Here is a 57671-nt window from a genome sequence, read left to right as displayed (position 1 = left end):
TACCTAAAATTTGGTCAAATATGGCTGGCGAATTGGAAAAAAGTCCTATCATGAAATGGTTGACCGCCAATCAGGGGCTGTCTAATTTTGATGAATCCTTAAAAAAGCTGCTGGCTTTTGCCTGCGCCGACTGGATTCGTCGTGGTTCCGGCAGGGTGGTTCCGCCGGAAGAGGCTCTTGCCATGGTGGTTGCCGCCAATTTGCCCGGAATTCCCATGGGACCATGGCTAGAGGAGCCATGTGCCAATGGTATTAAAATTGCCGAATTTTGCGAAAAAATAAAGGTTTTGGAACTGCCGAAGGAACTTTGTTCTGATTTTCCTGAACTTTTGGACTTGCGCGGGGTGGTATGCCCCAGAAACGCGGCCCGCAGTCGGCTGGTGCTTGCCGGAGCTCCCAAGGGGACCCGTATGACCATCTATCTAGATGAGGGGTCGCCCATCGAAAACGTACCCCAGTCCTTGGTCGCCGATGGCCATATTGTGGAAAATCGCGAAAAAAAAGGAAATTTTTGGTCTATAAGTGTGGTTTGCGGCGGAGCAATTGTGTAGATTATAACATGTGGAAAACCGTATATTGATATTAGGCGATGAATTTCTGGGAGAACAGGGCGAGGCGGCAAACCGTTGCTCCGAAATGATCCTGTGTCGAGAAGCTAATCGGCCTATCCAGTTTTCCATCAATGCGCCTGCCCCCCAGAGCATGGCTCAGCTTTTGACCCGGGCTTCTTCCGACATTATCGGCAAAAAGGCTGGCCGCCTTATCATCGGTCTTGGACTTCGCGAACTGAAGCGGGGCGGTGTAGACTATAATGGCGTTTTTGATCGGTATAGCGCATTGGCTAGCGAACTCCTGAACAAGACAACCGCTCCACTGCATTTTTTGACTATTCCCGAAGACATGTTTCCTCCGGAACCGGCGCAGTTGACGGCCCTGAACGAACGAATTTTTGAATTGGCCGGACGAAACGAGAAGCGGGTCTTTGTAGAAGATTTCGCTGCCCATGCCGCGAAATACAAGGAAAAGCAGCTGGAAAGGGGCAAGTTTGGACGTAGCCTCTACACAGAAGAGGGAAGGGCTACCCCCTTGTGCAATATGCTGCTGGGCTTATTCATGTATGATTTTATAATTAGAGAAATAAAATAAGAAAAGGTGGAATAATGGAAATCAAGACTGAAAAGAAGCGTACTCCCCGTGAACCTGCCGTTCCCCAGATGGGTATCTGCGACAAGTGCAAGACTGAAGCCCTCCTTAAGAAGTTCCGTTTCAAGGAAACTTCTATTTCTGACGGCGCGGCAAGCTTTGGTACCGTGGTCAAGCGTCTCTGCGAAAATTGCGCTCCCAAGTCAAAGGCTCAGAAAGAGGCTGACGTTCCTTCCATGTCTAGCAAGGAAATCAGGAATCTGATGCGCTCCGTGAAGAAGAGCCTCCGCTAGAGGGCGGCTTCAAATAGGTAATTTTTACCCTTAACGAAATTCTTGGATTTAATTAAATTTGGGCCGCTTTTTAAAGGGAGAAGCCCAAATGTCTAACGTTAATGCCAAAGAATCCGTCAAGAAATTCTTGACCGAATCTGTAGCAACTGTTACCCCCGAACTTGTAAAGTCCATTAAGAGGGGATATACCAAGCAAAATCTTATTAGCGACTTGATGTCCGGCGTTATCGTCGGCATCCTGGCATTGCCTCTGGCAATCGCTTTCGCTATCGCTTCTGGCGTGGGTCCTGAACAGGGCCTCTACACTGCCATCATTGCTGGTTTCACCATCAGCCTTTTGGGTGGTTCCCGTTTCCAGATTGGCGGTCCCACTGGTGCCTTCATCGTGATCGTGTACGGCATCGTTAGCCAGTATGGTTACGATGGCCTCGCTTCCGCAACGCTCCTAGCCGGTATCATTCTTATTGTCTTCGGCCTTGCCAAGTTTGGTGCCATCATCAAGTTCATCCCGTATCCGGTGACTGTGGGCTTTACTGCCGGTATCGCCGTGATTATCGCCCTGGGTCAGGTTCCCAACTTCTTCGGTCTGAAGTTCCTGGCTAAGGACCCTGCCGACGCCGTGGGCAAGATCAAGCTCTATGTTTCCTCTTTCGACACTGTAAACGTATACTCCGTGATTATCGGTGTTATCGCCTTGGCCGTCTGCATTCTTTGGCCGAAAATAACCACCAAGGTTCCGGGTTCCCTCATCGCCATTATCGTTGCTACCGTCATTGTCAAGGTGCTTGGCTGGGACGACCCCATTAACGGCCACGGCGTCATGACCATCGGTATGAAGAACCATATCCCGTCTGGTTTCCCCACTCCGCATCTCCCGAACATCAGCCTTTCCATGATGCGCGAAGTGTTCCAGCCTGCTTTGACTATCGCTATTCTCGGTGCTATCGAATCCCTGCTTTCTGCTGTGGTGGCCGACGGTATGACTTCTACCAAGCATCGCTCCAACACTGAACTTTTCGGTCAGGGCGTGGCTAACCTTCTTTCTCCCATGTTCGGTGGTATTCCGGCTACTGGCGCTATTGCCCGTACTGCAACCAACATCCGTAATGGTGCCGTTTCCCCGATTTCCGGTCTCGTTCATGCTGTTGTGCTCCTGCTCATCATGCTGGTTCTGGGTAAGTATGCCGAAATGATTCCTATGGCTGCCCTTGCCGCAGTGCTTTTCCAGGTGGCATTCAATATGTGCGGCTATCGCGCTGTGATCAAGATGTTCAAGCTTCCCAAGAGCGACGTAATCGTTATGCTGGTGGCATTCTTCCTCACAGTGATCATCGACCTGACGGTCGCTATCGAAGTGGGCGTTCTCCTTGCTGCCATCCTCTTCATCAAGCGCATGAGTGAAGTTGCCGAAGTGGATGCCGTTACCGATGCAATCCGTGCCGATGACGAAGAAGTCTCACACACCGAATTTGCCCGTCAGGTTCCCAAGGGCGTTGTGGTTTATGAACTTGCCGGTTCCCTGTTCTTCGGTGCTGTAGACAAGTTCAAGGAAACCCTGAACCGCATTGCAGTGAAGCCCAAGATCCTCATCTTACGCATGCGTAGCGTTTCCAGCATCGATGCAGCCGGTATCAACATGATCGAAGACCTGCTGAACCACTGCAAGGCCGACGGTACCCAGCTGCTCCTTTCCGGTGTGCATGCCCAGCCGGTGGTGGCCCTGACCCGCGCAGGTGTGCTGAAGCAGCTTGGCGAAGAAAACGCCTTGGGTAACATCGATGCCGCCTTGAACCGTGCCCGCGAACTTCTGGGCCTGCCTGTGGTTGACGCTTCCGTAGATCCGAACCCCACTGTGAGCTGGGAAAAGGGCCTCGAAAAGCCCTGGATGCCTGAAGAATCCAACGCAGCCGTGGCCGAAGGTACTCCCGAAGTCATCGCAGAAAAGGTTGCTGAAGAACCTGTCTGGAAGCTGAAATAATTAGATCCTATCTATGAATTTTAAGAGTCGTAGGGCTTTGCCCTGCGACTTTTTTGTTCTCAAAAAATATGTTGAGAATTGCTGTTGTGAATTATCTCACACTGAAAATTTTTATGGGCTTGTGTTCCTAGGAGGAGAGCCTTTCCTTTTCTATATTTGGCCTCGCTTAGGGAAGTTTTGGTTGGGCACTATAGGAGCTATAATGTATAAGTACTTGACTGCAGAACCGAAAAAAGTGAAAAAGAAAAAGTCCTTCAAGAAGACTCCTTTCGGTATTTTTATGGAAAATTACATCATGGTTTTGTTTGCCGTGATTGTTCTTGTCCATCTGTTCTAGTCAAATTCTATAGTTTTTGTGGTTAATGCGGCCTTGAGTCGCATTTTTTTTTATCTTTGGCACCATGTTTAAGATTGGCGTTATGGCTTCCGGTGGAGGAAGCAATTTTAAAGCGATTATAGATCGAATTGGCGAGGGCGATCTGGAGGCCCAGTGTAAGTTCCTCATTACCAATAATGGTGGCTGTGGTGCTGTTAACCACGCCAAGACTTACGGTGTCCCCGTGTTCCATATTTCTGGCAAGACCCATCCGGACCAGGCGGAATATGAAGCCGCCCTCCTGGAAGTGATTGACAAGTATGATATCGACTTGTTGATTCTGGCTGGTTATATGAAGGCAATTCCTACCAGCATTTTGAGACGTCTGCCCGACCGTGTGCTGAACATCCATCCGTCTCTGTTGCCGAAGTTTGGTGGTCGAGGCTTCTACGGGCATTTCGTACACGAGGCTGTTCTTGCCGCAGGCGAAACGGAATCTGGTCCTACCATCCATCTGGTATCCGAAGAAATTGACGCCGGTCGCATTCTTGCCCAGCGAAAGGTGCCTGTTATGCCTGACGATACTCCGGAAGTCCTTGCTGCCCGTGTGCTTGTTCAGGAACACGACCTGTACTGGCGTACCATCAAGGAATACGGCGAAGCGCTGGTAAAATAGTTGTCAGCAATCAGTTGTGAGTTTTGAGCTTCAATAATCGCGGCGAAGCCGCCTGACTTTAGCTCGCAGCTCATGGCTCGTAACTCACCGCACGTAGCTTATGAAATTTAAACTGCCGGCATTTCTGGATGGAATCGAATCGCCTATCGATGGTGAAGTTGCCCTTCGTGAGAACTTCGCAGGATCCATCATTGCCGGTGTTGATGAGGTGGGTCGAGGGCCGTTGGCTGGCCCTGTGGTTGCCTGTGTTGCCGTTCTCAAATCGCCTGACGCCTTGATTTCGCTGAACGACTCCAAGAAACTGACCCGCCCCAAGCGCGAAGCTATGTTCGAAGCGGTGAAGGAGGCTTGCGCCTGCTATGCCATTGCCAGTGCCAGCGTTGCCGAAATTGATGAAATCAATATTCTAGAGGCTGACTTTTTGGCCATGCGCCGCGCCTTGCAGGCTCTGGGAATGCCTGGTGTTCAGGAATCTGCCCCCCAGATCCCCATTGAAGTCAAGGGTTCCTTCGCTGAAGTTTCGTCCCTCTCGTCTATATTAGTAGCAGTAGACGGTAACTTGAAGATCCGAGGTATTCCTCAGGATAACCAGCTGCCTATTGTAAAGGGTGACGGCCGTGTTGCCAGTATATCTGCCGCTTCTATCCTGGCGAAGGTGTTCCGTGACCGCTATATGGATGACCTGGAGAAGAAATATCCGGGCTATGGCTTCGACAAGCATGCTGGGTATGGTACCAAGGCTCATCTTGATGCGATCCGAAAGCTTGGCTATACCCCTGAACACCGCATGAGTTTCCATCCCAAGTCTTTGCAGTTGGAACTTCCATTATAATTTTTATTTATAAAAGTTTGACTTTTATTTGTTTTGACGGACCCATTTATTTTGTAAGAAATTGTAAATGTTGGGTCTTGGCACCTTCTTTTTTGTATTTTCTCTTTAATTTGTGGTGAAAACTGACATTTTGCCATGGTTTTATGTCTTAATGAAGATGTAAAACTTGAAAATTTTCTATCTTATTGATAGTCAAAGATTTATGTAATCCTTTTTTATGAAGGGAGGCTATTTTGAATAACTCAGTTCCTCTGTTTCAAATGATTGCCCAGTCGGACATCGCTACCATTGTTGTGCTCTGCATTCTTGCAGTCATGTCCTTGGGTTCCTGGGGCATTATTCTGGTCAAGTATGTGGTGAACAAGAAGAATCAGCGGGCCAATGTGGTGTTCTTCCGCAAGTTCATTAACGTTCAGCAGTTTGTGGAACTGCAGACCCTGTGCGAAACCGCCGACGAAAGTGCCCTGAAGAGCCTTACTTCCGAAGTACTTAAGGAAGCTTCCAAGTTCAGTAACTTCGTGAGTTATGACTCCATCCAGCACCGCGCGTCCTTGCTGGAAGATACCATCCAGCGTTCTATCGAAGGTCTGCGCCTGGCTGAAGACCGCTATCTGAGCTTCCTGGCAACCTGCTCCAACCTGGCTCCCTTCTTCGGACTGCTGGGTACGGTCTGGGGCATTATGGTGGCCTTCTTCCAGATCGGTCAGCACGGTTCTGCCGACTTGACTGTGGTGGCTCCCGGTATCGCTATGGCTTTGATTACTACGGTTGGCGGCCTTGTGGTGGCTATTCCCGCATCTGCCGGCTACAACTACTTTACCTCCCATAACGGTCAGAACGAAATTTCCTATTACAACTTTGGTTCCCAGGTGCTGAGCTTGTTCAAGCGCGGTGACTTGCTGGCTCTTGAAGAAGTGGCCGGCTAGGAGGCGTCGTGAAGCGCAGTCGCGGTAAAGAACTTAAGCAGGAAATGAACCTGACGAACATGATTGATATCGTGTTCGCCATCTTGATCGTGTTCATCATTTCTGCTCCCCTCATGAGCCAGGGCGTTAAGGTGGACTTGCCCAAGGCCGAAGCTCCCACTATGGAGCAGGAAAAACTTTTGAAGGTTTCCATCACCAAGAAGGAAGAAATCTACATCGCAGACATGATGGTGGATTTCCATAGTTTCAACAACGTGTTCAAGTCTTTGTGGAACGGGGAAATGGCTGTGGTCATTAACTCCGACGAAGAAGTGAAGTACGGCCTTGTGATGAAGGTGGTGACCCAGGTGCAGAAGCTGGGCGTTACAAAGCTTGGCTTCTTGACCATGAACCCGAAAGAAAAACCGGGTAAAAGGTAAGGATTATTTTAGTGAGCGAACGTAAGGAACAAATCCGCTACTTCTCTAGCGAAGGCGATGGAATGATGGTGCGAATCATCATTTGCGCCGTTGTGTTCCATATGGTGATCGCAGGAATTTGTATTGGTATTCACTTTGTGAATTTCAAGCAGGAACCGGAACCCATTCCCGTGTTCGAGATGGTGCAGGTGCAACAGCCTCCGAAGGCTCGCCCCAGACCGCCTCGTCCTAAGCCCCCAGAAATTCCGCCTGATCCGCCTAAGGAACAGCCTAAGCCCGACGTGAAACCTAAGCCTGAGCCGAAGCCCAAGGTAAATAAGGAACTTCCGCCGGACATCAAACCCGAAGAAGAAAAGAAGCCGGAACCCGAGCCGGAAGAAAAACCGGAACCGCAGCCGGAACCGGAACCCGAGCCGGAGCCGGTAGATGACTTTGACGTGGATGACCTGGATTTGCCGGCCGCTGTAGAAGCGCCCAGCTTGAATCCTGTGGGTTCTGTTGACATGGACCCGTTGATGCAGGTCTACCTGGAACAGCTGAAACGCATTATCATGGCGAACTTCAATCCTCCCAATAGTTTGTCTGTGAAGAAGAGCGTGAAGACCACGGTGCAGTTTACCATTGACCGTTTTGGTGGCATTACTGGAATTACGCTGAAGCGTTCTTCGGGTAACAAGACCTGGGATCATTTGTCTGTTCGTGCGGTCTCGATTTCCAAGGCTCCGGAGCTTCCGCTTAATTTTAGAGCTCCCAGCTTGACGTTGCATTTTAACTTTACGCCGAATTAATATAGAGGTGTGATCGGATATGATTGAAAAAATCAAGGCTATCTCTAAGTTTCTGTCCTGGGCTCTGGTACTGTTCTTTGCGTACCTGCTGTTTTCCCCGGTCGCAAGCTTTGCTGCCATTGATACCATTGCGGTAGACGTTGGTATTTCGGTGTTCAAGACTATGCCCATTGGCATTGTGCCTTTTACCGAAACCAAGGGTGCCATTGAGTGGATCGAGGAAAAACCTCATCAGATCATTACCCGAGATGCAGAACTCTCTGGACGTTTCGAAGTGATTGCTTCTGACAAGTTCAACTTGGCCTTGTTCAGTAAGAATCGTGCCAAGCACTACATTACCGGTAAGGTGACTCCGGCTGAAGGTGGCAAGCTCCGTCTGGAATGCTTCCTTTATGTGGCTCAGACCAAGGACATGATGCTGGGCGAAGCCTATACTATCAGTCAGCAGGACCTTCGCCGTGCCATGCACAAGTTCTTTGACCAGGTCATTTACCGTTTGTGGGGCGAACGTGGTGTTGCCTCCACCAAGCTGGCCTATGTATCCAAGATCGATGGAGTCAAGCAGGTTGTGGTTTCTGACTACGATGGTTTCCATCGTTCCCAGATTACTCGCGATACGACCATCAGCATGATGCCTGTATGGACCCGCGGCAATAAGGGCTTGATCTTTGTGAACTTCCAGACTCACCGCCCCAAGCTTTATTCCAAGACGTTTGGCGGACCTATTAAGTCTTTGTTCCCTCATCTAGATCAGACGTATAGTCCTGCTGTAAATCCCAAAACTGGCGAATTACTTTTCTCCAGTACCGTAGACGGTAAGACGGATCTGTATATCGGTAATCCTGAAACGGGGAAGGCCAGGAAGTTTGCCTATCTGAAGAGTAACCAGACAAGCCCTGCCTGGAGCCCCTTTGCCAGCGAAGTCCTGTTTACCAGTGACCGTGGCGGTGGACCTCAGATTTTTGTGATGGGCAAGGATGGCAGCGATATGCGCCGCGTGACTTTCATGGGCCGTTACAATGAACGTGCCAGCTGGTCTCCTGAAGGGGATCGCATTGCCTATACTTCCATGGATAATGGCAAGATGAATATTTATACCTGCGCCCTGGATGGCTCTGACATTGTACAGCTGACCAACAACGCAGGCAACAACGAGCATCCCACCTGGTCTCCCGATGGTAAGCTCATCGCTTTCGCAAGTAACCGCAGCGGAAGCTATCAGATTTATATCATGAGGAAGGACGGATCCAACGTGACCCGTATTACCAACTCCGGCGAAAACACCGCGCCTACCTGGTCCTTCTTCTATGAAGACGATAATAAACAATAAACAAAAGAAGGTGCAAAATGAAGAACTTCGTTAAACTCGCCCTGGTGGTTACTACCGCCTCCCTCGCCCTTGTCGCTTGCTCCAAGAAGCAGCCCCCTGTAACGGATCCCGCTGCAGAACAGGCTCCTGCTGCAGAAGCAGCTCCCGCTGTTGAATCTGCTCCCGTGAACCAGGATTCCCTGGCTGCAGAACAGGCTCGCCTTGAAGCTGAACGCCTTGCTGCAGAACGCGCCCGCCTTGAAGCAGAACGTGCCCGTCTGGAACAGCTGATCAACCAGATCATGAGCGAAGACGTCTACTTTGACTTTGACCGTTCCGAACTGACTGAAAAGGCTAAGGAATTGCTGGCTCAGGTTGGCGAACTCCTGATCAAGGAAGAACGCTTCACCATCACTATCGAAGGCCATACCGATGCTCGCGGTACCGAAGATTACAACTTTACCCTGGGTGCAAAGCGCGCCATGAAGGTGAAGGAATTCCTGGCTGCTTACGGCATCGACAACAAGCGCATGGAATCTGTTAGCTACGGTAAGGAAGCTCCCAAGGCTGAAGGTTCCTCTGAAGAAGCCTATTCTCAGAACCGTCGCGCTAACTTCCGCGTGAATATTAAGGACTAGAGCCGGGTGTCGCGAGCAAGCTTGCTTGCTCATGATTGAGGCCAATGAATAATGTGGACTTGAACGTTTATTTTTCGCTGGTTTTATAGCGAGGTGTATATGAAACGATTGGCTTTGGGTATTGCTGTTGTCGCGCTGGCACTCACTGGCTGTAGTCAGGTGACCATGCTCCGCACTCAGGAAATGAAGGCTGTTGGCACGGACGTGCAGACTACCGTGCAGAAGAATGCTGCCTATACCGTAGAAACTCTGGGCGCTCAGAATGATTCCCTGCGTGCAGAACTGGACTCGGCTTTGGCTCGTCTGGAAGCGGCCTCCCTGGCTCAAAAGCGTATGCAGGCTGAAATTACCATGCTTTCTCGTCGAGTGTCCGACGAATCTGAACGCAATGACTCTAGACAGGAAGAAATTCTGTATCGTCTGGACATGCTGTTGGGTAAGTCTGACAAGATCCTTGCCAAGAAGGTTGTGGTCAGCGGCGCTCCGGCTCCTGTTTCTATGGACAGCCTGGAACGCGAAGCTGAAAAGCTTGTGGAAGCGGAAGCCATGTTCAATACTGCCCGCAGCGACTATCACCGTAGCGAATATAAGCTGGCCTACTCCGGCTTTAAGCAGGTCTATGAACAGATGAAGACCGGCGAACTTGCCGAAAATTCTCTGTACTGGATGGCTCTCTGCCTGATTGAAGTAAATCAGATGGATAAGGCCAAGAAGGTTTTCGCCCGTATGTCCGAAGCATTCCCCGATGGTCAGAAGACTTGCCCGGCGATGTTCAAGCTGGCTAGCATCTACAGCGATGAATGCGATATCGATATGCAGAAGCAGTATCTGCAGAAGATTCTTTCTAACAAGTCCTGCGAAACTACCGGCGAGTTCGAACAGGCCGCCGAAATGCTCCAGGAAATCCTGGAAAAGGAAGACAAGGTTAAGGAAGGCGCTCCTGTAGAAGCTTGCGTGCCTAAGGAAGTACCCCTGGAAGCTCAGCCCGTTGCGGAAAAAGCACCTGCCGCAGCCCCCGCTGACCCCTCCGCCGCTCCTGCCGTAGAATCCGCAAATCCCGCCGCAGCCCCCGCACCTGCTGCCCCCGCTGCAAATCCGTAGAATTTTACCTACATAAAAATGAAAAAGTCCGACGCAGCCCGCTGCGCCGGATTTTTTTTGCCTTAAGGTTTTGAATGGGGTGCGGAAGTGGAATTCGCGTGTGTGGGAGTTTTTTTTTCGGGGTTTACTAACCTAATGTCGAATGTAAGAAAGTTTGGTTAGTAAGAAATTAGTTTATATATAGTGTTTTCTTGAAAATTGGAATATATATACTAACCAAACATCGTTTTTTTGTCAATTTGGTTAGTAAGACAAAAACAAAAAACCTCTTCCGTTGGGAAAAGGTATTCGTTTTTTACTAACCAAACGGCGCCTTTGGACCAATTTGGTCAGTAATTTGGTCAATTTGGTGAATGAATCAAGGGTGGAATAGCTCCTCCCTTGCATCATTATCAGAAATTATCGTCTTCTTCGTCGTCGGAGTGACGGATCACTACGCCGCCGATCTTAGCGACTTTATTTTCGAAGTCTTCGTAACCGCGGTCCAGATGGTACACGCGGCTGACGGTACTTTCGCCTTCGGAAATGAATGCGGCCAGAACCAGTGCGGCTGTTGCACGCAGGTCGCTACCCATGATATCGGTACCTTCCAGCTTGGTGCCGCCCTTGATGATGGCGGTGTTGCCGTTCACCTGGATGTCTGCGCCAAGACGCTGCAGTTCTGCCACGTGCTTGAAGCGGTCGTTGTAGACTGTATCCTGGATGGTGCTGTTGCCCGGGATGGAAACGAGAGTTGCCATCAGCGGAGCCTGCATGTCGGTGGGGTAGCCGGGGTAGGGGAGGGTGGTGACGTTGATAGGCTTCAGTTCTACGCCGCGGGCGTCAACCTGAGCCCAGTCGTTGCCCACTTCCACCTTGCAGCCCATATCGCGGAAGGCGTCCAGGGTGCTGGCGATATGTTCGGGGAAGACCTTGGTGACCTTGATGCATCCGCGGGTGATGGCGGCTGCGCAAAGGAAGGTGCCTGCTTCGATACGGTCGGGAATGGTAAAGCACTTGCCCGGACGGAGAGCTTCCACGCCCTGCACGGTAAGGGTGCGGGTTCCGCGGCCCTGGATCTTGGCACCCATGGAGTTGAGGAAGTCCACCAGGTTGTCAATTTCGGGTTCAAGGGCGGCATTCTGAAGAACGCTGGTGCCCTTGGCGAGAGTGGCTGCCATCAACACGTTGACGGTGGCGCCTACAGAAGAAATGGGGAAGTTGAAGTTACCGCCGGGGAGACGTCCTTCACAGGTTGCTTCTACATAACCGCGGGTCAATGTGATTTTTGCACCTAGGGCTTCAAGACCCTTCAAATGCAAGTCCACGGGGCGGGGGCCCCAGGCGCATCCACCGGGGAGAGAAACGCGGCAACGTCCGAAGCGGGCCACCAGAGGTCCCAACACATAGAAGCTGGCGCGCATGGTCTTTACCAGTTCGTAGGGGGCTTCCAGATGGTCGGCACCGCGGGTGTCGATTTTAAGCTGGTGGGATTCACCGCTGATACGGCAACCGATAACGCGGAGCACGTCAGACATGGTCTTCATGTCTTTCAGGTGGGGGACGTTTGTAATTTCGGAAACGCCGTCGGCCAGGAGAGCGGCTGCCATCACGGCAAGCACGGCATTCTTTGCGCCGGAAATTTCGACTTCACCTTCGAGAGGTTTTACCGCCTGGTGAACTTCAAAACGATACATATAAACTATTTCTCCTGATCGTCGTCGGGACGAACTTTGATTTTAACACTTGTGTCGTGAACCACGTAGGTTCTTGCAATCCAGTCATGAAGGGATCTGCGCTTGGGGTCAATCATGACCACCAGATAGCCGATGCCGTAGAACATCAAGGTGAACTGGGTGAAAAGGCTTGCCACATAACGCAATGTGCTGAGAACCCAGCTAACCTTTGCGATTCCGCTGACGGTACTGATGCTGTAGGCGGGTTCCACATGGATCTTGAACAACTTCTTGCCGGGGGTGGCGGACTTTATTGCGGTAAAGACGATGAAGTAAATGCCCTGCACGATACCCCAGATGGATAGGAACAGATGGGTGCCGGGGGCTTCCAGGATCTTGCTCATGGCGTCTTCGGCGGTGGGGTCTGCGATGTAGGCGTTCATTGCTTCGGAAATGGCGTTCAGGTCGGCCAGCTGCATTGCGCTCAGGACCATGAGGATGACGATTCCGAATGCAGAAAGGATGAGGTTGTCGACGAAATAGGCGGCGGCGCGGACAAAAAATCCGGCGTAGCGCTTGGAGGCCTTATGTTCTGCCAGGATGGCTTCTAGGGCTGCCTTGATTTGCTCTTCGTCGGAAAGGACGGAACCTTCTGCGGATTCCCCCTTTTCAAAAAGGTTAGCATTGTTCTTTGCTTCTTCCGTATCTTCCCAGCGGACCCAGTCCTTCATACCTGAGTGCCATACCAGAGTCTGGGGCTTTACCGTTTCGGATTTGACAAGATCCATTAATTCATCGATAGAATAAGGACCCTTGCGCCTGTCTCCGTCGGTTATGCTTTCATCAATATAATACCAAATCATACTGGGTACAATGTAGCAAAAAAAGCGGATATTGTCGGGCGTAGTAGGGAAGCCGAAATTTTGAAAAAAAACTAAATTGGGGGCTTATGATGAATTTTAAGGTTGGCCAACGCTACGTAAGTCAATCGGAACCTGCTCTGGGACTCGGCATAGTCACAGAAGTTCAGGACCGTATTGTGAAGATTTCTTTCCCTGCTGTGAATGATGTTCGTCTTTACCGTTCCATGGGTGCCCCGGTGGACCGTTTCCTGCTTGCCGTGGGTGAAACTGCGAAGAGCGAAAAGGGTGTTTCCTTTACGGTGGAAAATGTGGTGGAAGTGGATGGGCTGGTGGTCTATGAAGGTCGCGCCGGTCGTTCCATGAAGGAATCCGAACTGAATGGCAAGATTTCCATTGCTAGGCCCGCCGACTTGTTCCGTGCCCTGCAGGAAAACCGCATTTCCGATAGCGACCAGTTTCTCCGCCGCGAACAGTCCATGAAGCTGTATTGCAAGTGGCAGTCTTCGCCGGTACGCGGTATGATTGGCCCCCGTGTAAGCCAGATTCCCCACCAGTACTATCTGTGCCAGCGCGCCTGTTCCAGCTCCGCTCTGCCCCGTCTGATGCTTTCTGACGAAGTGGGCCTGGGTAAGACTATCGAAGCCGGCATGATCTGGCATGCCCTGAAGGCCCGCGGACGCGTGACCCGTACCTTGGTGATTGTTCCCGAAACTCTGAAGCATCAGTGGCTGGTGGAAATGAAGCGCCGCTTCAACCATCTGTTTACCCTGGTGGACGAAGGCTACCTGAAGGGCTTGTTTGTGGCTGACGAAGACGATAAGCCCAATCCGTTCTCCCAGGCCAACGACATCATCTGTTCCATCGACTTCTTGATCAAGCAGCCGGCCCTGATCGAAGACTTGCTGAAGGTCAAGTGGGACATGACCATTATCGATGAAGCTCACCACCTGGTTTGCGAAGATGGATTTACCAGCCACGAATACTTGCTGGCCAATGCGGTGATCCAGCGCTCCAAGGGTGTGTTGCTCTTGACCGGTACTCCGCTGCAGTTCCATCCGGAATCCCAGTTTAACCGACTGAAGATGTTGGACCCGGTCCGCTTTGCGGATTACAATAATTTTATCAAGGATCAGGATGCGTACCGCAAACTGGTGAATGAACTGAACAAGTTGCCTACCGATCCTGGTCAGCAGATGAGCTGGGACGACCTGAACGAAATTGTTCCCAAGAAGTCCATGATCCGCCCCTGGCTTGAACAGGAAAGCGCCAAGTCCATGTCTGCCGATGAATGGATCCGCCGTATCGTGGATGCCGTGGGTACTGGCTCCGTGGTGTTCCGCAATACCCGTAAGGGCGTGGGCGGATTCCCCAAGCGCGTGTTGGACGAAATCCCGTTGGAACCTAACGAACGTTATCGCGAAATGGTGAACGTGGCCGCCGAGAACGACCTGGATATGTCTACGGACATTCAGGAAAACGGTTTGCTTTGCACCAGCTACTCCGATGCCTGGTGCATGGACGAACGCTATGTGTGGTTGAAGCAGTTCCTGAAGGAACATAAGGACGACAAGGTCCTGCTGATTTGCGAATCCATTCAGGTGGTTCTTGCTCTTGAGACCTTGCTGACGGAATACATGGGCGAAGGCGCCTTCTCCATGTTCCATGAAAATATGACCATCATGGCCCGCGATAAGGCCGCCGCAAACTTTAGCCGTGAAAACGGCGCTAACCTTCTGATCGCTTCTGAAATAGGTTCCGAAGGCCGTAACTTCCAGTTTGCCCATCACTTGATCTTGTTTGACTTGCCGCTGGACGCTTCCTTGGTGGAACAGCGTATCGGTCGACTGGACCGCATTGGCCAGACTGAAAACATTATCATCCATGTGCCTTACGTAAAGGGTTCCGGTCAGGAAGTCATGTTCCGCTGGTACCACAACGGCTTGAATGCTTTCGGCACTCCCATGATGAGCGGTGGCGAACTGTTCCTGAAGTACACCGACGAGTTGATTGCCGCCTTGGCAGAACCCCAGGAATTCCTGCAGCACTTCATGGACAATGTCATTCCCCAGGTGAAGAAGGATTGCGACACCATGCGCAAGAACATCGAGAAGGGGCGTGACCGCTTGCTGGAATTCAACTCCCGCAATCCGGCGAAGGCAAAGGAAATTACCGACGAAATCCAGCGCGTGGATGCTGAACCTGAACTTGAAACTTTGGTGTTCTCTTCGTTGATGAACCGCGGACTTGAAATTGAAAAGAGCAAGATTCCGGGTTGCTATGTGGTGACCATGGGAACTCAGGTGGAAGCCGGTTCTGTGCCGGGGATGCCCGAATCTGTGGGCGGTGTGCCTGGTAGCAGTGGCGGTGGCGGACGTGTGGTCCAGAATGTGGGCGACTTCTCTGAAGGTGGTGGCGGTGACGAAGATGCTCGTTACTCCGATGCCTCCAGCCTGACCGTTACCTTTGACCGTAATGTAGCCATGATCCATGACGAAGTGGATTTCGTTAGCTTGGAACATCCGCTGTCTCAGGGTGTGATTGACTTTGAAACTACTTTGGACAATGGCGCTGTGTCTTGCAATATGTGGCAGAACTCCGGTATGCGCGGCCTGCTCATGCAGTACAACTTTGCTGTAGACTTCTCCATTTCTGAAGAATGGGGCGTGTCTGACATTGCAGGTCCCAAGTACATTAGCGTTCTGGTGAACCCCAATGGCGAAGACTTGTCTAGCAAGCTTGAAGATCTTGCCAAGGCTACCTTTAAGGATGTGGCCGTGCCTCAGGGAAATCCGGCTGTGAACATGACTCTGAAGTACTTTGGTAAGGAAGGCTTGGCTATTGCCCGTCGTGAGGTGACTGCCAAGGCTAAGGAACTTGCCGAACAGGCTGCAGAAGCTGTGGAAGCTCGTGCCGAACAGGAATACCAGCGCATGAACCACTTGCTGATTATGCGTGGCAAGGCTGGCAACAACGAACAGTTGAAGCAGCTCCGCAAGAATGCCCAGGAATGGAAGAAGATTATTTCTAACCCGCAGCTCCGCCTGGATGCCATCCGCCTTCTGGTCTGCAGGTAATAGGTATGAGGAATGAGGTCGGGCCTTGCGGCCCTCTGAGGCATGAGGTCAACCGGGAAAGAATTTTGAGAGATGTAAAGAGATTTGTAATTTAACCTGAAAGCGAGCGACGCGAGCGACCTGATACCTCAAAGCGAACGTAGTGAGCGACCTGAAAACTGAAAGCACCAAAGGTGCGACCTGAATATGAGTGAATTAAGAAAGAACATTTTGAATGAAGCCCACCGCATTGTGGTAAAGATTGGTTCCCGCATTCTGGTGGATTCCGAAAAGGGTGGCGTCCGTACCCGCTATATCCAGAAGCTGGCTGATTCCGTTGCCCGCCTTATGGAAGCCGGCAAGGAAGTGGTGATCGTGACTTCCGGTGCTGTGGGTACCGGCATGAGCCAGCTGGGCTATAAGGAAAAGCCTACGGTCATTGCTGAAAAGCAGGCTTGCGCTGCAGTGGGTCAGATTGACTTGATGTACGCCTACCGCGAAATGTTCCGCTGGTGCCAGCTTTCTGTGGGCCAGATTCTTTTGTCTGCAGATGACTTCCGCGATCGCGGCCGTTACAAGAATCTGCAGAACACCATCAAGGCCATGCTCGCCCGTAAGATCGTTCCTATCATCAACGAGAACGACTCTCTGGCTGTGGCTGAAATCAAGGTGGGCGATAACGATAAGCTGTCTTCTGACGTGGCCCTGTTCCTGGATGCAGACTTGCTGCTGATCTTTACGGACGAAGACGGTCTCTTTGACGATAATCCCAAGAAGAATCCCAATGCCCGCCTGTTGCGTTTCGTTCCCGAAATTACTCCCGCTGTTCTCGCTCTGGCTGGTAAGCCCGGCGAAGCCGGTTCTGCTGTAAGTACCGGCGGTATGCGCAGTAAGCTTGAAGCTATCCGTAATGTAACCAAGAGCGGCTGCAATGCGTTCCTGGCTTGCGGTATGCGCGTGCTTCCCCACGAAGTGATTCTCGAACAGGCTGAAGGTACTTTATTTGTAGGCTCCAAGAAAAAGTTGAACAGCCGTCAGCGTTGGCTCAGCTTTATTACCACTCCCCGCGGAAGTGTCGTGGTGGACGAAGGTGGCGTAAAGGCCTTGCGCGAAAAGCATTCCAGCCTGCTGCCCGTTGGTGTTGTCGCTGTGAAGAAACATTTTGACAAGGGCGACCTTATTGAAGTCCTGAGCGAATCTGGCGAAGCTGTGGCCCGCGGTGTCGCAAAGTTCGATAGTGAAACTTTGAAGCTTGTACTCCACAAGAAGACTTCCGAAATCCATGCCTTGCTGGGTAAGGACGTTGCCGACGAACTGGTTCACAAGAACGACCTGGTGGTGTTTTAATAAGAGAGTTGAATTATGGCAGAAGATCAGAACTTAGACGAATTGGCCGAAGAATCGGCGGAACTCCCGAAAGTTGAAAGTCAGGAAGATCTGGCTCGCATTATCCAGGCATTGGTTTTTGCCTCTACTGATGTGGTGACTTTGAAGAAGCTTCGTGAAATCCTGGGCGACTTCCTGGATGCTCGCCTAGTGTCTGACGCACTTATTGCTGCCAACGATTCCCTGAACAAGATCAATTCACCTTTTGAAATTGTGGAACAGGCCGGTGGTTATCGCTTCCGTACTCGCGCCAAGTATTATCCTTGGGTCCGCAAGTTGTTCCCCGAAGCAAATGCCCGCCGCTTAAGCCAGGCTGCACTTGAAACTCTCGCTGTGATTGCTTACCAGCAGCCCATTACCAAGGCGGCCATTGAACAGGTTCGTGGTGTGTCTTCTGTAGATGGCCCGATCCGTAACTTGCTGGATAAGGGTTTCATCGCCCTGGGTTCCCGCGCCGAAACTGTGGGTAACCCTTACACCTACGTGACCACCCAGGAATTTATGAAGTACTTCGGAATCAACCGCATTCCCGAAGACTTGCCCCGCCTCCGCGAATTTAGCGAACTTCTGGAAGCCGGCGCCCTGGTGCCTCAATACGCCAAGCCTGAATCCATTGCCAACGATGAACCTCAGGAACCTGAGGATAATCCGGATCAGGTTGAACTTTCTATGGGAGATCTGTAATGGCCTGCACTCCTTTAATGCAACAGTATTACGATATCAAGGCCCAGAATCCGGGCTGTATTCTGTTCTTTAGAATGGGTGACTTCTTTGAACTTTTTGAAGAAGACGCTGTTATCGCCTCCAAGATTTTAGGCATTACCTTGACCAGCCGCAATAACGGTGCATCTGGAGCCACACCCCTTTGCGGATTCCCTCACCACGCCGCTGAACGTTACGTTCCCAAGATGGTGGCAGCAGGCTATCGAGTGGCTATCTGTGAACAGGTCGAAGATCCTAAACTGGCCAAGGGTATCGTCAAGCGCGACATTGTTGAAATCATCAGTGCCGGTACCGCTATGAACGAAGCTAACCTGGATGCTAAGGAAGCAAATTACCTTTGCGCCTACATCCCTGCGAAGGCTGCCGTTGCGGAAACCGTCGACGGAAAGTGTGCCGACTTGGCCGCCTTTGCCATCGCCGATGTGACTACCGGTTATTTGGCTACAAGTAAAAGTTCCATTCAGGCTTTTGAATGTGAATTCTGCCGCCGCATGCCCAAGGAAATCGTTGTTCCCGAAGGAACCGTGATTCCCGATGGCGTCATGGACTTGGTGAAGTCCGAAAATATTCTGGTGACTGAACTGCCCGCTTTCCAGTTCGGTGAAGAGGCTGCCCACGATACGCTGTTTAGCCATTTCAAGGTGGAAGCTCTGGATGGCCTTGGTCTTGATGGCCGCCCCGAAGAAACTTCTGTGACTGGGGCCATGCTCCAGTATTTGATGTTTCAGAAAAAGTCTGAGCTGTCTCATTTTACGGCTCTGGAAATTTTGAATCTGGATGACTACATGACATTGGATCCGTCCACCTTGCGTAACCTGGAACTGGTGCGCCCGCTGAACGCCGATGACATGAGCAGCACCCTTTGCTATGTGCTGGACTTTACCGTTACTGCCATGGGTGGTAGAACTTTGAAGGACTGGGTGAGCCATCCGCTGATTTCTGTAGACCGCATCAAGGCTCGCGAAGAAGCCGTCGATGAACTGGTGAACAATCCGGTAGCCCTTGACGAGTTGAAGGAATCTCTCACTTCTATTCTGGATATGGAACGCCTGATGGGCCGCGTAGGCTCTGGCCGTGCCAATGCCCGTGACCTTGCGGGTATGGGCCGCTCCCTTTCTCAGGCCGCCAAGGTGGCCGATGTTCTGGAAGGTTTGCGTTCTCCCATTTTCGAACCCATGCGTGAGGCTTTGATCCGCGCCCAGGGCAGGGGAGAGGAACTTCTCAACCAGTTTAACGAAGACTTGCCCTTGACCGTTCGCGAAGGCGGCATGATCCGTGAAGGAGCCAACGCAGAACTGGACTCCATGAATGCTGACATTAAGGATAGACGTCAGTGGATTGCGTCCCTTGAAACTCGCGAAAAGGAACGTCTGGGAATTCCCAGTCTTAAGGTGGGCTACAACAAGGTTTTCGGTTACTACATCGAAGTGACCCGCGCCGCCATGGCCAAGGCCACCAATCCTATTCCCGACGAATATATCCGTAAGCAGACTACGGTGAATGCCGAACGTTACATCACTCCGGAAATGAAGGAATGCGAATCCATCATCAGCAATGCCGAAGTGAACATTCACGCTCTGGAATACAAGATTTTCTGCGAACTCCGCGACCGCGTCAACTCCTGGCGTGCAGAACTTCAGGAAATCGCCAACGCCATTGCCCGCGTGGATACGCTTTACAGTTTTGCCCGCGCCGCCCGCAAGTACAACTATGTTTGCCCTGAAGTCTTTGAAGGTTCCGGCATCGAAATCAAGGGTGGTTTCCATCCGGTGATCGTTGCGGTAAATCCTGACCTGGATTTCATCAGCAACGATGTAACGCTTTCTCCCGAGGCGACCCGATTGATGCTGATTACTGGCCCCAACATGGCCGGTAAATCAACTTACCTGCGTCAGACTGGCTTGATTGTCCTGATGGCACAGATCGGTTGCTTTGTGCCTGCGGAAAGTGCCCGCATTGGCGTTGTGGACCGCATCTTTACCCGTGTGGGTGCCAGCGACCGCCTGAGCCGTGGCCTTTCTACCTTCATGGTGGAAATGATCGAGACTGCGAACATCCTGCGTAACGCCACCGCCCATAGCCTGGTGCTGCTTGACGAAATCGGCCGCGGTACCAGTACCTTCGACGGTCTCTCCATCGCCTGGGCTATCGTGGAGACTCTGCACGACGAACCTGCCCGCGCGGCCCTCACGCTGTTCGCCACCCATTACCACGAATTGACTGGTTTGGTGGATGACCTTGAACACGCCGGCAACTACCAGGTGGCCGTTCAGGAAAAGGGCGATAAACTCTTGTTCCTCCATAAGATTCTCGAAGGGGCTTGCGACTCTAGCTACGGTATCCATGTGGCAGAAATGGCAGGCCTTCCCAATAACGTGCTGCGCCGCGCCCGCAAGATCTTGCTCCGCCTAGAAAAGCACAAGATCGACCCCAGCGACGAAGCCGCCAACAAGAAGCTGAAGGAAAAGCCCCAGGTGGATCTGTTTGCAACCCCTGTAGACGAATCCGCCCAGCTTCTGAAGGAAGAAATCCGCCGCCTCCGCCCCGAAGAAATGACTCCCATGCAGGCGCTCCAATACCTGATGGACATGAAGGACCACTACGGGAAATAGCGTAGAGCGTAAAGGTTAAAGGGAAAAGTTTTTTGCATATCTTGCAAACACCTTTTCTTTTACAAAGAATGTGTGGCAACTGAAAAAATTGCTATTAGTTGTTGTATGATCGATTTCGCTGCATTACAGGACTACGTTTACGAGGATCGGGTTTACGATTCCAATATCCACGGATTGGCCCATTGGCGCCAGGTGGAGTTTAACGGACTTTTGTTAGCTAAAAAGACCAAGGCCGATGTCACTGTGGTTCGTCTGTTTGCGCTCTTTCATGATTCCAAGCGGGAAAGTGACGGCTACGATAGCAAGCATGGCGGCCGCGGGGCTGAATTTGCTCTAAAATGTCGCGAAGAAAAACTGTTCGAAATTACGGACGAACAGTTTGAAAAACTGTATCACGCCTGCAAGCACCATACTACGGAACGTAGTAGCGGTGACCCGACGATCGATACTTGCTACGATGCCGACCGTCTGGATTTGGGCCGCGTAGATTTTCTTTTGGATCCACAAAAAATGGCGACCTCGGCGGGCGCCCTTATTGCAACCAAATCCCGCAAGGAAAACGTTCCGACGCAAAAAATGCGAGATTGGTTGCTTCGATTTGAATTCTAGTTACTTTTCGATCCAGCCGTAGCGACCTTCGAACTTGGTTTCGCTCTTGATCACCTGGAAGGTACAGCTGACTTCTACGCCGGCGTTCTTGGGCAGGGCGGCCACACCTACTGCGGTGCGGGCGTGCTTGCCGTTATCACCCAGAATCTGTACGGCCAGTTCGCTGGCTCCGTTCAAAATTGCGGGCTGTTCCTTGAATTCCGGGTTAGACTGCACAAAGCCCTGGAGCTGAACCAGCTTCAAGGTTTCGCCGTCCTGCAGTAAGCTCATGGCGGCGGCAAGGTTGTTCAGCAGGCAGATGGCTGCGCCTTCCTTGGCCTTTTCCGGAGAAAGGGCGTCGGGCACAATGCCGGTGTATGCAGAAAAATCACCGTTCACGGAGGGCAGCTGGCCCGACACGAAAATCACATCGCCTGCACGAGTGGCGGGTACGTATGCGGCCAGAGGGGCTGCAACGGCGGGAAGGGTCAAACCCAGTTCTTCGACTTTCTTAACGATGTTCTGCATAAGGATCTCCTTGACTTTTACCTCTAAATAATACAAACTTTCCTTTTCTGAGTTTTTCTTTTTCTTTATAAAGTTTGCTTTTTTTATTTGCGGTTCCCCATAAAAAACTCATAGAAAAAGGCGAATCTTTCGATCCGCCTTTTCTATAGCTCTTGTTGTAGGAACACCCAGAAGATTTACTTCTTGGTGCCTTCCATCAGTTCAATGGCCAACTTCTTCATGTTGGTGAAGTCCCACTTGCCGGAACCCAGCTTGGGGATGCTGTCCACCTTGAATACGGAACCGGGGATCATAAGGGGCGGGATGCCGGACTTACGGATGTTGCGGGATAGTTCTTCGACGTCGAACTGGCCGTTTACCAGCAGCACGATTCGTTCGCCCTTCACGGAGTCAGGAACTGCGGTGACTGCGAATTCCATGCCCTCCAGGAGCTTGGTTTCGGCGAGGCGCAATTCCACGGCGGTCAGGGAAATCATTTCACCGCCCAGCTTGGCAAAGCGGCTGTAGCGACCGAGAATCTGTACGAATCCGTCGGGAGTGTGGGTGCCCTTGTCGCCGGTCTTGTACCAGCGGCGGCCATCCTTTTCGAAGACCACGCTTGCGGTCTTTTCGGGATCCTTCAGGTAACCCTTCATGACCTGGGGACCGCTGACCACGATCATGCCCTCTGCGGTGGGTTCCAGGAATTCGTTGGTTTCGGGATCGATAATGGCGGTGATGGAACCAGGGATGCCGAGGCCGATACTGGAGGTATCGTTGCACTTGCCCATGGTCAGGAAGTCATCCAGCAACACGTTGGGTGCGTTCAGGGTGGCCAAGGGGGAGAGCTCGGTACAACCGTAAGCTTCGTAGATGTCCTTGCCGAATTTCAGCTTGAAGGCTTCGCGCATTTCGGGGCGGAGCTTTTCGGCACCGGCCACGATGTAACGCAGGGAGTCCAGACACATGGGGTGGACCCAGCGGTTGATAACGATTGCGCGCAGGAAGGTGGGGGTACCCATCAGGATGGTAGTCTTGTACTGGGCACAGACGCGAGCCAAAGTCTTGATGTCGGTGGGATCGGGGCAGAGCACCATGGGAACACCGTTCAGCATGGGTGCCATGAAGGTCATGGTAAAGCCGAAGGAGTGGAACAGCGGCAAGAGGCAGGTCATGACATCGCCACGATGCATCTTGATGATGTAGTCCATCTGCTGGGCGTTGGAGACGATGTTCTTGTGGGTCAGCTGAACGCCCTTGGGGGTACCTTCGGAACCCGAACTGAAGAGGATCAAGGCATCGTCGTTAGGCTTTGCGGAAGTAAACCACAGGAACTTGAGCCACTTGGCGGGGAGGAACTTGATCTTTGCGGCATCGAGTATTCTTCCGATGGAACCCAACTTTTCTTCTTCTTCGTCAAGATAGATCATCTTGCAACGGTTGGCGATTTCTTCGAAAGCGGGGTTCTTGCTGGAAAGCTTGGTCAAGAAGGCGCGGGTGGTGACCACCGTAGAAATTTCGGCCTTTTCGATACAACCCAACACAGTGTCTACGGGGGCGGTATAGTTCAGGTTGACGGAGGTCTTGCCAGTGCCGAGAATAGACATGATGCCTAGGGCGGCGTCACGGCTGGTGGGGAGCATAAAGCCGATGTGGCGTTCTCCCTTGGAAACGGAACGGATTTTGCCGCCGAAACGGTGGCAGAGGCGGAGCATGCCGTGGCCGGAAACGTGTTTGCCTGCAGGGTCGATGAGAATGGGACGGTTGCGGCGTTTGCGCATGGCCCTGAACCACAGCGGAACGATGGGCTTGGAGTGATCCATGGCTACGTTCCACACGTCGGCGCTCAGTGCCTGCAAGTCGGCGCGGATCTGTTCTTCGGTTGCCGTTTCGGTCAGAGCCTTGGAGAAGCCTACGCTAACGATGCGGTTGTAATATTGGGGGCGGTTGACGCATTCCGAGGCGTGGCTGTAGCGGCTGCCCCAGAGACCCTGAATATAGAAGGGAATGATCTGTGCGCCGGTATCTTTGACGGCGGCGGAATAATCAAGAGTAAACTTTGAAATAAACGGCGACTTGGAAACTTCACCTTCGGGGAAGATTACCACCACTTCTCCATTGAGCAAGGCCTGACGGATTTCTTCCATGGCGGGCTTGGGATCGCGGCGGTTAATGGGAATCAGGAACTTGCCGTGGAACAGCCAGCGCTGGTACCAGTCCGCAAAGGTATTTCTGTTGCTTGCGATGCGGAGGGGACGCGGGCTTGCCATCTGGAGTACTGCCCAGTCGATGTAGCTGAAGTGGGGGCCGACTAGAAGGGCGGGGCCACTTTCGGGAATGTTCACGCTTCCTTTTACCATGATACGGTAACGGAAAACATAGCTGAAAGCAAAGCGGAGGCCAGCTCGCAGAAGTGTCATGGGATTACTCCGCAATGTTAGGATGAAGGTGATGATGAACATTACAGACAGAATCAGGAAGCAGTGGTAAACCTGACAGTCGGTAAAGATGAGGAGCAGTGTCTGACCGCCTGTGAGTACTGTAAGAACAATCATCTGGATCATGTTGGATACAGAATGAATTCGTCCTGCCGTGTTGGTCTTGGCCAGATTCTGGGTTGTTGTTCTAAGAATGACAAAGGCGGCACCAGTGCTGATTCCAAGAATGCTGTAGAGGATGCCCTGCAGCCAGTCAATATGAACGAAGGGAATCAGGAACATGACCAGAGCCGATGCGATTGCGGCAAAGGGAATGATGCCTGTTTCTACGAACCCCTTGGAAGAACGACTTGCCATGACGGCGCCGACGATAATACCTGCTGCAGTCAGCGTTACTGTAAATACAAATCCTGCCAGGGTCAGGCTGAAAGCGTTGTTTGCGCTGCCGCTGGACATGTGCTGTGCCAGAAGCATCAGAATCTGGATGACACCCCAGAAGGCAGAAAGACCGAGAATGGCCAGGCGGGCGCTGGGAATCTTCCAGGTGGCGGTAAAGACGCGACTTGCGGAACGATACTTGATGGACTCGTCGCGGCGTCCCACGCGGACAAAGAAACTGAAAATGGTTGTGGCGACGGAGGCGCCCAGGTAGATAAAGAGAATCTGATTGAAACCGATAAAACCGAGGTAGGCGGCCAGTGCAACTCCCAGTACGTAGTAAATCATGAACCAGGCGTTTGCCTTTACAAGATCGCTTCCGTCAAAGACTTTCTGCATGGCGCTGAGTCGGGCTGGCACATGGAGCGCATAGCCGATGCCGTAGACTCCAACTAAGCCAAATGCAACCCAGTTGCAATCCGTAACGTAGCAGACCGAAATGGCGATAAGGGCTGCTGCTGCAATGATGCTGGACCAACCCATGGCTCTGCTCTCGGATTGCTTGCTCACAAAGTAGCTTGCAATGGGCATCATGAAGATGCTGGGCACGAACATCCCCACCTGCAAAAGCAGACTTCTCCAGAGGAACGCAGTATCCTGGTAATTGGCACTGAGCCAGGCCTGGAAGTGAACGAAGATTCCCATCTGGGTAAATGCGCCGAAGAATACGGCGAAGAAGAAAGGAATAGCTCCGTGGTATTTATACAGTTTCATAAAAACTCGAGGTGGGTGTTTATTTCTTTTTGAAGACCTTGGCGAAACAGAACGCGCAGAGGGCTATGATGGCTGTCCAGGAGCCAATCATGAAAATGAGACCGCCGGTAGTGAGTTCCATAGTTAGACCTCCATGTTTGACGAACGTTCAGTGTCGGAATTACCCACAGACATGTTCTGTTTGTGGTGGTTCTTGGGGGGCTGGTCTGCGGGATCACCCTTGCGCCAAGCAAAGTAGATGAGCACGTTCAAGAGAATGGTCAGGACCAGCAAGAAAATACGGATGCCCCAGGTAAAGGAAATCTGACTCATTTCGCAACCCAGGAAAGTGACCATGGCGTCTGCAGGTACGTTCTGCAGGCTGACTACGGCCCAACCGTCGTGGATCAGCCAGGCGACCAGCACTACGGCCAAGTAGATCGGGCATACAAATCGGATAATGAATCTGAAGAACTTGGGAAGCTTGATGGCGGCACCTTCGTTCATCAGGGCGAAGGCCTCGCTCTCCGGATTGCCGTTTTCGTCCTTGACGGTTGCGGACTTGCGTCTGCCCAAGACAATGGAGAAGACGATTGCCTGGATGGTGCCGATAAATACCAGCAGGAAGCTGCCTCCCCAGAAATCGAATTCATCTACGGCACCGGCTGCAAGACCGAAGATGCCTACGAGACCGCCCAGGAAGGTTACGATACTGACAGATGTGATTGCGCCCTTGCGGGTCTGCTTCAAGTCGTCTTCGCAGAAACTGATCAGGGGCTGGATAATGGAGATGGCGCTAGTGACGCCGGCAATGAACAGCATGGCGAACCACAGAGTCTGGAAGAATCCGCCAAAGGGCAGCTGACCGAATACGAAAGGCATGGTCTGGAAGCCCAGGCCGAAGGTTCCGAGCTTTGCGCATTCTTCGATGTTGTTGCCTGCAATAAGAACGGCCATGGGAATCACGATGGTGCCGCCCAGGATGATTTCTGCAAAACCGTTGGTGGCGCCTGCGGTAAGAGACGAGAGAACCAGGTCTTCCTTGGGTCTGAGGTAGCTGGCGTAGCAGAAAACGATACCCATGCCCAGACTCATGGTAAAGAACACCTGACCAGAAGCGGCGAGCCATACCGTGGGGTTGGTAATTTCAGACAGGTTCGGATTCCACACAAAGGCGAGACCCTTACCGATGCCGTCAATTGTCAGAACGCGTCCCACCAGAATCAAACCCATAATCAGCAAAATTGGCATGGTAATCTTGTTGACTCGTTCGATACCCTTGCGCACACCGAAGGAAAGCAGTGCCATGTTGCAGGCGAAAGTAATCAGGAAGAAAACGATGGCGGCAGGGAAGGGACCCAGCTGGGTGTTCAGCATAATATAGTTGCCGAAGAATTCCTTCATGGGGCCATATCCACCCTTAACCACATCCATCAAGATTCCGGTTGCAGAATAATAGGTGAATGCCAGAATCCAGGACTGGATGAACATATAATAGAAGGTAATGAACAGCGGAGGCAGAATGCAGAGGGAGCCCAAGTGCTTTGCCCAGGGTTTCTGACCTAGAATATAGTGGAAACCGCCCGGAGCCGTACCATGACGCCTACCGCCGGCAGCGCGGCCCAGAGTCCATTCCATCCAGGACAGAGGAATTCCCAAAAGCAGGAATGCTATCAGGTAAGGGATGATAAAGGAGCCGCCGCCATTTGTTGCAGCCTGAACGGGGAATCGTAAAAAGTTTCCTAAACCAACGGCAGAACCGGCAACGGCGAGAATAACGCCAATCTTTGAGCCCCAGTTGTCTCTAGAATTGTTCATCGTATATGTCCCTAAATAAATTTGGGGTTCAATCTAGAAAAATGTGCCTCTTGTCACATTTAGGTAATAGCTATGTATGCGTTTTTGTAGTGAAATATTGCCCCTTTTACAAGTGTATACAAGATTTGCGTAAAATATTCCCGATTTCTATGATTTTTTGAATATTTTTTGAGCATACAAGACCGGTTTGACAAAAAAGACTGGCTTTTTAAAAAAGGGATTGGACAAATGATTGACGTTAAGGGTAAATGGACCTTGATTACTGGCGGTTGCCGCGGTGTAGGTCGTCTAACTGCCATTGAAATGGCCAAGTTGGGCGCAAATATCATTCTTCAGGGTCGTTGCAAGGCTAATGCCGACAAGGTTATCGAAGAACTGAAACCCTATGGTGTTGAAGTCCGCGCTGTTGGCTGCAATCTTGAATCTGAGTCAGAAATTGACGCTGCCCTTGCTGAAATCGACTCCTGGGGCGTTCAGGTAGACCTGGTTTTCAATAATGCCGGTCTTATGAGCCATTATTTCCAGGATTATCTGTCCAATACCATGGAAGATTTCCACCACGCCATGGCTGTGAACTTCTACGCTCCCATCAAGATTGCCTATCATTTCTTGCCGGGTATGATCAAGCGTGGTTTTGGCCGTATGCAGCTCACTACCAGCGGTATCGCCAATGAACCGGAATTGATGGGTTATGCCTGCGCAAAGGCCGCCCTGACCAAGTTCGTCAAGGATTTCGCTGTCAAGCTGAACGGAACCGACGTCATGATGAACGTCATGGATCCGGGTTGGCTCCGTACCGACCTGGGTGGCCCCGCAGCTCCCAACGCTCCCGAAACGGTTATCCCCGGCTCCATGGTGGGTGTCCTCCTGGACGACAAGAAGAGCGGTCGCTGGTTTAGCGCACAGGAATTTACCGGCATGTCTCTTGAAGACGCCGTGAAAAAAGGTGCAGACGTTCAATAAAAGTTCCTCCTAACCCCCAAAAAAGCTGGTGGTGGCTTCGGCTGCCACCAGTTTTTTATTGTCTTCCTGAGTTCCGCAAGGTGTTGATAAATGCGTTTTTGTTGTCATCCTGTGCGTTAGCGAAGGATCCAGTAAAACTTTTATTATATATTTAGCGCCATGAACAAGGAACCTTCCCGTACACAGCTTCGCGACGAAGTCTACACCCAGATGATGGTGGCCCAGGCTCGTCTTTCCAAGGATCAGAACACTCAGATGGGAGCCATCCTGGTATCTCCCGAGGGGCGCGTCATCAGTACTGGTTACAATGGTGCTCCTGCCGGTTTTGACGACGAAACAGTCCCCTACACTCGCGAAAAGCAGTTGTTGGCCTACGACCTGCTGGATGCTGATTCCGGTGAACTCCTGAGCCATCACGAGTTCGAGGCTAATAAGTATCCCTTCATGGTACATGCCGAAATCAATGCCCTGCATTATGCCCGCGGTAAGGTACCTGCAGGTTCCAAGCTGTACGTGATTGGATTCCCCTGTGAAAGGTGTGCTCTGGATGTAAGCCTTTCCGGTGTTTCTGAAGTCTTTGTCACGAAGGACGATTACGATCCTAAGTCCACCTTGAACAACAGTCGCGACACCGCCTACTACATGTTCGCCCAGGCACACATTGTTGTGACTCTGTGCGGTAAACGTATTCGCCCTGTTGTTTCAAAGCCTGCGAAGGCGTAAAAATTTTTTTGGAGGTTAGTCATGAGGAAGTTATTTCTTCTTTCTTTATTCTGTGCAGCGACTGTTTTTGCGCAGCAAGATGATTCGGATGCCCTGGATTTCGCAGACGAAAACAGTGCGTCTGTTTCTGCACCGGCTCCGTCAACGTATGCGGAACCTGCATCTGCGTCATCCCCTTCCAAGTGCTCGGTTTATTCTCCGTGTGCAAACACCGCTGAATCCAACACGGCATCCGGTCAACTTGTAGCCCAGGTGCAGACGGCTCCTGCCAGAAGCGCCTTCTTCCTTGACCTTACCTTGGGTATTATGTGGAATAGTTACAGTCGTGAAACGGTGTATCGTAGCTATGCCAGCTATTACAATGATTATTATAATCGTGATCAGATGGAGCGGGAATACTCTGGTTTGGGTCCGATACTTGGTTTGAAAATTGGTGGCAACATTCGTGGCTGGGCTGCACCTCATTTTGTAATGGAATTTGGCAGATCTTATGGTGAAACAGAAGAAGAATACTATGATTCCGATGAGAACGAGTATCGTAAGGCCAAGACCAGCGCCTTTAGATTTTTCATTGGTGGTGGTGTGACATGTTTCCTTAGCAATGACCCGCAGTCTGCTTCAAGCGGCGTTTTCCTGGGGCTGGATTTCGGTTTCGTTTTGTCTGCTGCCCAGAAGCACATTTCCTGGGATGACGTTGAGGATGTGGGGGGCATTGATGACGTGGCCGTCGGAATCAAGTTTGAAACAGGATATGTGTGGAGAATGGCGGATCACTTCAATATTGGTTTCACATGGTCCCTGAGTATTGATGACGCTGTTGATGATAACGATAGCGATTATCGCAGGGAAGAATCTTCCATGTATACCGTTGGGTTCGCTCTCACTATCATGAGAAAGTAATGGTGAACAAGTTTTCTGTGTTGGCGGTTTCGTAGGCTATGTCGCCACTGCCGTCATGTCGTTGGATGATAATAGCTGGGCTGGATTTGGTTCAGGTTTCCAGGTTGAAATTCCTGCGTCTCACCCGAGGTTAATGGGGGAGAGTCGGGCAAAGTTCCGCTAATTGTTAAGAAAAAAGTCCGTTGACAGAAAATGTCAACGGACTTTTGTTATATTGGTGCACATGGTAGCAGTAAGTAAGTCTAAGAAAGAAATTGAGTTCCTCTGTACGGAATGCGGCAATACTACGCCGAAGTGGGCCGGAAAGTGCCCGTTCTGTGGTGCCTGGAGCACCCTCAAGGAACATGCTATAGAAAAGCTGGATGTGGCTGCCGGTCGAGGTGGTCGCGGTTTGGGAGGCCCCGTGCATAAGGTGGTGGCCCTGCGAGATGTGGCCACGGAAGATACGAAACGTCTGAGTACTGCAAACACGGAATTCGACCGGGTCCTTGGAGGCGGCTTTGCTCCAGGCAGTCTTGTTCTGATTGGTGGCGATCCCGGAATTGGTAAATCGACTCTTGTGTTGACGACTCTCGCTACCATGAATGCGGCTGGCGTCAAGGCGCTGTACGTCAGTGGCGAAGAAAGCGCCTGTCAGGTTAAACTCCGTAGCGAACGTCTGAACGTGGCTGGCTCCGATATGCTACTGCTCTGTGAGACCAGCCTCGAAAAGATTATTCAGCAGGCAAACGAAATCAAACCGCAAATATTGGTAATCGACTCCATTCAGACTGTGTATAAGGGCGATCTTTCAGGAACGCCCGGGTCCGCGGCGCAACTTCGTGAATGTACTCTGGACTTGATGGTCTGGGCGAAAAACTCAGGCTGCATTACCATCTTGATTGGCCATGTTACCAAGGACGGCCAGATTGCTGGCCCCCGTATTCTGGAACATATGGTGGATACCGTGGTCTATTTCGAAGGCGACCGGAATCATCAATACCGTCTTCTTCGAACCATAAAGAATCGTTTTGGCGCTACCGACGAAATCGGCGTCTTTGAAATGACGGGCCACGGGCTGGCTTCCGTCCCAAATCCTAGCAAGGTGTTCTTGCAGGAAGGCGTTCCGCCTACTCCGGGGAGTGTCGTGTGCTGTACCATGGAAGGGTCAAGGGCGCTGCTCTTTGAAACTCAGGCCCTTGTGAATCAGACTACCTTTGCGGTTCCTCAGCGGGTGGCGGCGGGTATCGATGCCAAGAGGCTCACTATCATACTGGCCCTGCTTGAAAAGTTTGGCGGTATCACAATCGGGGCGTCCGATGTATTTGCAAGCATTGCCGGGGGCATGAAGGTGAACGATACTTCGTCGGATTTGGCCTTGGCTCTAGCTATAGCCAGCAACCACTTGGGAATTCCGTTATCCCGTCAGACTATTGCCATCGGTGAACTAGGTCTGTCTGGCGAAATCCGCAGCGTAAGTCTGCTGGATCAGCGTCTTAAAGAGGCCGGTCGACTGGGAATGTCCGAAGCGATCGTTCCTGCGTCTGGAGCGGATCCGTCCCGCGAGGGTGGTCGTTCCCTTAAGGTGGTCCGCGTAAAGACCTTGGGTGAGGCCATAGCCTGGCTGATGGATAAAAAGTAGATGTAAAAAGCTAATGCTGCTTTGACTGTGAACATCAAAAAAACACCCTGCGATGCAGGGTGTTTTTAAGTTCTATAAAATCCGCTTTGGTTTTAAGAAGCAAAGAAGAAATTAGTCTTCGTCGTCGGATTTTCTCTTCTTCTTTTTCTTCTTGGGCATTGCGTCGTCTGCTACAGAAGACTTCTTGCCTTCGACCTTGATGTCAGCAGCCTTTTCGCCGCGCTTGGTGAAGCCGTACTGACGAGGATCGAAACCGGAGGGGAAGACGGTCTTGTTATCGTAGATCACCTTCTTGGCGGTGAACTTTTCGATCTTAGCGCCATCCAGGTTTGCACCGGAGAAGTCAACGTCGTTCATCTTGGTGTCGGCGTCGATCTTGATGCCCTGCATGTTGGCATTGGTGAAGTTAACCATTTCCAGCTTAGCGCCGGCGAAGCTTACGCCGCCCATCTGAGCGAGGATGAAGTCGGAACGTTCGATGGTGGAGTTGGCGAAGTTGGCCTTGGTCAGGTCAGCCTTGTCGAAAATGTTCTTACGGACGTAAGCACCGTCGAAGACAGCCTTCAGGAGTTCAGCTTCCTTAAAGTCGTTCTTGCTAACTTCGGTGTCGAAGAAAGAGGTCTTGCTCATCTTGGACTTGTTGAATTCGCTCTTGGAAACGGAGCCCTTGTCGAATACAACACCGGTCAGGTCCTGGCCGCTGAACTTCATGTTCTTGACGGTGGACTGAGCGAACTTGGCCTTCTGGAGCTGGGCCTTAGAAAGGTCAACATCGTTAAAGGTGGTCAGAGAAAGGTCTGCGTCCTGCAGATTGACGTTCTTGAAGTCTGCACCGCTGAATTCAGCCTGGGAAAGACCGGCCTTGGCGAAGTTAACGTCAACCAGGTCCACGCCCTTGAAGTTTGCTGCAATCAGGTTACAGGCGGTAAAGTCGGTCTTGACCATGGTGGTCTTGCGGAGGTCTGCACCAGCCATCAAGGAACGAGAGAAGTTGGTGTTGGTCAGGTTGGCCTTGTAGAAGTTTGCACCGGTAAGGTCAACGTCCATGACAGAAGCCTGAGTGAGGTCAGACTTTTCGAAATTGGTGTTTTCGTCTACCTTCATAGCGTCCAGACGGGCATTCTTCATGTTGGTCTGGGGGAACTGGCTACCCAGGAGGGTTGCACGGTAGAGGTTTGCGCCTTCAAGGTTTGCACCTTCGAAAGAGGAGTTACGAATGTCTGCGCCGCTGATGACGACCTTTTCGAGGTTGGCGTCTTCGAAGCTAGCGTCGCTAATCACAGCGTTCTGGAAAGAAACTTCCTGGAGGCTTGCCTTTGTAAAGTTGGGGCCTTCGCCAGTAGCACGGCGGAAGTCGGTGGTGTTCTTGACTGCCTTAGCCTTGCTGAAGTTGAAGCCATCGATACGCTTGTTACTGAAAGAAACGTTCAGATCCTTGCCTGCCCAGTTGTCCTGTGCGAATACGTTCAGTGCAAGTGCACTAACAAGGCAAAGGCCAAACTTTGAAACTCTCTTCATATTCATATATAACATTCCCTTTGAGGATAAACCAGATAACGGATAGCCCTAAAATAACTAAATAATTTGCAAAACTGCAAGACTTTTAAAAAAACTCTATAAATAAAAGCTAACTTGTAGGGCGAAATGAGCAATTTTTCGTCAAAACAGTACGATGTGGTGGTCTGTGGGGCCGGTCCTGCAGGCTTGATGGCTGCCTGCACCCTTGGACGTCTGGTTCAAAAGGAGACTTCCGGTGCTAGACGGGTCTTGCTTCTAGATAAAAAGGAACCTTGGAAAGAGCCTATTTTCTGTGCCGAAGCGGTATCTTCTCGGCGTCTGAAGGCCCTTTGGCCTGTGGATCCCTCCTTTGTTCGCGGAAACCTGTCCGGGATTTATTTTACCTCTCCCAAACGTTACCGCGCCGAGTTTTATAGTAAGGATTGTGGTTATCAGCTGAATCGCTCCGCTCTGCACAAGAATATTGCCGACGAATGCGTCAAGGCTGGTGTGGAATGTCATTTTGACTCCGTGGTCAAGAAGCTGGATCGCACCGAAAACGGTTGGAATGTGGTGGTATCTTCCAAGGGTGTCGAAGAAACCCTAAGTTCTACCCTTATTATAGACTGCTCTGGCCCCGGTGCCAAGCTGACCCGTGGAATCCCCTGCCTCGAGGGCATGGAAGACGGTGCCACTGATCTTGAACCTGCAGTCTTTGCGGTGGCCGAGGGCATTCCTCATAGCCGTGAACATATTGAATTGTTCTTCGGTAGTGAATTTAAGGACGGCTACGGCTGGATCTTCCCCCGTGACGGCAAGGAAGTAAATATTGGTTTTGTGCTGGGGAAGGACGTTCGTAACGAGGGTTCCCTCCGCCAGAAACTTCTTGATTTTATCGCTCGCGACTATCCTGGCTCTACGGTCAAGGCTGTCTACGGGGGCATGATTGCCTGCGGACAGTCCCATAAGCCGATCGCCAAGTGCGGTCTCTTTAAGGCCGGCGATTCTGCCAGCTGCGTCAATCCCATTAGCCGTTCCGGCATTACGGAATCCCTCCTTTGCGGTAAGATTGTGGCCGAGGCTGCCATGGAATGGTTGCAGGATTCTGGCGAAAACCGTGAAGCGATCGAGGCCCGCGCCCACCAGCGCTGGATGCAGGAAATGGGCAAGTCCCATATGCAGATTGCCCGCGGAAAGCCTGGCTTCAACAAGATTACAGACGAGCAGTTCGACAAGGCTGCCTTGCGTCTGTCCAAGTTGCCTAAAGAGAAGCAGACTCTGTTCCGCATATTCTTTAACGTCCTGTGGGCAAGTCCGTCCTTAGTCTGGAAACTCAGGTCATTCCTCCACTGGTAGTCTAGTATGTCTGAAATTATCGAAAAACGTCTCGAGGAAGTTCGAACCAAGTTCGCTGGCTTCACCGATCCCGATGACAAGTGGAAGTTCATCCTTGATCTGGCTAAGGCCCACAAGGGGATGGACGCCGCTCTTAAGGCAGAAAAGTTCATTATTTCTGGTTGCGCATCCACCATGTACCTGGTTCCTAATTTTGACGGAAACCTGCTCCATTTTGAAATGGATGTGGAAGGCGGCACTACGAATCCCCTGATCAGCCGTGGTCTGGGAGCCCTGGCCCTCAAGATTTATAATGATACCGCTCCGGCTGACATTCTGGCGGTGGACCCGAAGTTCTTTCAGGACATTGGTCTAAACGTTGGACTTTCACCTACAAGGTCTAACGGTTTTGCGAGCCTTGTAAAGCAGATTTATTTGTACGCCCGAGTCTTTGCTGCTCTGGCCAAGAAGTAGAAGAACGCGATTTATAAAAGTAAAGGATAAAGGAAAATGTCTTTTAGTTTCTTGAATGGAAAGAGCCCCTTTGACGAGGCTGAAGAACGCCTGGAAGCTGGCGAAACCGTTAACGGCAAGCCGAAGATGCCTGTGGCTCCTGTCATGGGTTGGCAGGATGGTGTTACCCTCCTGGTGATTATTGCCCTGGTTGTTGGTGGCTACCAGTACTATCAGTATGCCAAGCGCACCAGTGCAGAAGCCTTCGCTACCTGCGAAACTCTTTATACTGCAGCTCAGACCGATGCGTCCAAGTATGTCGAAATGGAAAAGTGCTATGAGGCTACCTGGGATCTGGGTTTTGTAAGCGATACTCTGGAAGTGGTTCGCCAGAACCGCCTGGGCGAAGTGGAAGATATGCGTACTGCCCAGAAGGATTTGCTGGCTAGCGCCAATGCCGCTTTCGACAAGGGCGATACCGCCGCCGCAGTCAAGATCGTGACCGAATACAAGGGTGCTATGCTTCTGTACACGGGCGACCAGTCTGAATGGGATGAAATCGCAAAGTTTGCGACTGCCGCTCCTGCTGCCGAAAAGGTTGCAGAACCCGCCGCAGAAAAGGCTGCTGAACCTGCAGCTGATGCTCAGAAGTAATTCTTGTCAAAAGGTTTGCTGAACTGAAAAACACCGCAATGAAATGCGGTGTTTTTTGATGTCCACAATATTTTTTAGGACCGTCTATTTGAGGTTTTGCCTCAACGTTTTTCCAAGTGTATTTCCCGTTCGGTTTCGTTGAGAATGTCGATGCGGATCACGTGGGTGATGCCCGGGTCATTCTCTTCGAGACGTTCCGGCCATTCAATCAGGCTGACACCTTGTTCCAGGTAGTCGGGATCCAGACCCACTTCGTTCAGGTCGGCGCCACCTTCCAGTCGGTAAAGATCGAAATGGAAAATGGGCGGATTGTTGGGGTATTCGTGGAGGATGGTGTAGGTGGGGGAGCATACGGCGCCCTCGAATCCGAGACCCTTGCAGACTCCGCGGCTAATAACCGTCTTGCCTGCACCCAGGTTGCCGAACAGGGCCACCTTGTCGCCTGGTTTCAGGGACTTGCCGAATTCCACGGCCCAAGCATAAGTGGTTTCTTCTGACGTAAACTTCATAATAGTGAACAGTGAAGAGTGAATAGTTTTGAGCGATGAGCAGTGAGTTATGAGTTTTGAGCTGTGAGTTAATAAGTCAGGCGCCTTTGGCGCAGTTATGATAACTCATGGCTCAAAGCTGAATACTCATGGCTGAACAAGGCGCCTTTGGCACGGTTATTAGAAGTTAGTAGGAAGTAGGAAGAGCCGCTGACAAAAAATGCTTACTGCCTACTGTCTACTTTCTAAAAGGAGCCGCAGGCCCCGCCCTCATACCTCGAACCTGAAAGTGAGCTTTGCGAGCGACCTGATACCTGCTACAGCTTGTCCTTGAACTGCTGGTAAGTGAACTTATGGAGCAGGTGGAACTTACCTTGTTCGTCAAACTTGCCTATGCTGGGGTGGCGCACACCGTTGAAGAATGTGGTCTTCACCATGGTATAGTGGATCATGTCTTCGAAGATGATTCGGTCGCCGACCTTCAGGGGTTTGTCGAAGGAGAAGTCGCCCAACTGGTCGCCGGCCAGGCAGGAATTTCCGGTCAGCTTATAGGTGTAGGGCTTTTCGCCGGGGAATGCGGAACCGGTAACGGCAGGGCGGTAGGGCATTTCCAGACAGTCGGGCATATGGGCGCTAATGGAGACGTTCAGTACGGCGATGTCCATTTCGTTGTGGACGATGTCGCCGACTGTGGCTACCAGTTCGCCGGTTTGCCAGCCGACCGCTTCGCCTGGTTCCATGATGACAGTCAGATGGGGGTAACGTCCCATGAAGTCCTTCAGGATGCGGACCAGCTCATCGCGGTGGTAATCCTTGCGGGTGATGTGGTGGCCACCACCGAAGTTGACCCATTTCATCTGGTTCAGATACTTGCCGAAGTGCTGTTCGAATGCCTTCAGTACGCCTTCCAGGGCGTCTGCATCCTGTTCGCAGAGGGCGTGGAAATGGAGACCTTCTATTCCGTCCAGAAGTTCCGGTTTGAACTCGGCTTCGGTGACTCCAAGGCGGCTGAACTTGCCGCAGGGGTTATAAAGGTCGGTTTCTACGGTGGAATACTGGGGATTGACGCGGATGCCTGCAGAAACGCCTGCCTTCAGGGTCTTTTCCTTGAATCGTTGCCACTGGCTGAAGCTGTTAAAGGTAATGTGGCCTGCACAGCTCAAAATTTCGTCGATTTCGTCGTCGTCATACACCGGTGCGAAGACGTGGACTTCCTTTCCCATTTCTTCCTTGGCCAGTTTAGCCTCGTTTAGGCTGCTGGCGGTGGCCCCGGCTAGATATTCGCCGATCAGGGGGAAGGAACGCCAAAAGCTATAACCTTTCAGGGCGCAGATGATTTTTACGCCGGTTTTCTTCTGGATATCGTCCAAAATTTCCATATTTCGGCGGAGACGGGCCTCATCGAGGACAAAACAGGGGGATGGAACTTGAGAATAGTCTAGCATAGGGCCAAAGATAGCCTTTTTTTACACCTTTTTAAACTTTTTTGCTTATGCTTTAACTACATTTAACGGTGATGAGATTTTCTTCTTATAAGCACGTTGTTATTTCGCTGTTGGCTCTGGCTTTTGCCGGAGTGGCAATGGCTCAGTCCGTTCCCTCCAAGGTTGAATCCCAGGTGGTGGCGGCTCCCCGTGGCGCTTCGACTCTTGATGAAATGATCCAGGCAAAACTGGATTCCATGAATCATGCTGTTCCCTCCGTCGGTCCCCGTAACTCTGATAGCCTCGCTAAGGTTCAGGCCGATAGCGTTCGCAGACTGATCAAGGAAGGCAAGTACGTCCAGCGCGCCAAGTACGACAAAAAGAACTTCGACCACTGGAACATCGATACCGTTCTCCAGAAGTCCATGAAGGAAAAGCTGGTGGGCGTGTGGCGCACTCCCATTGTGGCTCACGGTCATGCCTTCCGCGATGCTGAACTCCGTTTCTGCATGAACGATACCTTGATTGGTGTTACCCGTACTTATTCCGATTCCGGTCGTTATCAGATGACTGGTGAATATGTGTTCAAGGCCCGCTACCGCTTTGATTCTGACCGTTCTCTGGTCAGCCGCGAAGTGTTCAGCGACCGTAAGGTGGTCCGTTGGGACTTTATCACCTTCGATATTACCGATGGTGCTCTTGAATACAACCTGAACAAGCTGGAATTCCGTGACCTGAACGATAACTGGCTCAACGCTCTGCAGGGCTTTGATAACGTTCCTCCCGAAGTTTATAATCGCGACGAAAAGGGCTCTGCCGAAATGAAGCGCGAATACGAAAACAGCAAGAAGAAAAAGTAATTGCGGTTTGGGGCCAAGCGCCATGAGCCGAAATTCTTCGAAAATTTCTAGAGCAGTTGTTGGCTTTGTAGTGCTAACACTGCTCTTTCTGTTTTTTGCGGCCCTGACCTTGACCGCCGGTTCAACCTCCATCAGCTGGTCGGACCTGGGGTTCAGGAACGTTCCCTACCAGAATATGGCTGCCCAGATTTTCTGGGAAATCCGCTTCCCTCGACTGGTGGCGGCGGTTCTGTCTGGTGTGGCGTTGGCGGTTTCGGGCCTGGCTTTGCAGACCTTATTCCGTAACCCGCTGGCGGGACCTTTTGTGCTGGGTATTAGCAGCGGGGCTAGTCTGGGTGTTGCCCTTTCACTGTTGGCGGGTCTTAGCTTTGGACACTTTGGCGTGCTGGGGGCTGCGGCGGTGGGCGCTCTCGGTGTGACGTTCCTGGTGATGGCGGTGTCTACCCGCTTTAGAAATTCCACGGTGCTCCTTGTGGTGGGGCTGCTGGTAGGGTACTTCATCGACGCCGTGATTAGCCTCTTGATCGTGAACAGCGATGCGGAATCCTTGCGGGTTTACGTGAGCTGGGGCATGGGAAGTTTTGGACGTCTAACTTATGACGGGGTCTGGATTTTTGCGGCTGCGGTGGCGGTTGGACTTGGGCTGGTGGTGTGTGCCATGCGGTACTTGAATGCCGTGCGCCTGGGGGATGATTTTGCCCGAGGTCTGGGTGTGAATGTACGTTTGGGCCGCGGTCTTGTTCTGCTGGGAACTTCCATCCTGGCGGCATCGGCCACGGCTTTTTGCGGCCCGGTGGCTTTCGTTGGAATCGCGGTTCCTCACCTGGCTTTTATGTTGTTCAAAATCAGCAACCATCGCGTGCTGATTCCTGGGGCGGCCTTGTGCGGTGCTGTGCTTTGCCTGGCCGCAAGCCTCTTCATGACTTTGCCCTTGAATGCGGTTCTTAGCCTGGTGGGCGTTCCCGTGGTGCTGTGGGTGATTATCCGTGGTGGGAGGGGGCGCTGATGGCGGAATTGCTGAAGTGTGAAAATCTTTGCTTTGGGTATGGCGGTTCTGGTTTTGCGGCACCCCTGAATTTTGAACTGCAGCCTGGCGAAGTGGTGGCACTGATGGGCCGCAACGGTTCCGGCAAGAGTACCTTGCTGAAAACTTTGTGCGGTCGGATTCCCGCCCTGGGCGGAACTATAAAGGTTTGCGGGACCTGTCTGAATTCCCTAAAAACTATGGATCTTGCAAAGCTGATCGCCTATATTTCCATTAGCAAGGCCGCTCCGGATCGGATGACCGTCCGTGAATTCGTGGGGCTCGGCCGCATGCCTTACAGCGGTTTTCTGGATGGCCGTACTGCCGAGGACGTGAAGATTGTGGATGAATCCCTGGAACTTTTGGAACTTTCCGGTTTTGGGGACCGCTATGTTTGCGAACTGAGCGATGGCGAACGGAGCCGCGTGTATTTGGCTATGGCCCTGGCCCAACAGGTGAAGGTCTTGTTGTTGGATGAGCCTAACGCGTTTTTGGATATTCCCTGGAGCCATCAGCTTTTTAGGACTCTGCGCACTATTGCGGCGGAACGTGGCGTGGGAATTTTGGTGTCGACCCATTCCTTGGATTTTGCAGAAAAATATTGCCAGCGCGTGATGGTCGTTGGGGACCGTAGCGTTTCTGTAGAAAATTGGGAAGGGGCGCGAGCCGGGGGCTTGCTGGACTGGACAAAGGGGGAATAGCTTATGGGGAATGCAAATTTTTTGAAGTGCGTTATTCTGGGCTGCTTATTTATTCTGGCGGGGTGCGCCGGGAACAAGGCCCCAGAGGTGTCCGCTGAAGTTCCTGCAGAAAGTTCCGTTTCGCCGGCTCTAAAGGGAATTGAGGAGCCGGCCGGGGAGAAGCATTTCTTCTGGAAAGTTTCCGACGAAAATTCCAGCGTGTGGGTTTTGGGTAGCGTTCATTTTGCGGACTCGACTTTTTATCCGCTGGATTCCGTGATTGAAACGGCCTTTGTCGCTTCAGAGGAACTGGCGGTAGAAATTAATCTGAATGACGATTCCACCAGCAACGAAGTTTCGTCGAAGATGATGCAGGACGGCTTGCTGCCTGCGGGGGTGACCTTGAATTCTGTGCTGCCCCGTAATGTCTGGAATTCCCTGGACAGCCTGTGCGCGGCCTGGAACTTTCCTGTGATGGCCTTGCAGCGTTTGCGCCCCTGGTTTGCGGCCACGACTTTAAGCGCCGTTGCCATTCAGCGGGCTGGCATCCAGGCGGAATACGGAATTGACGTCGTTCTGATGGACCGTGCCGCTACCGATGGGAAGGCCATTGTGGGCTTGGAAACTGCCGAGGATCAGGTGAGTGCCCTTTCTGGAACGGGGAAAGATTCCGATGAATCGCAGTCGGATTCCGCGGGCGTTTACTATCTGAAGACAACCCTGCGTGAAATTGCGGGGCTGGATTCTATGGTGGCGCAAATGATGCGTGCCTGGAAGACTGGCAATGATTCTTTGCTTCGTGTTGTAATGAATGCTGAATTCTGCGACGAAAAATCCGGTAATTGCGAAGGTGATTCCGAGTCCGAAAAGAAAATGAAGGCGGACTTGGAAGAACGAATTTATACCAGTCGCAATGCCAAGATGGCAGGCTCCATTGCGCAGTTCCTTGAAGAAGACAGAAATGTATTTGTGGTAATCGGGGCTGCCCACTTGGCCTTGGATGAAGACAACGTGATAGAACTGCTTCGCCGTAAGGGCTTTAGAATCCAGCGATTCTAATTATTTTAAATCTTTCACATCGATGCCGAGGTGGCTCAGACGGTTGTAGAGGGCGGTGCGCAATAGGCCCAGCTGTTCGGCGGTGGCGCGTACAGAACCGTTGTTTTCGCGGATCTTGTTCCTAAGGAATTCCCGTTCCTGGTCCAGTTGCATTTCGCGGAATTCGTCGTAGGTTTCGGCTGCGGGAATGTCCTGGATCTTGGGGGAATCCTGGGGTTCGTCCAACTGTAAATCTTCGGGAGAAATGAGGGTGGACGTTGCGAAACAGAGGGCTCGCTGGATGACGTTTTCCAGTTCGCGGATGTTGCCGGGCCAGGGGTGGTTTTGCAGTTTTTCCAGGGCGGCCCTGGAAAGGGTGAACTGCTCGCCGGGGGCCTGATACTGCTGGATGAAATAGTTGGCCAGATCCTCGATATCTTCGCGGCGTTCGCGGAGGGGTGATATCTTGAGGGGGATGACGCTGAGACGGTAGTAAAGGTCTTCGCGGAAAGTCTTGTTGCGGACGGCTTCCTTTAGGTCGCGATTGGTTGCCGCGATGAATCGCACGTCGATATGCTTTGTCTTGTTGGCTCCGATGGGGCGGATTTCCTTGTTCTGCAGCACTCGCAGCAGTTTGACCTGGGTGTGCAACGGCATATCGCCAATTTCGTCTAGGAAGATGGCGCCTCCATCGGCGGCTTCGAAAAGGCCGATGCGTTCGTTCTGGGCGCCGGTAAAGGCTCCGCGGGTGTGGCCGAACAGTTCGCTTTCAAAAAGGTTGTCGGGAATGGCGCTGCAGTTGACCGTTACGAACTTGTCGTAGACGCAGGAGACGGCTCGGGCAATCAGTTCCTTACCGACGCCGGTTTCGCCCTGGATCAGTACGGGGCCGGTGTGGATAATGGCGCGTTCTACGGATTTGCGCAGCTTTTGCATGGCGTCGCTGTTTCCTACCAGATGGCTCATGCGTTCGCTAAAGACTTTGCGGGCGTTGTAGATTTCCTTTAGTTTGGAAATCTTGCTCATCAGATGAAGCTTTATGGCTTCGACAGATAGGATGATATCATACAGTTTATTGGAAAGTTCGCTGTACCTGTCCAGCGATTCCCCATAAACAAGAATCAATGTGTCCGGATTCTTTTCGCGAATTTGGGTCAGTGCCTGTAAGTTGTCGCTAAAGGAATCCAGATCCCAGATGACGAGGGGGCTTAATTTGTCGACGGACTTTAAAAGAAAATCCGCACCCGCGTAGGTGTCGGTAATGTGCAGGTTGACATCGTAATTCACCGTGGAGAAAACGTCCTGGATGAACGAGGACGTCGGAGTCTCCTGGGTGAAAAAATCGATGAGCATGATTTAGCGTAAAGCGTAGAGCTTAAAGTAGAAAGAAACTCGCTTTAAACTCTTACCTTTAACCTTTATCCTTTAAACTTTATTTGCCCAGTTCCTTGCTGCGTTCGGTGCCTGCAACCACAGCCTTCATGACGGTGCTGCGGAATGCGCCTTCTTCCAGGGCGTTGATGCCTGCGATGGTGGTGCCTGCGGGAGAGCAGACCATGGCGCACAAGTCGCTGGGGCTCTTGCCGGACTGCTTCACCAGTTCGACGCTGCCTTCGATGGTGCCGAGGGCCAGCTTCAAGGCGACATCGCGGGTAAGGCCGGCCTTTACGCCACCGCGGGTCAATGCTTCAATGAATTCGAAGACGTATGCGGGAGCACTGCCAGAAAGACCGGTCACTGCGTCCATCAGGCTTTCTGCCACGCGGCAGGTAACGCCGATGTTGCCGAAAATCTTTTCTGCGGTAGCGAGGGTGGCCTCGGTAACGCCGTCGGTGGCGAGACCTACGGAACCCTTGCCCACAGTGAGGGGCAGGTTGGGCATGACGCGGAGAACCTGGTTCTTTGCGCCAAGAACGTCGGTCAGGGCGGCGCGGGTAACGCCAGCCATAATGCTGATGAAGGTCTTTTCGTTTGCGATGGCGTCGGCTGCAGCCTTCCATTCGGCGCTGACCAGCTTAAAGATCTGGGGCTTTACGCAAAGGAAGGTGACATCGGCGTTGTTGACGCCTTCTGCGAAGCTTGCTACGCGGACGCAACCCAGTGCAGAAACTTCTGCGGCAGCCTTGTCGCTGGGATCGAAGAAGAAAATGGACTTGGGATCATTTCCGGCCTGAAGAAGGCCGCGGAGAATTGCACCGCCCATGTTGCCGGTGCCAGCGAAGAAAATTTTGTTAACCATAGCTCGTTGTTTTTTTAAAAGTGAAAATTTTCAGTTATAAATTACGAATTATGAATTACGAGACGAATAATCGCGGCTCTGCCGCCTAGCTAATTTTAGTAATTCGTACTTTATAATTCATAATTAGGTAAAAATCAACTTCGTTGATTTTTACCTCACGCTGTCCTTGGCCTTGCGGAGGAATTCCAGCAGGTCGGCATTGCTCTTATACTGCTTCATCCACTTGATTAGCTTGTCCATAATGCCGTTTTCGGTATCGTTCTGCATGCTTTGACGAACGCTCCAGAGGATGTTCTGTTCGTACAGAGAAAGCAGACGGTCTTCCTTACGGGTGCCGGACTTAAAGATATCGATAGCGGGCCAGGTGCGCTTTTCGGCAAGGCGACGGTCCAGAACCAGTTCCATGTTACCTGTGCCCTTGAATTCTTCAAAGATCACTTCGTCCATGCGGCTGCCGGTTTCGATCAGGGCGGTTCCGATAATGGTAAGGGAGCCGTTCTTCTGGATGACTTCACGAACGGGTTCACCTGCGGAGGTGTAAATCATCTGACCGTTGGTGTCCTTCTGGAAATCGCCAAGCTTGTCGGCAATCTTACGGGCTGCACCAAAGAACTTCTTGGGGAACTGCATGGCCATGGCGTCTACACCGCCAGAAAGAATCTTGCCGGAGTGGGGAATCACTACGTTGTTGGCGCGTGCAAAGCGGGTAATGGAGTCCAGAAGCACAACCACATCCTTCTGCTGTTCCACCAGGCGCTTGGCCTTTTCCAGGACCATGGTGGCCACGCGGGCGTGATGGTCAGGAGGTTCGTCGAAAGTGGATGCAACGACTTCTGCCTTGAGGGCGGGGTTCTTTTCTACCAGCTTGCCTACGATTTCGCGCATTTCCGTCACTTCTTCGGGACGTTCGTCAATGAGCAACACCATGATGATGCATTCAGGATGGTTTGCTGCAATGGCGCGGGTCATGTTCTGCAGGAGGATTGTCTTACCGGTACGGGGAGGTGCCAGGATAATGGAACGCTGACCCTTACCGATGGGGCTGAACAAATCCATGACGCGGGTGGTCAGTTCGTCCTGGTCCCATTCCAGGTTGATCTTTTCGTTAGGATGGATGGGAGTCAGGTATTCAAATGCTACGCGGCGCTTGATCTTTTCGGGATCGTCAAAGTTGACCTTGTCTACGCGGCGGAGGGCGTAGAACTTGTCGCCATCGCGGGGGGGGCGTGCAAGACCTGCAACGGTGTCGCCAACCTTCAGGCCGAAACGGCGAATCAGGTTCTGGCTCACATAAACGTCATCGGGACCCTGCTGGTAGTTGAATTCGGTATTGCGGAGGAAACCGTGACCCTGCGGGGTGACTTCCAAAAGGCCTTCGGCGTAAACGATGTTGTTTTCGTTTTCCAGGCTCTGGAGCAGAAGGCCCAGGGACTGCTTGCGGTAACGGCGGAAGTCCAGATTTTCTTTCTGGCTTGCCAGTTCCTGCAAGTCGCTCATGGTCATCTTGCGGTACTTGGCCCAGCAATCGCGAGCCTTGCACCAGGCTTCGGAATCCGGATCCGGCATCGGCACGGTGTCTTCCTGTTCTTCCTGCTGCTGGGGGCGGTTGTTGTTATTGTTGTTGCGGTTGTTCTTGTCGAACTTGTTAAACTTGTTCTTCTTGTCGTACTTGTTGAAGCGTTCTTTCTGCTGGGGTCTCTGCTGACCGTCTGCAGATGCGTTTTCGGAGGTGCCGTCCTGGGCTGCGCTAGGATCTGCGGTGGCCTGAGTTTCTGCCTGCTGACCATCTGCATTCTGTGCGGAATCCGTTGCGGGAGCGGTTTCTGCTGCGGGAACTGCACTAATTTCTGCGGGAACGGCTGCCGGTTCGTTTTCGGCCTTCGCTGTTTCAACGGGTGCTGTGTCGGCCTGCTTTTCGGCGGAAACTTCCTGAACGTTGTTCTTTTCCTTTATCCGTTCGACTTTCCTGTTTGCTTTTTTCTCATCGTCATTCTTTGCTGCCTTTGCTCGAGGAGTCCGCTTTGCGGGTTTTCCTTCGGGAGCCGGTTCTGCCTGGACGGGGAGTTCAATGCCTTCGCGGAGTTCGGCAGGAACTTCCATGCCTGTGGATTCTTGGTCGGCCAAGTGGGTACTTTTAGTCGTTTTTTTGATGGGAGCCACGATTGTGTCCTATTAAATAAGAATTGACGTATTAAAATGCGACTTTATTCATCTGCAGTATTTGGATTATTCCCAAAATGGACGGATGAATAATTTTCGATATGAAAAATTTGAAAAAAAATATGAATGCGGCCGAATGTCGACCGAACGTCGCTAATTATAATTAATTATATGGGGATTGTCATAAAAAAGGTCAGATTTTATAAAAAAACTTTTTGGGGGTGCCGAAAAAATGGGGGTGTCAACTTAGTGACAATTTGAATAGTTATATTTACCAGCGTGAATTCACTAGAACGTGTATTTGTTGCCCTGGGGTCCAATTTGCCCAATCGTTCCGCTCACCTGAGTGAGGGGCGCGATATGCTCCGCAAGGTGTCTAAGGGTGGCTGGAAAGAAAGCCCGATTTATGAAACTCCGCCGGTTGGTCCGGAGGGGCAGGGTCCCTACCTGAATCAGGTTGTCTCGTTCTGGTATTCGGGAACGTCGGAACGTTTGCTGAATTATCTGAAAGGTTCAGAGTTCATTTTGGGACGTAAGTACCGTGGGCACTGGAATTCCAGGGAAATTGACCTTGACTTGCTCTACTTTGGAAACGAGGTGAGCCGGGGAATTCCTACATTGCCTCACCCGCAGATTGTTAACCGCCAGTTCGTGTTGGTTCCCTTGAATGATATTGCCCCGGAGTGGGTGGATCCCCAGATGGATTCCAAGGTTTCTGACCTTCTGACGAGACTTCTCCTGAAAGAGGAGAAAATTCCTTTCCGCGTAGTCACCTCGGAGGAAGCGTAATATGCTAGTAGAAAAAGGTGTGCATTTCCTGGCCATCGAAGGCGTTATCGGTGTGGGAAAGTCTACTCTCGCGAAGATTATTTCGGAGAGGTGGAATGCCATGTTCATCGAGGAAAATTTTGCCGAAAACCCGTTTTTGGAAAAGTTCTACCAGAACAAGTCGGCTTACGCCTTCCAGACACAATTGTTCTTCTTGCTGGAACGTCACAAGCAATTGCAGAATAGCGCCATGCAGAGCGACATGTTCCATGAACTGCGGGTCAGTGACTACACTTACGAAAAGGATCCGATTTTTGCTGCGCAGAATTTGACGGATAGCGAGTTTACCATGTACGAACAGGTGGCCATGGCCTTGAATAGGGACATTCCCCGCCCTGACCTGGTGGTCTACCTGCAGGCCAGCGTACCTACCTTGCTAAACCGAATTAAGGGTCGTGGTCGCCCCATGGAAAAGACCATCGAGGGGTCATACCTCCAGTCCCTGATGGACCGGTATGATCAGTTCTTTTGGAATTATCCCTATGCTCCGGTGTTGATCATCAATACCGACAATATCGATTTTGTACATAACGAATCCCACCTACAGCTGGTGCTGAATGCTATCGCAGAATGCCCCAGGCAAACGACTTATTTTGTTCCAGAAGGTAAATAATGCAAGTCATCACTTCAATCGATGTTCTACGTAAAACCCTGAAGCCGTTGGCTCAGCAGGGCAAGACTATTGGTCTTGTGCCCACCATGGGCGCTCTGCACGACGGTCACGGAGCCTTGATCAAGGCTTCGGTCAAGGATTGCGACGTAACGGTTGTCAGTGTATTTTTGAATCCCATCCAGTTTGGCAAGAACGAGGACTTGGACAAGTATCCCAAGCGTCTCGAAGCTGACGCCAAGCTGGCCGAATCTATCGGTGCCGACTATGTGTTCGCACCCTCCGTTGCAGAAATGTATCCGGATGGCGATCCTTTGACCATGGTCCGCGACGAAACTTTGGAAAGCATGTATTGCGGTGCCTACCGTCCGGGCCATTTCCGTGGCGTGCTCACCGTGGTTTCCAAGCTGTTCCTGATTTCCGGTGCCCATCACGCCTACTTTGGCGAAAAGGATTATCAGCAGGTGTTCCTGATTGAACGCATGGTGAAGGATCTGAACTTCGATATCCAGATTCACCGCGTGAAGATTGTCCGTGAAGAATCCGGCTTGGCTCTTTCTAGCCGTAACGAATACCTGAGCGAAGAAGAAAAGGCTCGCGCACTGGGTATTAGCGGTGGCTTGAAGCAGGCTAAGGACGCTTTCGATGCTGGTGAACGTAGCGTTGCGAAGCTTCGTGACTTTGTCCTGAAGTCCATCTTGGCCGCTCGCGGTACCGTGCAGTTCGTAGAAGTGGTGAACCAGAAGACTCTGCAGAAGTTCTCTGCAGGAATGCTGGCTCCCGAAGATAAGGTTGTCATCCTGGTTGCTGCCTTCTTCGGCAAGACCCGCCTCATTGATAATATTGAATTGAATTAGTCAGGAATCCGGCTGCGCCGGTAACTCAAACTTTCAAAAAAAAGACCTCGGTTTTAACCGGGGTCTTTTTATGCATAATGGGAATGCACTAAGCCTAGACGTTTACTTCTCTGTTGCTGTAAATACGCCGTCCCATTCTTCGCCTTCGGTGACAGGGGGGTGCTGCTTGTAGGCAATGCAACGTTCGATGTACACGTGGGAGGGGGTGGTCTTGCTTCCCGGGTCGCGGTCTGGGTGGTGGGGCTCCAGTTCTAGACACATATTGAACATCTGCAGGGCGGTGTCCCATTTCATGGCTAGGTAATATTGGCGGGCTTCTTCCCAGAGCTTTACCAATTGCTGCAGTTGGCTTTCGTTTTCGCAACCGACGTGTTCCAGCAGTTCGAAAGTCTTTACAGGCTGACTCTTACCCACAACGCGGATTGTATCCAGCGAACGGTAGATGAATCTGGACTTGTCCAGCTGCTGTTCGGTATCTTCGCTGATTTGAATGTAGGCTCCGTACTGCTTGGCTGCACTTTCTAGACGGGCGGCCAGGTTCACGGCGTCACCCATCATGGTGTAGTTCTTACGCATGGTAGAACCCATATTGCCGGTAACGATGTCGCCGGAATTGATACCGATTCTCATGTGCATGTCATGGACGATCTTTGGCCACTTGTTTCCTTCGCTGGCCCATTTCTTACGGAGCATCTTCAGTTTGCGCTGCATGTCCACGGCTGTATCGCAGGCGCTCTGGGCGTGGTTTTCTAGAGGCATGGGCGCTCCGAAGAATGCGATAATGGCGTCACCTTCATACTTGTCCAGAGTGCCTTCGTTCTGAAGGAGCGTGTCGGTCATGGCGGTCAGGTATTCGTTCAGCAAATCAACTAGTTTTCGCGGGTCGCCAATCTTTTCGGAGAAGGTGGAGAAACTGGCGATGTCGGTAAAGTAGGCGGTAATGTTAGACTTTTCACCACCGAGGGTGGGCATAATTTCATTGTTCACCATGGCGTCGATCAGTGCCGGAGAGATGTACTGCTTGAACGCATCGTTGATGAATCGTTTTTCCTTGTTTTCGAAATAGAACTGCACCACCAGCGTGGTAATGTTGATGAGCAGCATGGTCGATAGAGGTCTCGATACACCGATGTAAAGCCCGTGGTCAAAGAAATTGTAGGCGACGTAGGTGTAGATAATCATTGACAGCAAGGAAATCGGCACAGAAATGTTGCTCTTGAAGCAAAGGCCGATTAACAGGCTGAATACGGCAAGAAGCAAGACGATAATCTGCTGCTTGTGTTCGCTGAGGGTAGTGACGTAGTCCCCATCCAGAATGTTCTTGATGATGGTGGCATGGATCAGCACGGCGGGATAGTTTTCTTCGTGGGGGCCGGACACAAAGTCGAATAGGGCCGCCGCGGCAGAACCCAGGATGAAAATTTTTCCCTGGTAAAGTGAGGGGTCGACACGGCCGTTGGATACGTCATAATAGGAAAGGTGCTGGAAGGTCCTCTGGCCCACTGTTGTTTTGTAATGGCCTTTGTAGTTGACCTGGTAACGGCCGAATTTGTCGATTGGAACTCGCTTGACGGGGCCGAAACGCATTTCTTCGCCGGGGGCGAGGTTCTTGATGGCCAGATTTTCTGTAAGCTTGATGTCGCGGATGACTTCGTCGGACAGGATTAGCTGATTGGATTTCCACTTTTTGGTAGACCTGTCATATCGGATGTCCATATCCATGGAAAGGTGAATGGACCTGTTTGCGGGAATCCGCTGAATGGAGTCCTGGAAGTACTGGATTGTCTTGACGATGTATCGGTTGATGATAATGTCGTCGCCTTCTTCGGGGTCGTTTAAAATGAATCGATTTCCGGAATTGTCTTCGTCGTCGAAACTCAGGGTCATGCCGTAGTTCAGGTTTACGGGGGCGTCTTCCTTGACCATGGCCAAGGTTTCTTCTGAGATGTTCAGCAGTTCCTGGGAAAGTCTTTCGTTCAGGTACTGGCCCTCAAAAATTTCGAAGGTCAGCTGGCCCTGGCTATCCTTGCGGGCCACAATCTTGGACGAAATGTCGATAAAGTCCTTGGCAGCCTTTTTCTGGAAATCTGCATCGGCTAGGGCGCTGTGCAACGCCAGGAACATGGGGTAGCTGAAGTTGGGGTAGGTGGTGTGGTATATACCTGCAGAATCGCGGTAGATGCCAAAGGGCTTGCCTAGGTCGATGTATTGCCCCATCTTGATCTGGACGTTTTCGGGTTTTTGACCGAATAGATGGAGGATGGTCATCAGCGACATGGTGGAGTAAACCATGCTGGTGTCGTCGGGATAGAGTTCCGGACTGGGGAAGCGGTACAGCATGGAGACTCGGCGAACAACGCCATCAAGGTCCGGATAGGCGTTCACGGATCCTAGCTTGGTTCCTGCCTGTGCCAGTTCCGGGAAAATATTGTCTAGCAGTTCCTTGGGTTCTACCTGGTCAATTTTGTCAATCTGGTCGTTGCGGAATACCGAACTATATCCAACTTCGTCGGCACGTTCCTTGGAACTGAGGGGGCGCCACTGGGATTCGTGCTTGTAGGATTTGGCGTCATCGAACATGTCGCATACGATGGAGTTGCCGCCAGCCTTGATGGCTGCGACCAGCATGGAATCGTAGTTGAAGAAAGCCCTGATGCTAGGCTTTAGGGAATCCCAGTTGCTTTTGGGGCTAATGTTTGATAGGAGGGTGTTTACCTGTCCTGCCTTCTTGGATCCAAAGTCTGCACTTTTTAGCAAGATATCAAAGCCGATGGCCGAAGCGCCGCCTTCGTTCAGGTGGCGGACCACGTTGGCGTGGATGGAACGGTCCCATTCGTTATAAGGGCCAAGCTTTGCCAGGGAGGGTTCGTCGATATCTACGATGATGATGTTGGGGTCAGAATTGTTTTCCAGGGAAATCTTGTCGTCTACCTGTTCATCTTCTTCGTCCTTGGTATTTGTAACGCCCTTGAAGAATAAATCGTAAAAAATATTTTCAAGGGATTCTGCACCGTTGCGGGTCATGCCCGTAATGTCGTTCTGGGTGCTTCCGAAAATAAGAATGATAAAAACAAAGAAGGCCGATATCAAAAGGCCCGAGGCGACCTTCTTGATTCTCTTGGAAATCTTGATTTGTTTTTGTTCGTTCCTTGAATTTTTCTCTTCCATAGAAATAAAGATAATAAGATGGAAAGGATTGACACTTTTGTGTCATGAAAAGTGAGTATATTTTAGCGGTAAAATTTGCGGAGGCATTTTTGGCTACACAAAGAAAAACTTCTGGCTCTAAGAGGGGTTCCAAGGGGAATAAAAAGGGAAAGTCTAGTTCGACTAATCCGGTCGATGATGGTCAGGGCTTTGGCCTAGTTCTTGGCGGTTGGTTTCTTTTTGCCATAGGCGTTCTGCTTCTTTTGGGTTGCGTAAGTTCTGTCTATAGCGGAACACACGGTAACTGGTTGGGCCCTTATCTAGGCAAGATGATTCCGGATGGGGTGACTTTGCTGTTTGGCAAGGTCTCTGTGCTTTTCTTTACGGTGTCCCTGATTCTGTGGGGGCTTGGTCTTGCCTTTTCGGGAATTCGGGGCCGTTTGATTCGCTATGGACTTGGCCTGACATTGATTTCCCTGGATCTGTCGTTCCTGCTTGCTCTTAAAAACTATGGCCTTGCCCAGGTTTCCGAAGACGTGCTCGCCTTGAGCGGTGGCATACTTGGACAATTTTTTACCCAGAATATCGCCATTCCGGTTTTTGGTGCTGAGTCCTGCATTGCGCCCTTGATTATTCTGGCTGTAACGTTCTTGCTGATCCTTGTGCTTTCTTTTGGACTTCGCCCGAGGCATTTTTATTTCATTGTGCAGGGTACGAAATGGATCCAGAATACTTTCAGGAAAAAGGAACCGCTGGAAGGTGAGGTGGTGGATGCGTCAGGTACCCAGAGCAACATTTCCATGAAAAGGTCGAGGGGCGCTGATTTGGACCGCGCCGTAGATGCCGGGGTTTTGCCCAAGGGCGCCTATATGGACGACAACACGGTTATGCTGCAACCCGATGAATTTAAGATTCGCAGGAAGGGGAAGGTTGTTCCCTTTAGCGGCCGCAACAACTGGCTGGGAACGATGGACGGCGTGGCTCCCGTGCCCGCAACGCCCACCCAGGAAAATCCTGTTGTTCGTAATCCGGTGGAAATTGCTCCGGAACCTCTGCCAGAACCGACCATGAATGTGGCTGGTGAATACAATATGGACGAAGATCCTGAAATTCGCCGACTTGAGGAATATCTGCGTGTCAATGGACGCAATATGAACGCCCTTGAAATCGTAGAGGTGAAGGACCGTATTGCCGCTCTGCGCAGGGCCCGCGAAGTGATTGCCTGGGAAAAGGAACATCGCGGCCGCATGCAGGTAAAGGGTGATGTCCGTCGTGAAGACGGAAAGCCTTCCATGGCTACAGAAGCTATTGTGGATGTTCCTGTTGCTGATCCCGAACCGACAAGAGTGGCGGGCGTTGCTGCCGAAGCGGATGATGCTGCTGAAAAAACTTTGACTCCGTCTTTTGATCCGGAATCGCTGCTTGGTGGTGATGGTGGACGTGATGAAACCTGCGCCCCTGTAGTTTATGGTGCTGACGATGGCGCCGAAGACGATGGCGAGGGCTTTGTTGCGTCTGAAGACTCCTTGGGTGGAACATTGAACGGTTGTAAGGCCGCCCCTATTCCGCAGCCGGATCCCACAGAAGTTTATGACGAATATAAGGTTCCTTCCATTGGCGATATTCTTAATGATCACGAGGCTCAGACTGCGGATTATACCGAAGAAGAGTTGAATGCCATTGGTAAGATGCTGGAAGAAAAACTGGAAAACTTCAAGGTGAAGGGACATGTTATCGGTTGCGAAACGGGCCCCATGATCACTCGTTTTGAAGTGGAACCTGGGCCGGGTGTAAAGGTAAGCCGCTTTACTGCGTTGCAGGAAGATTTGGCCATGCCCCTGCGAGTGACTTCTGTTCGTATTCTCGCTCCCATCCCCGGTAAGGCTGCAGTGGGTATTGAAATTCCCAATCGCAAGTTCCAGACTGTTTTCAGTAAGGATGTTTTTGAAAGCGAAAAATTCAAGCCGTCCCCCGAAAAGATTTTGGTGGCCTTGGGTAAGGATATTACTGGCGAGGCCTTTACCATGGATTTGGCCAAGGCTCCTCATTTGCTGATTGCCGGTCAGACCGGTTCCGGTAAGTCTGTTTGCATTAACGCCCTTATGGCCAGTATGCTCTTCAGTAAGACTCCCGACGAACTCCGCATGATTCTTGTGGACCCGAAGGCGGTGGAATTGAAGATGTACGAAAGCATTCCCCATTTGCTGGCTCCGGTGATTACCAAGCCCGAAATCGCCATTCAGGCATTGCAGTGGCTGTGCTATGAAATGGACCGTCGCACCGAAGTTCTTGCGACAGCCAAGGTTCGTAACATTGGCGGCTTCAATGCCAAGTACGAAGCGGGTGAGCTGCCCGATGATATTCCTGAACAGGACAAGGGTCATCGTATGCCGTTCATTGTCGTTATTATCGATGAAATGGCAGACCTTATGATGGTGGCTGGTAAGGAAATCGAAAAGTCTGTAGCCCGTTTGGCTGCAAAGGCCCGTGCCGTGGGTATCCACCTGGTGCTCGCAACCCAGCGTCCTTCCGTGAAGGTGATTACGGGTATTATCAAGGCGAACTTGCCTACCCGAATTAGCTTTAAGGTGGCATCCCAGATTGACGCCCGTACCGTAATGGATCACGCCGGCGCCGAAAAACTTCTGGGCCGCGGTGATATGCTGTTTAAAGCTGTGAATGATCCGGATCCCGTTCGCGTTCATGGCGCCTTCCTGAGTGACGAGGAAGCCGAAAAGCTGGCGGATGCCTGCTCTAACCAGAATGTGTTCTTCCCGCAGGTGGAATCCTTTGACGTTTCTGAAGGCGTCGATGGAGACGATGATGGGGAAGGCGGCAAGCAACTTGGCAAACTTGACCCGTTGCTCTTTGACGTTGCATGCTGGGCTATTGAAGTGAGCGGTCTTTCCACTTCTGCGGTGCAGCGACACTTTAGTGTTGGCTACAGCCGTGCCGGTAAAATTGTAGATCAGCTTTATGGCCTTGGCGTTTGCGGCCCCAGCAAGGGAAACTCCAAACCCCGTGCGATGCTAGTCGGTATGGACGAACTAATGCAAATGGAACGCTCAGGAACCTTTAGATAAATAGTTACAAAGTACGATTTATGAATTACGAGAAGACAAATGGCGAGCTTTGCTCGCAAAATAAGAGGGCGGCAAAGCCGCGAAAAAAAATCTCGTAATTCGTAACTCATAATTCATACCTCGAACCTCATACCTCGAACCTCATAATTATGCGTGAATATGCTCCTTCAAAAATCAATTTGTTTCTGGATGTCATCCGCAAACGCGAAGATGGCTACCATGATCTAGGTACCGTTTTTCAGACTGTCGATGCCGGCGATACATTGAACGCCGAACTTCGCAACGATGGCGAGATTGTCCTGACCTACAACAAACCCCAGGAATATCCGGTTCAGTCCGACTTGGTATTCAGGGCTGCCGTCGCTCTTAAAGCCTATGCGGTGGAACAGGCCGAAACCTCTGCAAAGGCTGCCGCAGAATCCCTGGGCGCCGACCTTTATCTAGAAAAGGTGATGCCCCTTGGGGCTGGCCTTGGCGGTGGTAGTGCCGATGCGGCTGCGGCCCTTCGTGTGCTGAATCGCCTGTGGAATCTGAACTATGCAGCCGAAGTTCTTGAAGGAATCGGTGCAAAACTTGGTGCCGATGTGCCTTTCCTGGTTCGGGGTGGAACCGCCTTTGCCGAAGGCATTGGTGAAAAGTTGACTTTTATCAACCCGCTGCAACTTTCCGAAGGGGAATACCTGTTGATCTGCACGCCCCTGGATGCTGTCCCTACCAAGGATGCTTACGCCGGGGTGGCAAAGTCTGGTCCGGCTCGTTGGGATTCTTACAAGGCCGAATTCCAGTCTGCCGCTGACGATAAGACTCTCGTCTCCCGTCTTTCCTCTTTCATCTCGTTCAACGCATTTGAAGGATCCGTGTTCCCTCTGCATCCCCTGGTTGCCGAAATGAAGGCTGAATTTAGCCGTCTGGGGGCCAAAACGACACTCATGTCTGGTTCCGGAGCCTCTGTTTTTGGCGTTTTTGCCTCAAAGGAACTGGCTGAAACCGCTGCGGGCGCCATGAAATCCATCTCTAGATATCAAAAAGTGACTCGCTTTTGGGTGCCGACCCTTTAAAAAGTTGTCATTAATACTATATTTGCGCCACCATTGGGATATCGTCAAGTGGTAAGACAACGGATTTTGATTCCGTTATTCGCTGGTTCGAGTCCAGCTATCCCAATGTTTTTTTTAATCATAAACTCGAATGGAGTAAATTATGGAACTCACTAAGCTCGTAGCAACCTCGAGAGTACAGGGCAAGAGCGCTGATAGCAAGCGTCTCCGCAAGGCCGGTCAGATTCCGGCTGTCTATTATGGTAAGGGTCAGGAAGCAGTGAATGTTAGCGTTAGCGCTATCGACGTTCGCAAGGTCCTCGCCCCGGGTAAGCGTTATACGCTTCTCGACCTCGTCATTGATGGCAAGGAAGGCAACGCCGCTGTAGTTTACAACTATCAGAAGGATCCTCTGACTCAGGAAATCATCCACATCGACTTCCTGAAGATCGACGAAACCACCAAGGTTAAGGTTCGCGTTCCCGTTAAGCTGAACGGCCTTCCGGTTGGTGTTAAGACCCAGGGTGGTACCTTTGCTCAGCAGAATCGCTACATCCAGCTGGCTGCTGTTCCCACCAAGATCCCCACTCTGATCGAAATGGATATCTCCAACTATCCGGCTCCCACTACCTTCTACGCCAAGGATCTTCCGCTGACTGAAGGTGTGGAACTGGCTTGCACTCCGCGCGTCGTGATTTTCAACATCACCGCTAAGCGTGGCGCAAAGACTGAAGAAGCTCAGGGCTAATCCCTAGTTTCTACGGTTCTTTACCGAGATTAAAGACGCTCAAGTGAACTTCGGTTCCTTGGGCGTTTTTTTGTAATCAGGTGAAAACTTCCTGGCCTTATTTTTATATTTGAGTCGGATATAAAAAGTCTGACTTTTAAGAAAGGAGAATGAAATGAAAAAGTTTTTTGCTGTTCTGGCTACTGTAGCCTCTGCACTTATGATTTGTGCCTGCGCAAGCAGCGAATCCAAGCCTGATTATGATTCTACCCGTGCTAACGCTCAGTCTGCATATCAGGAATTGGATAACGACGCTGAATAATTATGAAGCAAATCCTGCTTTTGCCGCTGGCCCTGTGGCTTGTCTCCTGTTCCCTTTCGTCTGACGCAAAGACTTCTGCCTCGGATGTTTCCGCGGTCCGAAATTCCGCAAATGCCGCCTACTCCGATTTAGGTCAGACGTCGGGGCAGCCTTCGGCCCAAACTGCGAATCCGTCTGTAAATCCGTCTGCGAATCCGTCTGCAAATCAGGGGCAGGCCGCAATAAACGCACAGTCATCTGGAACGTGCCCTGATGACACGGACCTTCGTGGCGAGGGCATTGACGCCGATTACAATCAGGCTGTGGTTTTGGCTCAGAAGGCCATTGCCGCCCAGATCCAGTCGACAGTATCTGCCGCAACTCACACCAAGGTGTCTTCTACTGAAGATGCTGATGGTCACGAAATCATCAAGTCCAGTTTTGATATGGAGACCAAGGTCCTGGCTCATCTTGAAAATGCCCAGGATGCCAAGGTTGTCTTGAAGCAGCCGCACAATGGTAAGGTGAAGGTCGTTGCCTGCATGTCCCGAAACGATGCCATGAAACCCTTCCGCTTCAAGGCCGGCGTTCTTCAGGATTCCCTCCACTTGTATGCCAAGACTTATGAGGGTGCATCGCATCCCCTTCAGAAAAACAAGACTTACAAGTTGGGCCGTCAGGTGTATATCCGTTATGTAGCCAATCGGGAAATCCTCCGTAGTTTCGGGATGGTTGACGAAGCATCCTCTGCTGCCACCGATGCCGATTACGCCTACATGCACAATGATTTTTCCCAATTCCTTTCCACCTATGCCATGTACTTTGAGGCTCCCGAGAACGATGTGGAACGTTCCATTTTCTCGGTGGTTTCGCAGAACTTTAGCGTGGTCAGTGGACAGTGCAAGGGCGGCCTTGTCCTGAAGGCTGGCGTTCTTGACCAGAATTGTAAGGAAGGTAGCTTGGGTATCAAGTGCTCTGCGACTTTGACCCTTACCGGTTCTTCTTGTGAAGGTGAACGTTATTTTGAACTGCATGCCAGTGCTGCCGGTACCGGCAAGTACGATGAAGCCGAGGCCATGGATCGCCTGAACAAGAATATCGGCAAGGCTGAATGGTTTGCGGATTGGCGTCGCGAACTGAACCGCTGGAGAATGAAGTGAAATTAAAAAAATCATTGATTTTAGCTTTGTGCATCGTGTCTTTGGCTTTTGCCAAGTTCGCTCCCCAGCCCTCTGCGAATCCCTCTGCCAAATATGCCCCAGACGATGAATATGTGGAAGAGCCTGATGTACCGCCATCGGTAAGGCTGAAAATTCCTTCGGCCATTGCAGATTCCTTGCCCTGGTTTGCTGTACGCGAAGTGAGTGTCGCCAATACTCCTTTTACCAAGATGCACCTGACTAAGCTCGCCCAGAATAACGACCGTGTGGCCCTGGTCTACTTTGCCACCTGGTGTATTCCCTGCCGCGTGGGAGTCAAAAATCTGGCCGCCGCCGAAGCCCTGTTGACCCAGAACAAGACCGAAGTTGTTCTTGTGAATATCGGTGAAACTGATGAAAAGGCTATTGCACGTTGGGTCGAAAAGTTGGGTGCTAGTCGATTTAAGGTCGTTGTGGACCCCTTCAAACGTATGACCGAGAATTTCGGCATCACCCGTTCCGGTGAAGAGATGTCTTTGCCCAAGACTCTGGTGGTGGATTCCAAGGTCAAACCGGTGAAACTCATTGGCAAGGAAGGCGGCGACTGGCCCCAGGTCCTTTGGACAAAGTAAATTAAAAGTTTGAGGTTAACATGTATCTGATTGTCGGTCTCGGAAATCCTGGAACTCA

51 protein-coding genes and 1 tRNA gene (1 of these 52 only partly in view) are annotated in these 57671 nt (G+C 51.5%); 40 read left to right on the top strand and 12 right to left on the bottom strand.

The window, feature by feature from the left end; translation table 11 throughout:
- Positions 1-50: 50 nt before the first annotated feature.
- From B7992_RS03890 to B7992_RS03835, 13 genes are all read left to right on the top strand, one after another.
- A complete protein-coding gene (locus tag B7992_RS03890; RefSeq protein ID WP_249505812.1) occupies positions 51-551 on the top strand; it encodes a sulfurtransferase TusA family protein in 501 nt (166 codons plus the stop codon).
- Between the two features lie 10 nt (positions 552-561).
- Positions 562-1146, top strand: coding sequence for a hypothetical protein (locus tag B7992_RS03885; RefSeq protein ID WP_073158038.1), 585 nt, complete (start codon positions 562-564; stop codon positions 1144-1146).
- A gap of 14 nt (positions 1147-1160) precedes the next feature.
- The gene (locus B7992_RS03880; RefSeq protein WP_073234834.1) at positions 1161-1436 is read left to right on the top strand and encodes a hypothetical protein; all 276 of its coding nucleotides are present in this window, start codon (positions 1161-1163) and stop codon (positions 1434-1436) included.
- A gap of 88 nt (positions 1437-1524) precedes the next feature.
- Positions 1525-3414, top strand: coding sequence for a SulP family inorganic anion transporter (locus tag B7992_RS03875; protein WP_088665595.1), 1890 nt, complete (start codon positions 1525-1527; stop codon positions 3412-3414).
- Between the two features lie 202 nt (positions 3415-3616).
- Positions 3617-3751, top strand: coding sequence for a hypothetical protein (locus B7992_RS17075; protein ID WP_254917597.1), 135 nt, complete (start codon positions 3617-3619; stop codon positions 3749-3751).
- 64 nt (positions 3752-3815) lie between these two features.
- Positions 3816-4406: a phosphoribosylglycinamide formyltransferase gene (purN, locus tag B7992_RS03870; RefSeq protein ID WP_088665594.1), complete on the top strand. Its 591-nt coding sequence runs from the start codon at positions 3816-3818 to the stop codon at positions 4404-4406.
- A gap of 100 nt (positions 4407-4506) precedes the next feature.
- Positions 4507-5238 carry a ribonuclease HII gene (locus tag B7992_RS03865; protein WP_088665593.1) on the top strand — a complete coding sequence of 244 codons (732 nt, stop codon included), beginning with the start codon at positions 4507-4509 and terminating at the stop codon, positions 5236-5238.
- 233 nt (positions 5239-5471) lie between these two features.
- A complete protein-coding gene (locus B7992_RS03860; RefSeq protein ID WP_139258260.1) occupies positions 5472-6164 on the top strand; it encodes a MotA/TolQ/ExbB proton channel family protein in 693 nt (230 codons plus the stop codon).
- Positions 6165-6172: 8 nt separating this feature from the next.
- Entirely contained in the window at positions 6173-6583 is a 411-nt protein-coding gene (locus B7992_RS03855; protein WP_073158055.1) for a biopolymer transporter ExbD, read from the top strand.
- Positions 6584-6594: 11 nt separating this feature from the next.
- Positions 6595-7371 carry an energy transducer TonB gene (locus B7992_RS03850; protein WP_249269311.1) on the top strand — a complete coding sequence of 259 codons (777 nt, stop codon included), beginning with the start codon at positions 6595-6597 and terminating at the stop codon, positions 7369-7371.
- A gap of 19 nt (positions 7372-7390) precedes the next feature.
- Entirely contained in the window at positions 7391-8701 is a 1311-nt protein-coding gene (locus B7992_RS03845; protein WP_249269310.1) for a translocation protein TolB, read from the top strand.
- A gap of 17 nt (positions 8702-8718) precedes the next feature.
- A complete protein-coding gene (locus B7992_RS03840; RefSeq protein ID WP_073158058.1) occupies positions 8719-9318 on the top strand; it encodes an OmpA family protein in 600 nt (199 codons plus the stop codon).
- Between the two features lie 99 nt (positions 9319-9417).
- Positions 9418-10419 (top strand): tol-pal system YbgF family protein, encoded by a 1002-nt coding sequence (locus B7992_RS03835; RefSeq protein WP_249505810.1) that lies wholly within the window; start codon positions 9418-9420, stop codon positions 10417-10419.
- 392 nt (positions 10420-10811) lie between these two features.
- Here the strand turns inward: B7992_RS03835 and murA are convergent, their stop codons facing one another.
- Both murA and B7992_RS03820 read right to left on the bottom strand, forming a co-directional pair.
- Positions 10812-12095, bottom strand: a complete 1284-nt coding sequence (gene murA / locus B7992_RS03825) for a UDP-N-acetylglucosamine 1-carboxyvinyltransferase (protein ID WP_073158062.1) — start codon at positions 12093-12095, stop codon at positions 10812-10814.
- A gap of 5 nt (positions 12096-12100) precedes the next feature.
- Positions 12101-12937 (bottom strand): RDD family protein, encoded by an 837-nt coding sequence (locus B7992_RS03820; protein ID WP_073158065.1) that lies wholly within the window; start codon positions 12935-12937, stop codon positions 12101-12103.
- Positions 12938-13023: 86 nt separating this feature from the next.
- Here B7992_RS03820 and rapA point away from each other — a divergent pair, with 86 nt between their 5' ends.
- From rapA to B7992_RS03795, 5 genes are all read left to right on the top strand, one after another.
- Positions 13024-16011: an RNA polymerase-associated protein RapA gene (gene rapA, locus B7992_RS03815; protein ID WP_073284547.1), complete on the top strand. Its 2988-nt coding sequence runs from the start codon at positions 13024-13026 to the stop codon at positions 16009-16011.
- Between the two features lie 186 nt (positions 16012-16197).
- A complete protein-coding gene (gene proB / locus B7992_RS03810; protein WP_073158072.1) occupies positions 16198-17337 on the top strand; it encodes a glutamate 5-kinase in 1140 nt (379 codons plus the stop codon).
- A 15-nt stretch (positions 17338-17352) separates the two neighbouring features.
- Positions 17353-18060 (top strand): SMC-Scp complex subunit ScpB, encoded by a 708-nt coding sequence (scpB, locus tag B7992_RS03805; protein WP_073158075.1) that lies wholly within the window; start codon positions 17353-17355, stop codon positions 18058-18060.
- 17 nt (positions 18061-18077) lie between these two features.
- The gene (gene mutS / locus B7992_RS03800) at positions 18078-20711 is read left to right on the top strand and encodes a DNA mismatch repair protein MutS (protein ID WP_176421838.1); all 2634 of its coding nucleotides are present in this window, start codon (positions 18078-18080) and stop codon (positions 20709-20711) included.
- Between the two features lie 105 nt (positions 20712-20816).
- A complete protein-coding gene (locus B7992_RS03795) occupies positions 20817-21320 on the top strand; it encodes a hypothetical protein (protein ID WP_073284542.1) in 504 nt (167 codons plus the stop codon).
- On the opposite strand, the gene B7992_RS03790 is transcribed toward B7992_RS03795, so the two are convergent.
- The 3 genes from B7992_RS03790 to B7992_RS03780 form a co-directional block, all read right to left on the bottom strand.
- On the bottom strand, positions 21321-21827 hold the full coding sequence (locus B7992_RS03790; protein WP_073158084.1) for a RidA family protein: 507 nt from the start codon (positions 21825-21827) through the stop codon (positions 21321-21323).
- Between the two features lie 176 nt (positions 21828-22003).
- Complete coding sequence (locus B7992_RS03785; RefSeq protein ID WP_083538119.1) at positions 22004-25396, bottom strand: MFS transporter; 3393 nt, start codon at positions 25394-25396, stop codon at positions 22004-22006.
- Between the two features lie 123 nt (positions 25397-25519).
- Positions 25520-27193, bottom strand: a complete 1674-nt coding sequence (locus B7992_RS03780) for a sodium-dependent transporter (protein WP_073158086.1) — start codon at positions 27191-27193, stop codon at positions 25520-25522.
- Between the two features lie 228 nt (positions 27194-27421).
- Between B7992_RS03780 and B7992_RS03775 the strand changes: the two genes are divergently transcribed.
- The 4 genes from B7992_RS03775 (at position 27422) to radA (ending at position 31400) form a co-directional block, all read left to right on the top strand.
- On the top strand, positions 27422-28156 hold the full coding sequence (locus B7992_RS03775; RefSeq protein WP_073234855.1) for an SDR family oxidoreductase: 735 nt from the start codon (positions 27422-27424) through the stop codon (positions 28154-28156).
- Positions 28157-28315: 159 nt separating this feature from the next.
- Positions 28316-28879, top strand: a complete 564-nt coding sequence (locus tag B7992_RS03770; RefSeq protein WP_073158092.1) for a CMP deaminase — start codon at positions 28316-28318, stop codon at positions 28877-28879.
- 21 nt (positions 28880-28900) lie between these two features.
- On the top strand, positions 28901-29779 hold the full coding sequence (locus tag B7992_RS03765) for a hypothetical protein (protein ID WP_073158095.1): 879 nt from the start codon (positions 28901-28903) through the stop codon (positions 29777-29779).
- A 223-nt stretch (positions 29780-30002) separates the two neighbouring features.
- Entirely contained in the window at positions 30003-31400 is a 1398-nt protein-coding gene (radA, locus tag B7992_RS03760) for a DNA repair protein RadA (RefSeq protein ID WP_088665591.1), read from the top strand.
- Between the two features lie 111 nt (positions 31401-31511).
- Here the strand turns inward: radA and B7992_RS03755 are convergent, their stop codons facing one another.
- Positions 31512-32918 carry a pentapeptide repeat-containing protein gene (locus tag B7992_RS03755; RefSeq protein WP_254917596.1) on the bottom strand — a complete coding sequence of 469 codons (1407 nt, stop codon included), beginning with the start codon at positions 32916-32918 and terminating at the stop codon, positions 31512-31514.
- A 126-nt stretch (positions 32919-33044) separates the two neighbouring features.
- On the opposite strand from B7992_RS03755, the gene B7992_RS03750 reads away from it, so the two are divergent.
- Genes B7992_RS03750 through B7992_RS03740 form a run of 3 tightly spaced genes read left to right on the top strand, consistent with a single transcriptional unit; the run spans position 33045 to position 35339 of the window.
- Positions 33045-34253: an NAD(P)/FAD-dependent oxidoreductase gene (locus B7992_RS03750; protein WP_088665590.1), complete on the top strand. Its 1209-nt coding sequence runs from the start codon at positions 33045-33047 to the stop codon at positions 34251-34253.
- 6 nt (positions 34254-34259) lie between these two features.
- On the top strand, positions 34260-34706 hold the full coding sequence (locus B7992_RS03745) for a SufE family protein (RefSeq protein ID WP_073158103.1): 447 nt from the start codon (positions 34260-34262) through the stop codon (positions 34704-34706).
- Between the two features lie 36 nt (positions 34707-34742).
- Positions 34743-35339 (top strand): hypothetical protein, encoded by a 597-nt coding sequence (locus B7992_RS03740; RefSeq protein ID WP_073234864.1) that lies wholly within the window; start codon positions 34743-34745, stop codon positions 35337-35339.
- A 101-nt stretch (positions 35340-35440) separates the two neighbouring features.
- On the opposite strand, the gene tsaE is transcribed toward B7992_RS03740, so the two are convergent.
- Together tsaE and nspC are read right to left on the bottom strand one after the other, a co-directional pair.
- Positions 35441-35848, bottom strand: a complete 408-nt coding sequence (gene tsaE, locus B7992_RS03735) for a tRNA (adenosine(37)-N6)-threonylcarbamoyltransferase complex ATPase subunit type 1 TsaE (RefSeq protein ID WP_073158109.1) — start codon at positions 35846-35848, stop codon at positions 35441-35443.
- A gap of 296 nt (positions 35849-36144) precedes the next feature.
- The gene (gene nspC / locus B7992_RS03730) at positions 36145-37272 is read right to left on the bottom strand and encodes a carboxynorspermidine decarboxylase (protein WP_088665589.1); all 1128 of its coding nucleotides are present in this window, start codon (positions 37270-37272) and stop codon (positions 36145-36147) included.
- Positions 37273-37343: 71 nt separating this feature from the next.
- Between nspC and B7992_RS03725 the strand changes: the two genes are divergently transcribed.
- Genes B7992_RS03725 through B7992_RS03710 form a run of 4 tightly spaced genes read left to right on the top strand, consistent with a single transcriptional unit; the run spans position 37344 to position 40874 of the window.
- A complete protein-coding gene (locus B7992_RS03725) occupies positions 37344-38111 on the top strand; it encodes a hypothetical protein (RefSeq protein WP_073234867.1) in 768 nt (255 codons plus the stop codon).
- Between the two features lie 22 nt (positions 38112-38133).
- Entirely contained in the window at positions 38134-39117 is a 984-nt protein-coding gene (locus tag B7992_RS03720) for an iron ABC transporter permease (RefSeq protein ID WP_073158117.1), read from the top strand.
- Positions 39117-39836, top strand: coding sequence for an ABC transporter ATP-binding protein (locus B7992_RS03715; RefSeq protein WP_088665588.1), 720 nt, complete (start codon positions 39117-39119; stop codon positions 39834-39836). Before B7992_RS03720 ends, B7992_RS03715 begins: the two co-directional genes overlap by 1 nt.
- Positions 39837-39839: 3 nt before the next feature.
- Positions 39840-40874 carry a TraB/GumN family protein gene (locus tag B7992_RS03710; RefSeq protein ID WP_073158120.1) on the top strand — a complete coding sequence of 345 codons (1035 nt, stop codon included), beginning with the start codon at positions 39840-39842 and terminating at the stop codon, positions 40872-40874.
- On the opposite strand, the gene B7992_RS03705 is transcribed toward B7992_RS03710, so the two are convergent.
- The 3 genes from B7992_RS03705 to rho all read right to left on the bottom strand — a co-directional run bounded on the left by B7992_RS03705 (position 40875) and on the right by rho (position 45252).
- On the bottom strand, positions 40875-42206 hold the full coding sequence (locus tag B7992_RS03705) for a sigma-54-dependent Fis family transcriptional regulator (RefSeq protein WP_254917595.1): 1332 nt from the start codon (positions 42204-42206) through the stop codon (positions 40875-40877).
- Positions 42207-42285: 79 nt separating this feature from the next.
- Positions 42286-43092, bottom strand: a complete 807-nt coding sequence (gene proC, locus B7992_RS03700) for a pyrroline-5-carboxylate reductase (RefSeq protein WP_073234876.1) — start codon at positions 43090-43092, stop codon at positions 42286-42288.
- Between the two features lie 150 nt (positions 43093-43242).
- Positions 43243-45252 carry a transcription termination factor Rho gene (gene rho / locus B7992_RS03695; RefSeq protein WP_254917594.1) on the bottom strand — a complete coding sequence of 670 codons (2010 nt, stop codon included), beginning with the start codon at positions 45250-45252 and terminating at the stop codon, positions 43243-43245.
- Between the two features lie 279 nt (positions 45253-45531).
- Between rho and folK the strand changes: the two genes are divergently transcribed.
- From folK to panC, 3 genes are read left to right on the top strand one after another with little or no spacing between them, the layout of a single operon-like run.
- Positions 45532-46041 carry a 2-amino-4-hydroxy-6-hydroxymethyldihydropteridine diphosphokinase gene (gene folK / locus B7992_RS03690; protein WP_073158128.1) on the top strand — a complete coding sequence of 170 codons (510 nt, stop codon included), beginning with the start codon at positions 45532-45534 and terminating at the stop codon, positions 46039-46041.
- Between the two features lies 1 nt (position 46042).
- Entirely contained in the window at positions 46043-46693 is a 651-nt protein-coding gene (locus B7992_RS03685) for a deoxynucleoside kinase (protein WP_073158131.1), read from the top strand.
- A complete protein-coding gene (gene panC, locus B7992_RS03680) occupies positions 46693-47547 on the top strand; it encodes a pantoate--beta-alanine ligase (RefSeq protein ID WP_073158134.1) in 855 nt (284 codons plus the stop codon). The genes B7992_RS03685 and panC overlap by 1 nt, the downstream gene beginning before the upstream one ends.
- 102 nt (positions 47548-47649) lie before the next feature.
- Here the strand turns inward: panC and B7992_RS03675 are convergent, their stop codons facing one another.
- Positions 47650-50715, bottom strand: a complete 3066-nt coding sequence (locus tag B7992_RS03675; protein ID WP_073158137.1) for an adenylate/guanylate cyclase domain-containing protein — start codon at positions 50713-50715, stop codon at positions 47650-47652.
- Positions 50716-50804: 89 nt separating this feature from the next.
- Here B7992_RS03675 and B7992_RS03670 point away from each other — a divergent pair, with 89 nt between their 5' ends.
- From B7992_RS03670 to pth, 8 genes are all read left to right on the top strand, one after another.
- Positions 50805-53777 carry a DNA translocase FtsK gene (locus tag B7992_RS03670; protein WP_073158139.1) on the top strand — a complete coding sequence of 991 codons (2973 nt, stop codon included), beginning with the start codon at positions 50805-50807 and terminating at the stop codon, positions 53775-53777.
- Positions 53778-53926: 149 nt separating this feature from the next.
- Positions 53927-54835, top strand: coding sequence for a 4-(cytidine 5'-diphospho)-2-C-methyl-D-erythritol kinase (gene ispE / locus B7992_RS03665; RefSeq protein ID WP_088665586.1), 909 nt, complete (start codon positions 53927-53929; stop codon positions 54833-54835).
- Between the two features lie 34 nt (positions 54836-54869).
- Positions 54870-54941 (top strand) — tRNA-Gln (locus B7992_RS03660).
- A gap of 36 nt (positions 54942-54977) precedes the next feature.
- On the top strand, positions 54978-55562 hold the full coding sequence (locus B7992_RS03655; protein WP_073158145.1) for a 50S ribosomal protein L25: 585 nt from the start codon (positions 54978-54980) through the stop codon (positions 55560-55562).
- Between the two features lie 154 nt (positions 55563-55716).
- Positions 55717-55863: a hypothetical protein gene (locus B7992_RS16515; protein ID WP_158236659.1), complete on the top strand. Its 147-nt coding sequence runs from the start codon at positions 55717-55719 to the stop codon at positions 55861-55863.
- A gap of 2 nt (positions 55864-55865) precedes the next feature.
- Positions 55866-57002 carry a hypothetical protein gene (locus B7992_RS03650; protein ID WP_088665585.1) on the top strand — a complete coding sequence of 379 codons (1137 nt, stop codon included), beginning with the start codon at positions 55866-55868 and terminating at the stop codon, positions 57000-57002.
- The gene (locus B7992_RS03645) at positions 56999-57613 is read left to right on the top strand and encodes a TlpA disulfide reductase family protein (RefSeq protein ID WP_176421836.1); all 615 of its coding nucleotides are present in this window, start codon (positions 56999-57001) and stop codon (positions 57611-57613) included. The genes B7992_RS03650 and B7992_RS03645 overlap by 4 nt, the downstream gene beginning before the upstream one ends.
- A gap of 20 nt (positions 57614-57633) precedes the next feature.
- Positions 57634-57671: the 5' portion of an aminoacyl-tRNA hydrolase gene (pth, locus tag B7992_RS03640; protein ID WP_073158154.1), read on the top strand. 514 nt of this gene lie beyond the right edge of the window; only the first 38 of its 552 coding nucleotides appear in the window; the start codon lies at positions 57634-57636; its stop codon lies beyond the right edge, outside the window.

It is taken from the genome of Fibrobacter sp. UWH1 (assembly GCF_002210365.1).
In the GTDB taxonomy this organism is placed as follows: domain Bacteria; phylum Fibrobacterota; class Fibrobacteria; order Fibrobacterales; family Fibrobacteraceae; genus Fibrobacter.
The sequence above is the reverse complement of the archived record's forward strand: the minus strand, read 5'-3'. Positions and strand labels throughout refer to the sequence as shown.

Bases quoted from the DNA above. Each gene is read 5' to 3' on its own strand.
- B7992_RS03890 (WP_249505812.1), top strand. From the start codon at position 51: ATGAAATGGTTGACCGCCAATCAGGGGCTGTCTAATTTTGATGAATCC.
- B7992_RS03880 (WP_073234834.1), top strand. From the start codon at position 1,161: ATGGAAATCAAGACTGAAAAGAAGCGTACTCCCCGTGAACCTGCCGTT.
- B7992_RS03875 (WP_088665595.1), top strand. From the start codon at position 1,525: ATGTCTAACGTTAATGCCAAAGAATCCGTCAAGAAATTCTTGACCGAA.
- B7992_RS17075 (WP_254917597.1), top strand. From the start codon at position 3,617: ATGTATAAGTACTTGACTGCAGAACCGAAAAAAGTGAAAAAGAAAAAG.
- purN (WP_088665594.1), top strand. From the start codon at position 3,816: ATGTTTAAGATTGGCGTTATGGCTTCCGGTGGAGGAAGCAATTTTAAA.
- B7992_RS03865 (WP_088665593.1), top strand. From the start codon at position 4,507: ATGAAATTTAAACTGCCGGCATTTCTGGATGGAATCGAATCGCCTATC.
- B7992_RS03845 (WP_249269310.1), top strand. From the start codon at position 7,391: ATGATTGAAAAAATCAAGGCTATCTCTAAGTTTCTGTCCTGGGCTCTG.
- B7992_RS03840 (WP_073158058.1), top strand. From the start codon at position 8,719: ATGAAGAACTTCGTTAAACTCGCCCTGGTGGTTACTACCGCCTCCCTC.
- B7992_RS03835 (WP_249505810.1), top strand. From the start codon at position 9,418: ATGAAACGATTGGCTTTGGGTATTGCTGTTGTCGCGCTGGCACTCACT.
- murA (WP_073158062.1), bottom strand. From the start codon at position 12,095: ATGTATCGTTTTGAAGTTCACCAGGCGGTAAAACCTCTCGAAGGTGAA.
- B7992_RS03820 (WP_073158065.1), bottom strand. From the start codon at position 12,937: ATGATTTGGTATTATATTGATGAAAGCATAACCGACGGAGACAGGCGC.
- rapA (WP_073284547.1), top strand. From the start codon at position 13,024: ATGATGAATTTTAAGGTTGGCCAACGCTACGTAAGTCAATCGGAACCT.
- proB (WP_073158072.1), top strand. From the start codon at position 16,198: ATGAGTGAATTAAGAAAGAACATTTTGAATGAAGCCCACCGCATTGTG.
- scpB (WP_073158075.1), top strand. From the start codon at position 17,353: ATGGCAGAAGATCAGAACTTAGACGAATTGGCCGAAGAATCGGCGGAA.
- mutS (WP_176421838.1), top strand. From the start codon at position 18,078: ATGCAACAGTATTACGATATCAAGGCCCAGAATCCGGGCTGTATTCTG.
- B7992_RS03795 (WP_073284542.1), top strand. From the start codon at position 20,817: ATGATCGATTTCGCTGCATTACAGGACTACGTTTACGAGGATCGGGTT.
- B7992_RS03790 (WP_073158084.1), bottom strand. From the start codon at position 21,827: ATGCAGAACATCGTTAAGAAAGTCGAAGAACTGGGTTTGACCCTTCCC.
- B7992_RS03785 (WP_083538119.1), bottom strand. From the start codon at position 25,396: ATGAAACTGTATAAATACCACGGAGCTATTCCTTTCTTCTTCGCCGTA.
- B7992_RS03780 (WP_073158086.1), bottom strand. From the start codon at position 27,193: ATGAACAATTCTAGAGACAACTGGGGCTCAAAGATTGGCGTTATTCTC.
- B7992_RS03775 (WP_073234855.1), top strand. From the start codon at position 27,422: ATGATTGACGTTAAGGGTAAATGGACCTTGATTACTGGCGGTTGCCGC.
- B7992_RS03770 (WP_073158092.1), top strand. From the start codon at position 28,316: ATGAACAAGGAACCTTCCCGTACACAGCTTCGCGACGAAGTCTACACC.
- B7992_RS03765 (WP_073158095.1), top strand. From the start codon at position 28,901: ATGAGGAAGTTATTTCTTCTTTCTTTATTCTGTGCAGCGACTGTTTTT.
- radA (WP_088665591.1), top strand. From the start codon at position 30,003: ATGGTAGCAGTAAGTAAGTCTAAGAAAGAAATTGAGTTCCTCTGTACG.
- B7992_RS03755 (WP_254917596.1), bottom strand. From the start codon at position 32,918: ATGAAGAGAGTTTCAAAGTTTGGCCTTTGCCTTGTTAGTGCACTTGCA.
- B7992_RS03750 (WP_088665590.1), top strand. From the start codon at position 33,045: ATGAGCAATTTTTCGTCAAAACAGTACGATGTGGTGGTCTGTGGGGCC.
- B7992_RS03745 (WP_073158103.1), top strand. From the start codon at position 34,260: ATGTCTGAAATTATCGAAAAACGTCTCGAGGAAGTTCGAACCAAGTTC.
- B7992_RS03740 (WP_073234864.1), top strand. From the start codon at position 34,743: ATGTCTTTTAGTTTCTTGAATGGAAAGAGCCCCTTTGACGAGGCTGAA.
- tsaE (WP_073158109.1), bottom strand. From the start codon at position 35,848: ATGAAGTTTACGTCAGAAGAAACCACTTATGCTTGGGCCGTGGAATTC.
- nspC (WP_088665589.1), bottom strand. From the start codon at position 37,272: ATGCTAGACTATTCTCAAGTTCCATCCCCCTGTTTTGTCCTCGATGAG.
- B7992_RS03725 (WP_073234867.1), top strand. From the start codon at position 37,344: ATGAGATTTTCTTCTTATAAGCACGTTGTTATTTCGCTGTTGGCTCTG.
- B7992_RS03720 (WP_073158117.1), top strand. From the start codon at position 38,134: ATGAGCCGAAATTCTTCGAAAATTTCTAGAGCAGTTGTTGGCTTTGTA.
- B7992_RS03715 (WP_088665588.1), top strand. From the start codon at position 39,117: ATGGCGGAATTGCTGAAGTGTGAAAATCTTTGCTTTGGGTATGGCGGT.
- B7992_RS03710 (WP_073158120.1), top strand. From the start codon at position 39,840: ATGGGGAATGCAAATTTTTTGAAGTGCGTTATTCTGGGCTGCTTATTT.
- B7992_RS03705 (WP_254917595.1), bottom strand. From the start codon at position 42,206: ATGCTCATCGATTTTTTCACCCAGGAGACTCCGACGTCCTCGTTCATC.
- proC (WP_073234876.1), bottom strand. From the start codon at position 43,092: ATGGTTAACAAAATTTTCTTCGCTGGCACCGGCAACATGGGCGGTGCA.
- B7992_RS03685 (WP_073158131.1), top strand. From the start codon at position 46,043: ATGCTAGTAGAAAAAGGTGTGCATTTCCTGGCCATCGAAGGCGTTATC.
- panC (WP_073158134.1), top strand. From the start codon at position 46,693: ATGCAAGTCATCACTTCAATCGATGTTCTACGTAAAACCCTGAAGCCG.
- B7992_RS03675 (WP_073158137.1), bottom strand. From the start codon at position 50,715: ATGGAAGAGAAAAATTCAAGGAACGAACAAAAACAAATCAAGATTTCC.
- ispE (WP_088665586.1), top strand. From the start codon at position 53,927: ATGCGTGAATATGCTCCTTCAAAAATCAATTTGTTTCTGGATGTCATC.
- B7992_RS03655 (WP_073158145.1), top strand. From the start codon at position 54,978: ATGGAACTCACTAAGCTCGTAGCAACCTCGAGAGTACAGGGCAAGAGC.
- B7992_RS16515 (WP_158236659.1), top strand. From the start codon at position 55,717: ATGAAAAAGTTTTTTGCTGTTCTGGCTACTGTAGCCTCTGCACTTATG.
- B7992_RS03650 (WP_088665585.1), top strand. From the start codon at position 55,866: ATGAAGCAAATCCTGCTTTTGCCGCTGGCCCTGTGGCTTGTCTCCTGT.